The following is a 55,764-nucleotide window of genomic DNA, read 5'->3' on the forward strand; positions in this document are numbered from 1 at the left end:
CTGCGTGGGCTGGGCCGGCCAAGCCCGCGCAGCCAGCCCAGCCGGCCCAGCCCACGCAGCCCGCCCAGCCCGCGCAGTCGCCCCGACCCGCCCAGCGCGCCGGCCGCGTCGACGTCCTCGTCGCCCTCGGCACGGCCGTCGTCGCCCTCGGGCTGCTGCTCGGCCTGCCGCCCCTGGACAGCCTGGAACCGGACGGCCCCGCCCTGGCGCTGGGGGTCCCCGCAGTGTTCTCCGCCGCCTGGACCATCCTGGCCCTCGGCCTGCTGGCCCAGTCCGCCGCCCTGCTCGCCACCCGCCGGGCACCCCGCACCGCGCTGATCGTGGTCGCCGCACTCCCGGTGCTCGTCGCCGCGCTCGCCCCGCAGTCGTCCGACCTGTTCGGCCTGACCGCCCTGCCGGTGCTCGTCGGCGTCGTCGTCGCCGCACTCCGCGTGGCGCTGGCTCACCTCTGGCCGACACTCGTGGTCGCCGCCGCCCTGGTGGCAGCCGGCAACGTGGTGCTCGCGCTCGCCGGTGACGCCACGACCGCCGGTGACGCCACGACCGCCGTGTCCGGCTCGCTCGGGCAGGGCGTGCTGCAGGCGATCGGCGCGGTCGGCCTGCCCCTGCTGGTCACCCTGCTCGTGCAGTCCCGCCGCGAGGTCCGCGTCGCCCGCACGGCCGAGGCCAGCGCCGTGGACCGTGAGCAGGACGCCCTGGTCGACGCCGCCGTGTCCCGTGAGCGTGCCGCGATGGCCCGCGAACTCCACGACATCGCCGCGCACCACCTGTCCGGGATCGCACTGATGGCAGCGGTCATCGACCGGCAGATCGACGCGGACCCGGAGCGTGCCCACGAGGGTGCCCGCCAGGTGCGGGAGCAGAGCACCGCCGTGCTCGAGGACCTCCGCCGCCTGGTCGGCCTGCTCCGCGACGACGCCCCCGCCGAGCGTGCGGTCGAGACGGTCGCCGGGATCGTCGACCTGGCCGAACGAGCCCGGTTCCGCAGCGACGTCCGGCTCGACGTGCTGCCGGGTGACCGGCCGCTCGCTGACGGCGTCGGCCCGCTCGCGCAGCTCGCCGCCTACCGCACCGTCCAGGAGGCACTGGCCAACGCCGCCCTGCACGCCCCGTCCGCCCCGTGCACCGTCACCATCGACGACCGCGACGCGACCCGGGTGGTGATCCGGGTGGAGAACGCACCGGCCACCGTGCCGGCAGCGGGGACCTCTCCCTCGGGCGGCAACGGCCTGCGGGGGATGCGCGAGCGGGCGGACCTGGTCGGGGCGCGCCTCCAGGCCGGCCCGACCGCGACCGGCGGATGGCTGGTGGAGCTGGCGCTCGGCCGGGAGGCACCTGCCGCACCCACGCAGGCCGCCGGCGGCGCCGGGGTGGTCGCGTGATCCGCGTGCTGGTCGCGGACGACCAGCCCCTGGTCCGCGCCGGGGTGTCCGCGCTGCTCGGCGCGGAGCCGGACATCGAGGTGGTCGGCGTGGCCGCCGACGGCGGCGAGGCGCTCGCGCTGGCGCGCGAGACGCGACCCGACGTCGCCTGCCTGGACATCCGGATGCCGGTGATGAACGGCATCGAACTCGCGCGGATCTTCTGCGCACCGGACGCCGATCCGGCGATCCCGGCGCTCATGCTGACGACGTTCGACCTGGACGACTACGTGTTCGGGGCGCTCGAGGCCGGTGCCTCGGGCTTCCTGCTCAAGGACGCCGAGCCGGACACCATCGTCGACGCCGTGCGGCAGGTCGCCGCCGGCAACGGCACGCTCGACCAGGCCCTGACCCGGCGGGTGCTGCGGGAGTTCGTGTCACGGCGGAGCCTGCAGCCGGTGTCCGGCGACCGGGCCGACGGCGTGCTGACCGCCCGCGAGCGCGAGGTCCTGCTGCTGCTGGCGCAGGGGATGTCGAACGAGGAGATCGCGGTGGCGCTCGTGCTCGAGGTGTCGACCGTCAAGTCGCACCTGGCGCGGATGCTGCCGAAGCTCGGGGTGCGGTCGCGGCTGCAGGCCGTGGTGTGGGCGTACCAGAACCGGATCGTGACGGTGCCGGAGCAGCCGTAGCCGACCCGGTGTCAGCTGGCTGCTGCCTCAGCCTGCAGGTTGCGGTGTCAGCCTGCAGGATGCGGTGTCAGCCGGCGGGCTGCGGCTCGGCGGCGCCGGGGACGACGAGTCGCCAGACGGCGGCGTCCCCGGCGTCCCCGGCGTCCCCGGCGTCCCCGGCGTCGTCGGCGGGGGAGAGGTACAGGCGGAAGGTGCCCTCGTCGGCGAGGGGGTCCCCTTCGAGGTACTCGACCGGTTCGCCGCTCGTCTCGCACTGGTCCGAGGTGCTGATCACCTGGATCGTGTCGCCCGGCTTCGGACCCGAGGCGTCCTCGTCGCCCTTCGGGACGTCGGTGACCGTCGCCTCGTACACGTCGTAGATCCCCTGGAGCTCGACGGTCCGGTCGGTCTTGGTGACGTCGGCGTCGACGACCAGGTCGGCGGCGTCGCGGCGCTCGGCCGAGGTCTTCAGCGGGACGTAGTCGGCGCAGAACCCGGACTGCAGCGGCCCGGCCTGCGTGCTCGGACCCGTGGGGCCGGCGTCGTCGTCGCCGCTCGTCTCGGTGGCGCAGCCGGCCAGGGTGCCGCCGAGCACCACGACGAGTGCCACGACCGGTGCGATCCGTCCCCACTGCATGGGCCGAGTATGACCCACGCGACCCGTCGAGACCAGGGCGTTCGGCCCCTGTCCGGGGAACGCACGTTCCCGTTCGGGGGACTGGTCGCAGCGGCCACGGGCTGGTGCAGTGTCTGGATGCACATCGAGACGCCGCCGGTGACCAGCCCCGACGACCCCTCCCTGCGGGGCGAGGCCATCCTCGGGATGATCACGGCGCTGCGGTCCCGGCCCCTGCACGAGGTGACCCCCGAGGTCGTCGCGGCGGCGGCCGGGGTGGACCTCGATGTCGTGGCACGCACGTTCCCGAGCTGGGACGGTCTGCTGCTCGCGACGATCGACCGGTGGAACGAGGAGCGCACCGTGCCGCTCATGCCCCTGGCCGAGCAGCACGGCACCGTCCGGTTCCTGCGCGCGATCGTGGCGGACCCTTCGCTCATGCGGTTCCTGACGGCGACGCTGAACATCGCGGCGTCGCCCGAGCCGGGCACGATGGAGCCGGCTCGCGGCTCGGAGCAGCTGCTCGCGACCTACGAGGGGCTGCAGCTGCAGTCCATGGTGCGGCCGGAGATGGACCTGCTCGAAGCCTTCGACCGCGCCGTGACGCGCCTGCGCGAGGGCTGGTCCCGCGCGTACGTGCCGCCCGTGTGGGAGCTCGACCTGGTCCACTGACCCGCCCGGTGGCCCGACGGGTCACCCCACAGACCGAGGACGCTAGGGCGTCCGAGGGCAGACGCACCGTCTGCACGCGTCGCCGCACGATTCGGGTTCGAGCGGCGGCGCGTACCACCCCGTCCCGCGGCCCGCGGCCCGCGGCCCGCCTCACGCCTCCAGGGACCCGCCGTCAGTCGGCGTGCAGCGCGAGCGGTCGTGCCGAGTCCACCTGGACCGGCTGCCGACGGATCGCGATCACCGTCACGTCGTCGTCGTGCGGCACCTCGTCGGCGCGGGCCGACAGGGCGAGCACGACCGCGTGCGGGTCACGTCCGGCGCGCGCGATCTCGGCCACCGCCTCGATGGTCTCCTCGAGCCCCTCGTACAGGTCGAGCACGCCGTCGCTGAACGAGACGAGCAGGTCGCCCGGCTCCAGGGTGCTCTCAGCCGTCACCCACTCCTCGCGGATGCCGAGCCCGAGCGGCATGTCGCCGGACCGGAGTCGGTCGACGTGCCCGTCGGCCCGCAGCACGAAGCTCAGCCCGTGCCCGGCGTCGGACCACCGGAGGGTGCCGTCGTCGGAGATCCGGGCGTGGAACAGCGTGGTGAAGGCCAGGTCGGGCCCGATGCCCTCGGCGCTCAGGCCGTCGGACGCCCGCTTCAGCGCCTCGGCCGGGTCGTCGACCGTCCGGGCGCTCCGGAGCGTCGACCGGACCGCTGCGGCGATCAGGCCGGCACCGACGCCCTTGCCCATGACGTCGCCGAGACTCACCGCCACGCCGCTGTTGGTCGGGTACCAGTCGAAGAAGTCCCCGCCGACGCTCCGGGCGGGCAGGCAGGCACCGGCGACGACGACGTCCTCGGTGATGCGGCCCGTCGTCGTCGGGAGCAGGGAACGCTGCACCGCGGCTGCCCGGTCGATCTCGGCACGGACCTTGCCCTCGCGTGCCTCGGCGGACCGCAGACTGCGTCGGGCCCGGCGGGAGAGCTCGTGCACGACGACGGCGACGGTGCCGAACACGACGACGAGGATGCCCAGACGGACGAGTTCACTCGGGCCGGGCGCGTCGGACGGGGTCAGGACGTAGGGCGCGAGGATCACGAGCACGATGCCCGCGATCGCGAAGAGCACGGTGCGACGGCCCTCGAGCGACGCCCACCAGACCACGGGGAGCACCACGATCGCCGTGAACAGCGACGAGCCGGAGCCCGTCCCGGTGCGCAGCAGCGCGATCGTCACGAAGTCGACGGTGAGCAGGACCGGCACCAGCCAGGCGGCGCCGTGCACGAGCGCGGGGACGGCGCTCATCAGGGTCGCGACCACCGTGCACACCAGACTCGCCACGAACAGGTGGTGGGCCGTGATCGGCAGCGACGGCATCACGATGCTGAGCAGCGCCGACAGCGCCAGCAGGCCGCTGATCGGAGCCTGACGGACGAGGGGGTTGTCGACGATGCTGGTTGGGCGAGTCATGCTCAGTGCAGGTTAGTGCTCCGCGACGGCCGACGACCGGTGCTGACCCCTTCTGGGGACGCCAGCGTGGCCGATCAGCGCGGCCAGGTCGCGACGACCGCGACCGCGTTGAAGAGCACGTGCGCCAGGATCGCACCGCCGATGCGGTCGGTCATCGCCACGAGCGTGCCGGTGAGGACGCCGAGCAGGAACGTCGTCACGAACACCTGGAACCCGCCGAGCGTCGTGCCACCGGCTCCGAGCAGCAGGTGGAGCAGCGCGAACAGGAGCGCCGTGACCAGCACCGCGAGGAACCGGGTGCGGGGCGTGAGCTCGGCGGCCAGTCGGCGCTGGAACAGCCCGCGGAACACCGTTTCCTCGAGCACCGGGCTGACGACGACGATGCCGATCGCCGACACGAGCAGCAGCCCGACGTCCGGCGTGCCGAGGGTCGGTGCTGGGACCAGGCCGGTCGTCCCCGTGAACGACAGGGACAGGAACACGTCCACCACGCGGCAGATGATCACGATGCCGATCGCGAAGACCACGATCCCCAGGTCGAGCCGCAGCCGTGACAGCATCGCCGACCGCGGGGTCCGACGGAGCACCACGGCGGCGGCGATGACGAGCGGCACCCACACGGCGGCGTCCGCGGCGAGCACCTGCAGGACCGGCGACGGGATGCCCCCAGTCCGGGTGACCTGTCCGACGATCCGGGTCAGGATCACGGCGACGCCGAGCGCGACGAGGATGACGATGAGGTCCCGCTGCCGCCGCACGCTCGGCGTGGTCGCGGTCTGGGCCGGCTCGGAACGCATGGGGCCACCGTAGAGGACACCGCGCGCCGGATGGCGACTTCCCCCGGGCAGGACTCGTTCCTGTGGCACTATTTGTATGCCGTGTGCTGGGAGTACCCCGGTGCGCCTGTGTCGGGACCACGGGGACGGCCATGATCGGGGAAGGCAAAGGCGTGGAACTCCGCGACTACATCACGGTGCTCCGCAAGGGATGGGTACTGATCGTCGTACTCGCCCTGGTGGGAGTGGCCGCAGCCGCAGGGTTCTCCCTGCTGAAGAAGCCGGTCTACTCGGCATCGGCGCAGGTCTTCGTCTCCACCGAGACGTCGGGCAGCGCCAGTGACCTAGCGCAGGGCAACACGTTCACCCAGCAGCGGGTGCTGACGTACTCCAACCTGGTGTCGACGCCGATCGTGCTGCTGCCGGTGATCTCGTCGCTCAAGCTCGACATGAACGCCGACCAGCTCGCGACGATGGTGTCGGCGACGGCGCCGACGAGCACGACGCTCATCGCCATCTCGGTCGAGGGCACCGACCCGGTGCAGGCCGCGAACATCGCGAACGCGACCTCGCAGAGCCTGACCAACGTCGTGCAGGACATCGAGGCCACCGACGCGAGCGGCAAGAGCACCGTCAAGCTCACCCGCGTCAAGCAGGCCGACGTGCCGAGCACGCCGGTCAGCCCGAACGTGCCCGTCAACGTCGCGCTCGGGTTGCTCGTCGGGCTCGCACTGGGCATCGGCATCTCCGTCCTGCGCGAGACCCTGGACAACCGGATCCGCACCGAACTCGACGTCGAGAAGATCAGCGACAAGCCGGTCGTCGGCGGGATCGCCTTCGACGCCAAGGCGGCCGAACGCCCGCTCATCGTGCAGGTCGATCCGCGCAGCCCCCGCGCCGAGTCGTTCCGCACGCTCCGCACGAACCTGCAGTTCCTGGACATCGGCACCGGTGCCCGCACCTTCGTCATGACGTCGTCGATGCAGTCCGAGGGCAAGAGCACCACCGTCGCGAACCTGGCGATCGCCCTGGACAGCGCCGGGTTCCGCGTCATCCTGATCGACGCCGACCTGCGCCGCCCCCGCGTCGCCGAGTACATGGACGTCGAGAGCAACGCCGGGCTGACCGACGTGCTGATCGGTCGCGCCGACCTGGAGGACGTCGCCCACCCCTGGGGCCGCGGCAAGCTCGTCGTCCTGCCCGCGGGCCAGATCCCGCCGAACCCGTCCGAGCTGCTCGGCTCGCGGGCGATGCAGGACCTGATCGACCTGCTCGAGCAGCAGTTCGACTACGTCCTGTTCGACGCCCCGCCGCTGCTGCCGGTCACCGACGCCGCGATCCTGGCCAAGAAGGCGTCCGGTGCGATCATCGCCGTCGCCTCCGGGCAGACCCTGAAGGGCCAGCTCGCCGCTGCCGTCGCTTCGCTCGCGAACGTCGGCGCACCGATCTCCGGGTTCGTCCTGACGAAGATGCCGCTGAAGGGCCCGGGCGCCTACGGCCACGGCCGGTACGGCTACGGGTACAGCTACGGCCACGACGAGGACGACAACACCGTGACCACGTCGACGCACCCGCCGAAGCGTGCCAGCAAGAAGCTCGGCGTGCTCCGCCGCGCCGGACGCTGAGCGGAGCGGCGGACGATGAAGAATCGCCGGGGGACCCGGGGCCTCGGTCGTGCGCTGCCGAAGACCACCCTGATCGTGGTGGCCGTCGTGGTGGTGGCGCTGATCATCATCGACGTCGTGCTCGTCTCGCTCGCCCTGGGCCGCACCGCGCCCGAACAGAACGGACCCGCCGGTCCGATCCCGACCTTCACACGGATGCCGCACGCGAGCGAGTCCCCGCGGGCCAGCGCGACCGCTGACGCGGACGCCGCAGGGACCAAGCAACAGGGCCGGCGCCTGTTGGCAGCCGTCGACGGCCAGGAGGCATGGCGCGCGTCCGGCGGATCGTGCGGCGGCCCGCGGCCGGTGCTGGAACACTCCGTGGACGGCGGGGCGACGTGGGTCAAGGTGGGACTCGGGACGGATGTCGGATCGCTCATGGCGATCCGGGCCTCCAGTGCGGAGCTCTCGATCCTGGCGGGCGTCGGCGACGACTGCACCGCGACCGCGCGGACCAGCACCGACGCCGGTGTGACGTGGGCAGCCGGTGCGCCCGGCGCCGCCGGCGCCGGCATCAGCACCGACGGCGTCGTGCTCGCGAGCGGGACCGTCCAGGCGCCCTGCGCAGACCCCATCGACGCGTTCCAGGGCGACAAGACCTCGGTCGTCATCTGCGACGGCCAGCTCGAGTGGCGGACCGGCGAGGCAGCGTGGGTCGACGTGCCGCTGGGCGGCGTGCGCTCGGTCGGCGTCGACGGCGGGGAGTACACGCTCGCCCGTGTCGGCGCAGCGTCGTGCGACGGCGTGCAGATCGAGACCATGTCCGCTTCCGACGTGACGCCGTCGTCGTCCACCACGCCGATCGGCTGCGCCGACGGAGCCGACACCGACAACACCGTCACCATCGACCGCGCCGGGCAGGACGTGTGGCTGTGGGACGGCACGACCGTCCGGGTCTCGTCGGACGGTGGCGCGACGTGGTGACCGGACGGCGACCGTGACAGCGGACGCACTGCGCGCACCGCGACCGATCGGCGCGACGGACGAGTGGAGCCGGAGCTACTCACGCCGTGTGCTCTTCACCGACCTGCTGGCCCTGATCTGGGTCGTGTTCGGTGTGCAGATCGCCTGGCTCGGGCTGAAGTCGAACCTGGCGACGAACACCGCCGACCTGCGGCTGAGCTACTTCTCGATCTCCATCGTCGTGATCGTCGTGTGGATGAGCGCGCTCGCCCTGTACGACACCCGCGGCGCACGCGTCATCGGCGTGGGGAGCACCGAGTACCGGCTCGTCGCGGACTCCAGCGTCCGGGTGTTCGGCCTGCTCGCGATCGCAGCGTTCCTGCTGCACGTCGACCTGGCTCGCGGGTACGTGCTCATCGCGTTCCCCATCGGAATCCTCGTCCTGCTGCTCTCCCGGTGGATCTGGCGGCAGTGGTTGGTCGCCCAGCGCCAACACGGTGCCTACTCGGCGACGGTGCTGCTCGTCGGCTCCCCTGCCAGCGTGCTGCACATCGGCCGCGAGCTCGCGCGTTCCCCCGAAGCCGGCTACCGCGTGGTCGGCGCCGTCGTGTCGACGAACCACCGCGGCCTGCTGGCGGGTTCGAGCATCCAGAGCCACGGCGGCTTCGACGACGTCGGCTCCGCGCTGCGTGAGACCGGCGCCGACACCGTCGTGATCACGAGCTCCGACGACCTGCCGCCGGAGCGCGTCCGCGAGCTCAGCTGGTCGCTCGAGCCGGGGCGGCAGCACCTGGTCGTCGCGCCGAGCTTGACCGACATCGGTGGCCCGCGCATCCACACCCGACCGGTGCAGGGGCTGCCGCTCATCCACGTCGAGACGCCGACGTACTCGGGGCGCAAGCTCTACACGAAGCGTGCCTTCGACCTGATCGGCGCAGGCCTGCTCGTCGTCGTCCTGTCGCCGCTGCTGCTCGTGCTCGCCGTGCTGGTGAAGACGACCTCGACCGGTCCGGTCTTCTTCCACCAGGAGCGCGTCGGTCTGAACGGCAGCGCCTTCCGGATGATCAAGTTCCGGTCGATGGTCGTCGACGCCGAGGAACGGCTGCAGGAGCTCAGCGCACTCGACCGGGCCGAGGGGAACGACGTCCTGTTCAAGATGCGGAACGATCCCCGGGTGACCCGTGTCGGCGGGTTCATGCGCCGCTACAGCCTGGACGAGGTGCCGCAGCTGTTCAACGTCCTGGCCGGCAGCATGTCCCTGGTCGGGCCCCGACCGCCGCTGGCGCGCGAGGTCGCCCGCTACGACACACACGTCCACCGTCGGTTCCTCGTCAAGCCCGGCATGACCGGCCTGTGGCAGGTGAGCGGCCGGTCCGACCTGTCGTGGGAGGATTCGGTGCGGCTCGATCTGTACTACGTGGAGAACTGGTCGATCACGGGTGACCTCGTGGTCCTCTGGCGGACGGCCAAAGCGGTCGTCGCTTCGCGCGGCGCCTACTGACCACGCCAGGTCGTCCGGATCCCCCCTCACCGCACAAGGAAGATCGTCATGACCGCTCACGCAGCGCCCCTTCTGGAAGCACTACCTCGGCGTCGACTCGGTGGCCTTCCGATCGTCGCTGCCACGCCCGTTGTGGCTGCATCCGCTGTGATCCGGGCGGCGAAGTCTGATCCGCCGACCGGTGCCGCGGTCCATCTCGTCAATGCCTACTCGATTGCTCTTGCTCAGAGCGATGGGGTCTTCCGCGAGTCACTTTCAGGAGAGGCGTACAACCTCCCCGACGGCAAACCGCTCAGCTGGGTGACGCGACTGTCCAAGCGCCGGCTCTCGCAGGTCCGTGGTCCACAGTTCTTCCACGACGTCATGGATCAGGGCCGGGCGTCCCGCGTCCGACACTTTCTTCTTGGCGGGTCAGAGGACCTGTTGGTCAGGTTGCAACGGAATCTGGAGGCTCGGCATCCCGGGGTGATCATCGCCGGGGTGTACAGCCCACCCTTCCGACCCTTGACGCCGGGAGAAGTCCTCGCTCAGGATGAGCTGATCCGGGACGCACGGGCCGACATCGTGTGGGTCGGTCTCGGAACGCCGAAACAGGATCTCGAGGTCCGTCGCCTCGCCGAGTCGCTGACGATTGTCGCGTGCGCTGTCGGCGCTGCGTTCGACTTCACCGCGGGTACGAAGCGTGAAGCACCGAAGTGGATGACCGCTCTCGGCGTGGAGTGGGTGTTCCGTCTCTTGTCGGAGCCCAAGCGGCTTTGGCGGCGGTACCTCATCGGCAACTTTGTCTTCCTCGCGGCCGTGATCAGGAACCGCTGATGAGGTCGGGTCACCGGATCGTCGTGATCAGTCAGGTACCGCCGCCGATGCACGGCTCGACGTTGATCACCAAGATCCTCCTCGAGGTACTCCGCGAGCTCGGGGAGACGCCCGTCCTCGTTGACAGGCGCTTCAGCCGGGACATCGGTGAGGTCGGTTCGGTGTCACTTCGGAAGATCAGCGCGGCTCCGGCCCTTGCCGGAAGACTCCTGATCGCGCTGTTCCAGCGCCCAGGTGCTTGTGTGTTCTTCTGCACGAACCGGCCGTTCTCATTCCTCGTGGATGTCTTTCTCGGCGAGTTGCTCCGGCTGTTCCGTGTCCCGACTGTCAACTACGTCCACACGAGGGGGTACAGCGAACTTGCCCAGCGCGGCAAAGTGTGGCGCTTCCTTGTGAGTCGATTGCTCGGAGGTGGCAAGGTCACTGTCTGCCTCGGAGAATCCCTGGTGGCCGACATCGTCGACTTCGTCCCGACGGGGTCCATTGCGATCATCAAGAACACCGTTGAGACGCCCCCGGCGAAACACGCGCCGCGACGACGCGGGCACGTCATCTTCCTGTCCAACCTCCTCGAAGAGAAGGGTGCTGACATCTTCGTGGAGACGGCGATCAAGATCTCCGCTGGCCCTGGACAGGAAATGTTCTCGCTGGTCGGCCCGACGGTCGACGAGGCTGTGACTGCCTCGCTCCGCGACCGCGTCGCTCGAGTCGGGTTGTCCGACCGGATCGCGTTCCGTGGACCGCTCTTCGGCGAAGAGAAATGGGCTGCACTGGCATCGGCAGAGGTGCTGGTGTTCCCGTCTCGGTACCGCTTCGAGGCGCAACCGCTGACGATCATCGAGGCGTTCAGCGTCGGTGTGCCGGTTGTCGCGTCGGATCTGGGCGCGATTGGTGAGCTCGTTGACGATGACTTCAACGGGCGCCTGGTCGCGACGGCTAACGTCGACTCCGTGTCCTCCGCTGTTCAGAGCATCACCGGCGATGCCTCGACGTCGGATCGACTTGCCGAAGGCGCTCGGCGAACCTTCGACGAGCAGCATTCGCGGGACGCATTCCGCGCTGGCTGGGCAAGTGTGATCTCGAGCGTGAGGAAGTAGCGGCATGGTGACGGACGAACTAGTTACGGGAGATGGAACCGCGGAGGCGCAGGCCGCGTTGCTGCCGTTCGAGTCGTTTGCAGGCTTCCGCCGGACACTGCGCGCCGACCTGCGGGCCAACCGTGGTGATGTCAAGTCACAACTCGTGCTCACCGGGCTGCGCGCTTGCCAATTCTTGATGCGGAGTCGCATTCGACCGCGAATGAGATCGTTGCCCGCGGTGATCTTCTACCGCCTCGCCACCGAATTCGTGCTCGGGATCGAACTCCGTCCGAAGACGATGGTGGGACCTGGACTGACGATCTTCCACGGAACCGGCTTGGTGGTGAACGATCACGCGCTGATCGGTTCGGGAGTGACTCTACGTAACGGCGTCGTGATCGGGCACAAGCGACCGGGCGAGGGGGCGCCCTTCATTCGCGATGGGGTTGACGTCGGAGCCGCAGCGCTGATCATCGGTGCGGTGACCGTGGGGCGGAGCGCCAAGGTCGGAGCTGGCGCGGTCGTCGTCCGGGACGTGCCCGACGGGGACACCGTCGTCGGGAACCCAGCGAGGAGCGTGAGCCGATGAGCACCGTGCACCGCTCTCACAACGACCTCGTCGTTGTTGCCTACGGCTATGCAGCGTCGGAGCGCGACGCAGTAGCAAAGGTCGTTCAGGACTTGGCGGGTGAACTGCGTCGGCGTGGCGAGAGAGTCGCTGTCATCGGGATCCCGCCAGAGCGAATCGTGCTCTCCGGCGGCAACGTCGTCGCGAAGGCGAGGCGTCTCTTGTCAGAGCTCCGTTTTCTCGGATCTGCGGCGAGATTCATCTCGGTTCGCAGGCGCGCAATCCGCGCCGTCATCACCGTCGATGTGCCGTCGGGGATCCCGTTCGTCGGAGCTCTGGCACGACGTCTCGGTCGTGGGCAGGTGACGGATGTCGCCTGGGTCATGGACCTCTACCGACTGACGAGTGATCAAGGCGGGCCTCTCTCGAAGGCCAGGGCTGCCCTCGAGCGCGCAGCGCTCAGAACCAGTGGGAAGGTCGTCACGATCGGAGAGTGCATGGCAGACGTTCTCTCCGCGGTCACCGGTGGCAACGTGAGCACAATCCCGCTGTGGCACCGCGATATGGCTGCAACGCCGGTCGGCGATCGCAGCGGACCCCTGCAGCTCCTCTACTCAGGTTCTGCCCGCGACCTTCACCCGCTCCTGCCCTTGGTGAGAGCCGTAGCGAACCGGCGTGATGTCGAACTCTCGATCAACGGCTCCGGGAGCGAGGTCGATCGTGTTGCTGTCTACTTGGCGGGCACTCCGGCCAGCAACGTCCGGATCGGTGGTTTTGTGGACGAATCGGAGCTGGAGGACGCGTACGCAGGTGCCGACATCCACGTCGTATCACTCGCTGAGAGCGCTACGGGCACATGCGTTCCGTCGAAGGTGTACGCCGCTATGGCGGCCGGGCGAGGAGTGCTCTACCTCGGCTCAGGTTCCGGGCAAGCAGCTCGAGACGTTCTCGCCGCGGACGCCGGGCTCGTGGCACCGTCTGGATCCGAATCGCTCATCTCGATGGCCGTCTCGAAGCTCGTGTCAGATCACGATGCAGTGCAGGAGTACGGAGTCCGCGCTCGGCGGTTCTTCGAGGAACGGCGCAATGTCCGAGAGGGCGGGGACAAGTGGCTTGGCGCCGTCGGCGTGACCGAAGCGGGTACTGCGATCTCGACCTCAGCGAGCTGATCGATGCGCAGTTTGATCTGGTCGCTCATCGAGCGTGTGTTTCCGAGGCTTGCCAGCGCCCTGTTGATGGTGTTGCTCGCGCAGTACGTGGCGCCGGTCGTCATCGGGCTTTACGCCTGGCCGATGCTCGTCCTCACCTTCTACTACTCGGCCCTTGACGGCGCGATCCGCCAGGTCGTTGTGCCGAGTCTGGCGAACAGGGACTCGTACCAATTCCTCCTTCGATACCGGAGGTGGGCGAGCATCGGCGGAGTCATCGCAATGCTGGTCACCATCGGGCTTCTCTGGATCATCTTCCCCGAAGACCTGCATACCCAGATCTTCGCGCTCCTCCCGCTCGTAGCCGTGCCGATTGCAAATTCCTACTCGATCATCCCGCTCGGATTCCTGCAACGGGGCGATCAATGGCGCCGCCTGGCAAACCTGCAACTCCTGGTTTCCGGTCTCTCGCTCATCGTGTCCGTCCCGATGCTTTTTCTCACGCGTAGCCTCGGTGCTGCGTCGCTGCAGGTTCTGCTCGCGGAGCTCCTGTTTGCGGTACTTGCTCACCGGGCTGCCGCCCGGTTGGGCTTGCCGGCTCACGTTCAGGCCCTGGGCACAGGTACTACCCTCACCAAGGAGTTCCGGCACTCGTCCGGATTCTTCATCCTCGGTTGGCTACAAGGGCAAGCTGATCGCATCTTGCTCGGTGCGATTGCTGGCACGGCTGCGCTCGGTTCGTACAATCTGGCGATGGCGGTGGCACGTAACCCGGGCGACGCAGTGTCCTCTTCCACAGCCAACGTGCTCCGAGTCCGGCTCGACAAAGCCGATGGTGTCGACGAAGTGAGGGGCGCAGCCAACGCGCTCCTCGTGAGGGCTGCCCTCTTGTCGGCTGCCCTGGTCGTGGTGCTCAACGTCGGTACGGAATTCATCCTGCGCCCGTTCCTCGGTCCGGCCTGGACGAAGCCGCTCGATGCTGTCTACCCCGCTTCACTCAGCATCCTGGTGACGACGATCACATGGTCGCTCGCGCCTGTTCTGATGGCTCGCGGGAGACTCGCTTGGGGGACTCCGATCAAGGCAGTGGGCGTCGTTCTGGCGATCCCGATCGCCGTTGCTGCAGCGCACAGCGTCGAATCAGCGGCATGGGTCTACCTCGGACGGGAGCTCCTACTCCTCGTGCTCCTCGCGTTCGGGTGTGGCCGCGCAACTCCGTATCGAGCTGTCGGCCTGAGTCTCTTGCTCACGGTCGCGCTAGGGGTGGCGCTCGGCGCCCTCGGCCAACTCAGCTGAGAGTGATGCCCCTCTCTGAGCCGAAGGTAAGTCCTGGCGGGGAGCGCATTCGGGACCTCGCCTCTTGCGGCGGATGGCAGAGTCTTCCTTCCGTCGGAGGGCCGAAGGATGCACCGAGCGTGCTAGCTTTCCCACATGGCTTCGGGGGACTTCCAGCGCCAGTCGACCCGAGTCGTCGTCGGTACGAGTGCCGTGGCGTTGATCCTCGCGGCGAGTCGCTGGGGATCCTACATCGGCGTCCCCCCGCTCTTCTTGACCGATGTTCTCCTGTTCCTCGGGCTGGCGCAGTGGTTCATCTCGCGACACATTCGGGGCCAGCAGTTGCGCGACGACCTGTTCGCTCGCGACCAGCCCGGGCTCGCCGTGCATCTCTTCTTCGGCTACATCATCATCCGAGTTGCCTTTGCGCTGACACAGGGCGAGCCGATCAGCGACTGGATTCGTGATTCGGCCCCGTTCCTCTATGTCTTCGTTGCTTACGTCAGTGCAGCATCGATCGCGCGCTCGACGAAGAGCGCTCGTGACAGAACCGCTCGTATCTTCCGGATTGCATTGGCCTTCCATCTCGTCTGGGCCACCGTTTCAATCTTCACGGGGTTCACGGGCATCCCGCTTCCGGGTGGTGCTGCAGGGATCTTCCAAGTTCGGCCGGACATCGACATGGCAATCCTCGGAATCGGGGCCGGAACGTTCTTGCTCCGCGCGTTCCGCATGTCCAAGCGTTTCTGGTCCATCTCGGCGATCGTCGTGTCCCTGGTCGACGTTTTCTCGCTGCAGTCGCGCGCTGGGTTGATCAGCGTCGTCGCATCGATGTTCGTCGCCTACCTGATCTTCTACGTCAGCACTCCTGCTCGTAGCGGCCGTCGCCTGTTCTCCCAGATGCTCGTGCCGATTGCTATCGCTGTTCTCATGCTCGTCCTGCCGTTGACCGGCGCGGGACAGCGAATCATCGCCACGATCGATACCTCGGCGGCCACCACACAAGGCCAGTTGAGTGCGAAGGGCACGGAGAATGCGCGGCGGTTGGTCTGGTCGCAGGTGATCGCCTGGACGAATGGATCTCCGTCCCGACAGATCATCGGCAGCGGATTCGGGAACGACTTCCTGACGGAATCTGGCACGCTGTCGTTCCTCGAGGGGACGACCTACGACAACGTTCGGAGTCCGCACAACTACTTCGTCGGTATCTACGCCCGCATGGGTGCAGTCGGCCTGGTTCTTGCTGCGGCGGTGGTGCTCTCACTTGTCTTCACGCTGTTCCGACGGCTGCGTGTCGCCGCTCAAGATGACGTCGTCGCGACAGCAGCGATGACGATCATCGCCATCCTGCCTGTGGCGTCACTCGGGGTTGTCCTCGAAGCCCCGTTCGGCGCGGTGCCATTCTGGTGGTCGGCCGGGGTCATTCTCGCCATCGCACCGCGAAGGATCGAAGATGTCGATGGGCGAGTGGCGGTCTCGTCGAGAAAGACGCTCACTCCATCTGCGGGCCGCTAGGCCTTTTACGAGCGTCGTTTGGCTTCGTTTGTCCGGAGCCCCAGCTGCGCGAAATTGGGAAATCCGTGAGCTTCGTGCTGGCATTCGAGGACGGCGAGTTGTAGGCTCGCGCACTGTGGAAGAGTTTGCCAACAGGATTGGCGCGTTGGATGGACTTCGTGGAATTGCTGCTCTGGTCGTTCTCATCCACCACTCATTCGTCTCTGTAGCACCTCTCGGTGATGTCTACTTCGACAAGCCTGCGCCGGCGGCGCTGACGTGGCTGGTCGCGTCCCCAATCCATCTCGTCTGGGCGGGCCCCGAGGCGGTCTACGTCTTCTTCATCCTGAGCGGACTCGTGCTCACGCTGCCCGCGTTCCGTAGGCGCTACAACTGGAAGGCGTACTACCCGTCACGGCTGGTTCGGCTCTACCTGCCCGTCGTCGTTGCCGTGCTCTTCTCGCTCGTCCTGTCGCTGGCGGTGCCTCGTTCGGGCACCGTTGGACGCGGGACATGGATGGAGAACCACGATCAAGCGCCCTCCCTCTTCGCTTTGGTTCGGAACGCGACATTGATCTCGCCAGATTGGCTGAACCCGCCACTGTGGTCGTTGCGGTGGGAAGTGGCGTTCTCAGTCTTACTCCCTCTCTATGTCTTCGTTGCCCTGCGTTCTGCGCGGTGGAGGGTGCCGCTCCTGGTCGGAGCTATTGCGTTGAGCACTTTCGGAACGCTGATCCAGGACAAGGGGCTGCTGATTTACCTTCCGATGTTCCTGATCGGTGCGGTCCTGGCACCCGTGCTGTCCCGAGCCGAGGCCTCGACTGACCGCAGGTGGCCGTGGATCATGGGAGCGAGCCTCATCGGCATCACCTGCACGTGGTGGATTGGGTCGCCGATCTCCGCTCGCGACGCGGTCACGCTACCGATCGTGCTGCTTTCGGCACTTGGAATCGTTGTCTCTGCCGTCAGGTGGCAGGGCGCTCGGTCGTTTCTGGAGCGACCAGTGGTGCAGTGGTTCGGAAGGATCTCGTTCAGCCTTTACCTGACGCACGACCCGATTGTGGTAACCATCGGGACGCTCCTGCCAGTCGACCTAGCGTGGTTGACTCCACTGGTCTGCATCCCTGTTTCTATTGCAGTCGCTTACATCTTCTTCCGGCTCGTTGAGCGCCCGGCTCACCTGCTGGCAAAGCGGGTCGCCTCCCGGCTGCAGTTCCGCCGCCGTCTCGCGATGGAATGATCAACCGCGCCTCATCAGGATCTTCAGCGCAAGGGCGTCTCGCGCGCTGAAGTCCTTCATGGTGCGCATGATCCCGGGCAGGAGAAGCGTGCGCTTCTCACCGATGGTCATCGCTGCGTTCACCTCGGCGAGCAGCTCGGTATCTCCAGCAACCTGACCCGTGGCCTCAGCCAGCGCTGCGTACGACTCTTGCCACTCGGGCTCGTTGCTTGCCCTTTCCGCCCATCCTTTGTCTGCCGTCACCTGGCCGGCGTGCCTTCTCAGTGCGGTCACTGGTGCTGCGAAACGGGAGATACGCGCACCTCGAGCTGCAGCACGCAGCCAGAGATCGTAGTCTTCAGCAAGGCATTCTCGATAGCCCCCGATCTCCAAGAGGAGGTCTCGGCGTGCCATCATCGTCGAATGTGCGACGGGATTGTCGATCAGCAGTGCCGAAGGAAAAGCGTCGGGTCCGATGGTGAGCGGGGGCGATGGGTAGGGGACCTTGACACGCTCGCCGAAGTGGAGCACTCCGCCGAAGATGAGGTCGAAACGGCGGTTGAACCGGCTCAGCTGGGACTTGAATCTTCCCGGTAGAACGATGTCGTCGGCGTCCATTCTTGCCACGAACTCGCCCCGAGCGTCCGCCAGCAATACGTTCAGAGCGCCTGCTACCCCTGAGGGGGTTGGCGAGCGGAGTACCTTTACCCGCCCGTCTTCCATCTCGCTCGCGATTGCCGCCGTATGATCGCTGCTCGCGTCGTCAAGGACGAGGACCTCGGCGTCCTTCGGAAGCGCGCGGAGCGTCGATCCGAGGCTCGCCCTGATGGTCTTGGCGGCATTCCGGGCGGGCATGAGGACGGACAAGCGCATCGATGGCTTCCAGGTGCTGCTCAGGCGTGCTGCGGGCGGGCTCGGTGTGATGGTAGTGGAGTTCCTGGTGAGGCCACGGCGATTCGTCTGACCGTCGAGGGCACGGCGGTCCGTCTGACTGTGGAGGCCACGATCGGGAATCGATGCTCGTGACCCTGCCTGGTCACGCTCGCACAGCGGCGACCTGCTCTGTCGTGCCATCACCCGCTCGTTCGCGCAGGGATCGTTCAATTTGCGAACCGATCGGCAAATGATGCTGTGCATCCTTGAAGTATCAGCACGCTTCGGACACTCTTCATGTGTGAGTAACCCGGTTGCGACGCTGCGCCAGCAGACTTTCTCGAGCCTGTCTCAGCTGCATTCGGGTGTTGCGGAAGTCACGCTGACCGACTTTCCGGACCATGCCAACATCGGAGACTCCGCGATCGTGCTGGGCCAGCGCAGTTTCTGGGTCCAGGCTGGAATCGTGCTGACGAGGGTCAGCAGCCGTTCGACGCTGGATCGAGCGACTCTGCAGACAAGGACACCGGTCGCCATCCATGGCGGGGGAAACATCGGCGGGCTCTACCCCGACGCCGATCTTCATCGGTACCGTCTTGCTGAAGGTCTCGCTCAGGAGACGTTGCTGATCCAGGAACCTCAGACCGTTCATTTCTCCTCAGAGGTTTCGGAGGCTGATTTTGCACGGGTGTTCGGCGCGCGCCCGAACACCCGGTTGGCTGTCAGGGACCAGCGGTCGGCTCGGGCGGTGGAGAGCCTGATGGCCGGGGTCGTGATCAGTCCTGACGCTGTGCACATGCTCGGCGAGATACCGGCACCCGCGCCGGTAGCGGACGTGGTGACTCTCGTCCGGAACGATGGCGAGTCGACTGGTCATCTCTCCGAAGGGCCGGACTGGCCTGCGGATCCGTGGGATCTCGATTGGCACCGGTGGTGGTCCAACCGCACCCAGCAACTTCCGCCGCTCAAGTCCGTGTTCCGACACACTCCAGAAGTCTGGATGTCGAAGGCTGAACGGCGCTTCCAGCGTGGCGTGCACTTTCTGTCGCGAGGGGAAACAATCGTCACTGATCGTCTGCACGCGATGCTGATCGGGCTGCAGATGGGGCGCCGCGTGATCGCTACGGACAACAACTACGGAAAGCTGTCCGCCTACGCCGAGACGTGGTTGGCGCCTTTCGGCGATCAGCTGGAGCTCCGAGGTCCGGCCTGAGCCAAGCTCGCTGCCGCTTGAGTCATGAGCAGCCGTTATGCTGAAAAATTGTTGCGTCCAACCACGTCTCGGGGCGGTTCCCCGAGGGCTGGCGCCTGAGCTGGGGAGACATGACGAAGCGCGCACTCATTACGGGCATCACCGGACAGGACGGCTCCTACCTGGCCGAGCTGCTGCTCCGCAAGGGGTACGAGGTGCACGGACTCATCCGTCGTGCGTCCACGTTCAACACATCGCGGATCGACCACCTGTACGTGGACCCGCACAACCCCGATGCCAAGTTGTTCCTGCACTACGGGGACCTCGGTGACGGTGCGCGGCTCGTCAGCCTGCTCAGCGAACTGAAGCCCGACGAGGTCTACAACCTCGCCGCGCAGTCGCACGTGCGGGTGTCGTTCGACGAGCCGGAGCACACCGGCGACGTCACCGGTGTCGGCACGATGCGCATGCTCGAGGCGGTCCGCGTCTCCGGCATCCACACGCGCTTCTACCAGGCGTCCTCGTCCGAGATGTTCGGTGCCACCCCGCCGCCGCAGAACGAGGAGACGCCGTTCTGGCCGCGATCCCCGTACGGCGCAGCGAAGGTCTACAGCTACTGGGTGACCCGGAACTACCGCGAGGCCTACGGCATGTTCGCGGTGAACGGCATCCTGTTCAACCACGAGTCGCCGCGTCGCGGTGAGACGTTCGTCACCCGCAAGATCACCCGCGCCGTCGCTCGGATCAAGGCCGGCCTCGAGGACCACATGTACCTCGGCAACCTCGACTCCGTCCGCGACTGGGGGTACGCCGCCGAGTACGTCGAGGGCATGTGGCGGATGCTGCAGGTCGACGAGCCGGACGACTTCGTCCTGGCGACCGGCGGTGACTTCACCGTCAAGGACTTCCTGACGACGGCGTTCTCCCACGCCGGGCTCAACTGGGAAGACCACGTCCGGTTCGACGAGCGCTACCTGCGGCCGAGCGAGGTGGACGCCCTCGTCGGTGACGCCTCGAAGGCCAAGGAGAAGCTCGGCTGGGAGGCCACGGTCGACACCGCCGAACTCGCACGGATCATGGTCGACGCCGACATCTCGGCGCTCGAGCACGAAGGCCGTCCGTGGATCGACAAAGTCCGACTCGAGAGCTGGGGTTCCTGATGTCCACGACCGACTTCACCCCCGGTCCAATCGACCGGTCCGATCGCGTGTACGTCGCCGGGCACCGCGGCCTGGTCGGCTCGGCGGTCCTCCGCAAGCTCGAGTCGGAGGGATTCACCGACCTGGTCGGGCGGACCTCGTCCGAGCTCGACCTGAAGGACCGCAGCGCCGTCTTCGCGTTCTTCGCGGAGCAGCAGCCGAAGCACGTCGTGCTCGCCGCCGCGAAGGTCGGCGGGATCATGGCGAACAACACCTACCCGCACGACTTCCTGAGCGAGAACCTGCAGATCCAGGTCAACGTGATGGACGCCGCGGTGGAGCACGGTGTCGAGCGCCTCGTGTTCCTCGGCTCCTCCTGCATCTACCCGAAGATGGCCGAGCAGCCGATCCACGAGGACGCGCTGCTCACCGGCCACCTGGAGCCCACCAACGACGCGTACGCCATCGCCAAGATCGCCGGCATCCTGCAGGTTCAGGCCGTCCGCCGACAGTTCGGTCGTCGGTGGATCTCGGCGATGCCGACCAACCTCTACGGCCCGGGCGACAACTTCTCGCCGACCGGCTCCCACGTGCTGCCGGCGCTCATCCGCCGGTACGACGAGGCAGCCCGCAGCGGTGCGTCGACGGTGGAGAACTGGGGGACCGGGTCGCCCCGCCGCGAGTTCCTGCACGTCGACGACATGGCGGCTGCCGTGTTCCACCTGATGGAGCACTACGACGGTCCTGACCAGGTCAACGTCGGGACCGGTTCGGACGTCACCATCAAGGAGATCGCCGAGACGATCGGCAAGATCGTCGGTTTCGAGGGTGAGACGGTCTGGGACACCAGCAAGCCGGACGGGACGCCGCAGAAGCTGCTCGACGTGTCGAAGCTGGCGGAAGCCGGGTGGACGGCGCAGATCGGGCTCGAAGACGGGCTCCGCAGCACCATCGACTGGTACCGCGAACACGCGGATTCCGTCCGTAAGTGATGGGTGCTGGACCCACGGAACCGTAGGATCGCTTCATGTCCGACCAGCCCGAGTCGCGACGCACTGCAGCACGCCGGGGGTCCAGGGCCCGGATCGTCCTGTGGGTCGTCCTCGCCCTTGTCCTGCTGCTGATCCTCGCCGTCGCGTGGGTCGGTGTGCGTGGCCTGCTCGCGAAGGGGCACCTGGAGCGTGCCGTCGGGGACGTCGACACGCTGCGGACCCAGCTGACGAGCGGCGACACCGGCGCTGCCCAGAAGACCGCACGCCACCTGGAGGACGAAGCCGCGTCGGCTCGGTCGCTGACCGGTGACCCGGTCTGGGGTGCGGCGCAGGCTGTGCCGTTCTTCGGAACCAACCTGCGGGCCGTGCGGGACGTGTCGGTCGTCGTCGATGATGTGGCCCGCGATGCTGTCAGCCCGGTGGCCGGAGTCGTCGGGAAGCTCGGGTCGGACTCGTTCGCGCCGAAGAACGGCCGGATCGACCTGCAGCCGATCGAGGATGCGCAGCCGGCGGTCGCGAAGGCCACCAAGACGCTCGAGCAGGCGCGCACCGACGCGGCACGGATCGACACCAGCGGAACCCTGTCGCCGGTCACCACCGCCGTGGGACAGCTCCGGAACGCGCTGTCGACTGCCTCCGAGCAGGCGGTCGCAGCGAACCGCATCGTGCAGCTCGCGCCAGCCATGCTCGGTCACGACGGGGACCGGAACTACCTGCTGCTGTTCCAGAACAACGCCGAACTCCGAGCCGGAGGCGGGATCCCCGGCGCAGTGGCGGAACTCGAGGCGAAGGACGGATCACTGCATCTGTCGGCGCAGGCCTCGAGCGGAGACTTCGGGCCGTACGACCAGCCAGTCCTGCCCTTGACCGCCGACACGCGTGGGCTCTACGGCAACATCACCGGCGAGTACATGCAGGACGTCACCCTCACGCCGCGGTTCGACGTCTCGGCGAAGCTCGCGCGGGAGATGTGGAAGCAGAAGTTCGGGCAGCAGGTCGACGGGGTCATCGCCATGGACCCGGTGACGCTGAGCTACATCCTCAAGGCGACCGGTCCGGTGCAGCTGCCGACCGGTGACACCCTGACGTCCGACAACGCGGTGAAGCTCCTGCTGAGCGACGTCTACGCGAAGTACCCCGATCCGGTGGTGCAGGACGCGTTCTTCGCGTCGGCCGCCGGCGCGGTGTTCGAGAAGATCTCGTCGGGCGGGTTCGACACGAAGGCGTTCGTGTCTGCGCTGACCCAGAGCTCGGACGAGGGCCGTCTGCGGCTCTGGAGCGCCGACAACGCCGAGCAGCGCAGGATCAGTGGGACCCCGGTCGCCGGTGAGCTCCCGACGGCGACCGCCGACTCGAGCCAGTTCGCCGTCTACCTGAACGACGGCACCGGCGCGAAGATGGACTACTACCTCGACAAGAGCGTCTCCGTCGGCAGCTCGGTGTGCCGCAAGGACGGTCGCCCCACGTCCGTCGTGCAGATCACGATCAAGAACACCGCGCCGGCCGATGCCGCGACGAGCCTGCCGCGGTACGTCACCGGTGGCGGCGACTTCGGCGTGGACCCCGGCAAGATCAAGACCCTGCTCGCCGCGTACGCGCCCGAGGACGCGATCTTCCTGGGCGCGACGAAGGACGGCAAGACGACCGCGGTGCAGACGGCCACCGACGGTGGGCACCCGGTCGCGCAACTGCAGACACTGCTCGCCCCCGGCGAGAGCCTGACCTTCCGGGTGGCCTTCCTCGGCGAGGCGAAGTACGCGAAGGCAGCCGTGCAGGCGAGTTCCACTCCAGGCGTCCAGCAGACGAAAACGAAGCCCCTGACGTTCGACTGTCAGCAGCCACTCGCCACTCGGTGACGGCAGAACCTCCGCAAAACGAACCGGCACGTTGCCCCCACTCCGAGGGGCGCCGGACGATCCTGTTCGAGCGCAAAGACTCTTGATCTCACGCACAGCGCACGTGTGTGGCGTCGCTCAGGCCGTCTCATCAGGGCTTTCGGTCGGTTGATGCCGGAATCGAGCGACCGCGCCGCTGCTCGTCCCGCCGATGTCGAGGGTGAACACACGTCGACCAGTGACCAAAATCCACGTGATCTGGCACCAAGCTGGGAAACTCCGCTAGATTGAGTCAACATCGCCATCACAACCGCCATTTCTTTGGCTGGGGTCAACCACCGGCGAACAGCGGGCTCTGGGTGTCAGGGTCTGGATATTCAGATCTTTAGGGGAACCATTCATGAAGAAGCTCATCGCAGCGGTGGTGCTGGCTGGCGCCGCACTGCTCGCCACTCCGGCCGTCGCCAACGCCGCCGGTTACACGCCTGACTCCGACGTCTCCGTCTCCGGCAGCGCCGTCGCCGGTGGCACCGCGGCCGTGAACTTCACGCCGGGTGCCTTCCAGGACAACGAGACCGTCAACGTCCAGGTCACCGGTGCCGGTGCGGTCACGCTCGGCGCGCTGCCGACCACGACCGTCTCGAAGACCTACACGGCCGCCTCGGATGGTTCGCTCGACGTCAAGGTCACGTTCCCCCAGGGCGCCTCGGGCACCTACAACCTGACCGCCACCGGCGCCACCTCGGGCGTCGTCGGCTTCGCGGCCTTCACCGTCGCCCCGGCTGACGCTGCTGCGGTTCCCGCAGCCGGCGCCGGCGCTGGCAACGGCACCGACGGCACGCTGGCCTTCACGGGTTCGACCGTCTCCGCCCTGGCCCTCTGGGTCGCCGGTGGCGCAGTCGTCCTCGGTGGTGGCCTCCTGCTGGTCCGCGGCTCGGTCCGCCGCCAGCGCGAGTCCGTCTGAGTCTCGACACACTGAACGAAGCCCCCGGAGCACCTGCTCCGGGGGCTTCTTCGTGCGCGGGGATCGTCGTCAGCGACGCCGGGCCGCACGGCTGAGGAGCAGCACGCCCGCCACGGCCCCCAGGAGCGCCCCCACGCCGTTCGCGACGACGTCGTCGATGGTCGCGGTGCGGGCCGGCAGGAACAGCGCCTGGCCGGTCTCGATGCACGCGCTGACGACGAGCCCCGTGGCGATGGCGGCCCACCACCACCGTGCACCGGCGAGCAGCACCACCAGCAGGCCGAGCGGCACGAAGTACACGACGTTCGCGAACGACTCGACCGCGGCGTAGTCGATGCGGTCCGGCAGCCCGTGACGGTGTGCGGCCGCGAGTGCACGGGTGAGCCACGGGCCGCCCGAAGCGTCGACGGGGGAGCCCCAGAAGCCGACGAGTGCCAGGGCGACGCCGTAGGCGACGGCCAACCCCGTCGCGAACCGACGGCTGCGCCAGGTGGCGGGTGCGCGGTCGTCGACGCGGGGCTTGTCGGAGGTCACACGCCGACGCTAGCGAGTCGCGCCTCCAGGCCGGTGACCGCACCGTTTCGTCCCCCGATCGCGTCGATCCGGAAAACGAGTACCCCGATCCTGGCCCTGTACCCCGGAAATGCGACGCACCTGCCCGGAAATCCGGGGCTGGCCGATGGGTCGCATTGACGGAACCCGTGAATCCACGGGCCTCGCTGGCGATCCCCGCGGCTGTTCTCGTAGCGTTCTGGTGTCAGCAGATGTACCCCGGATCGTGAAGGAGAGCGACATGAGCATCACCGTGAACAACGCGACGCAGGCCGAGGTCACCCTCGACACCGAGACCGTGGACACCATCGCGATCCTCGAAGCCGACGCAGAGCTCTCCTCGCGCCCGAAGCGCGCCAAGGTCACCTGGGTGCAGGAAGACCAGGGCGAGTGGATCGCCGGTTACGGCGGGTACTTCGGCGGCAGCGTCGACAAGCGGGACGACCGCTACGTGGCTTCCGACACCTTCGGACTCGTCGTGGGCGAGTTCGCCTCCCTCGAAGAGGCACAGACCAAGCTCGAGGACCAGCTGCACGTCATGCTCCCGCCGGTCATCCGGCCGGTCGAGTGACGACGGCGGACACCAAGACCCCCGGCGTCGACCGCGACGCCCGCACCACCCGGAACCACCGGCACCACCCAGTACGCAGCACAGCACGAAGGAGCAGCACCATGAGCACGACCGTCGCCCACCGCCAGCAGGCCGAGGTGACCCTGGACACCCAGACGATCGAGGTCATCGCCGAGATCGAGGCCCAGGTCGTGGCTCCGGTGCAGGCAGCCCCCGTCCACATCACGTGGGCGCAGGCCGACACCGGCCTGTGGGTCGCGAACTACGGCGGCTACTACGGCGGCACCGTCGACCGTCAGGGCACCCACTTCTTCGTCGCCGACACCTTCGGCCAGTACGTCGGGGACTTCCGCTCCCTCGACGAAGCGAAGGCGCGACTGACCGAGCGCCTGCACGTGGTGCTGCCGGACGTCATCCGTCCCACCGCTTGATCTGCTGCTGACCGCTCGCTGATCCTCGAACCCCCGCCGGCATGCCGACGGGGGTTCTTCGCGTCTGCGTGCCAGCCCTGCCCTGTCCGCGTGGGGCGCGACCCTACGCGACGGGCTCGATGAGCTGCGGCCCGTCGTTCCGCACGCTGTTCACCGTGCGGGAGACCTCGTACTGCGCAAGTCCCGCGGCCACCGTCAGCGACTCGTGGTCGAGCAGGGCCAGCAGGTCGTCGGTGTGCAGGTCGCCGCCGAGCCAGTCGTCGTAGCCGTCCGGCGTCAGGAACGCCGGCATGCGGTCGTGGACCTCGCCCGGAGCGACGTGGGCGTCACGGGTGATGATCGCGAGCGACAGCCGCCACTTGTCCGGGTCGCCCTCGGGCTTCGTGGGGTCGGGCCAGGCGCTCACGACGCCGGCCATCGCCAGGGCGCCGCCGGGTTCGTGCACGAAGTGGGGTTCCTTGCCGTCCTCGCGCACCACCCACTCGTAGTAGCCCTGCGCCGGGACGATGCAGCGGTTCGTGGCGAATGCCCGCTTGAACATGCCGCTCGTCGCCACCGTCTCGATGCGGGCGTTGATCGGCTTCGGGCGCTGCTTCTGGAAGTCCTTCGCCCAGCTCGGCACGAAGCCCCAGCTGATCTGCGGCAGTTCCCGTTCGCCGTGCCGCTGGCGCACGGCGTACACGGGGTCGGTCGGGGCGACGTTCCAGCTCGGGGCGAGGCCGGGGTGCACCTCGCCGGTGTCCTGGTCGACGTGCTCGGTCCGGGCGGCGAGCTCGCCCATGAGCTCGGGCAACAGATCGGCCGTGGTGTCGGAGACGACGAACCTTCCACACATGCGCCCAGTGTGCCCGTCGCCGCCGACAGCGGTGCGGTGCGGTTCCTGCTCACGAAGTGGGGCGTGCGGGCGTCTCGGGTGCGGGCTCGAGGGACTCGGCGGCCAGGCGGGCGCGTTCGGAGCGGCCGAGGCGGACGAAGTACTCCGACAGCCCGACTGTGTACGCCGCGATCGCGAGCACGTGGAAACCGCTGGCGGCCCCGAGGACGAACGCCCCGAGGACGGCGACGAGACCCGAACCGAGCAACGGTGCGACGCGGGCGAGCATGCCGATCAGCCCCCGCCGCAGCAGGACCGTGTCGGTGCGGACGATGTCGCGGTGCTCCGGCAGGACCGGCACCGGACGACGCTGCACGTACAGCTGCGTGGCACCCCGCGCGGCGAGCTGCCACGAGGGCCGCACCTGCCGACCGTTGATCGTCGTCGAGGGGTCCGGCGGCTGCCACGTCGGGATGCACGCGAACGTCAGGAGCCCGACGCCGAGCGCCAGCAACACCATCGCGACCACGCTGCGGACCGGAGTGGTCCCCGTCCAGTCGACCCGAGCCTCCAGGACGGCCATGCCGACCAGCGCGACGACCGCTGCGACGCCGGACCACACGGCGGCGCGTCGGACGCGTGCCGGATCGAGCACGTCCGTGACGTGCCGACGGAAGACCTGCCAGCCGAGCGTGAACACGGCTCACTCCTCCGGCAGGGCGAGCTTGCTGCCGCTCCGCGCCCCGGGACGGCCGCGCGGTGGCAGGGGTGGAGGGACCGGCGGGAGCGCTTCGGCCTCGACGCGGAGCTGCTCCTGACGACCGAGGGTGCGCAGACCGCCGATGCCCGTGGTCGCGCCGGTGATGCCGAGGAAGAACCAGAACAGCGGCAAGCGGGACAAGCCGGTGCCGGCCGAGATCGCGGCGACGTCGACGACCACCACGGCGAGCAGGGTGGCCGCGCACCCGGTCAGGAGCAGGAGGCCGCCGAGCGCCGAGCGGACGAGCAGGTCGCGGGTCTCCGGAAGCCGGTCGAGGACGGCGTCGCGGTGCTTCGGGTCGACCGGGGGTGGGTTCCTGCGGTGGTACCGGGCAACGGCCTCCTGCGTGCGCCACCCGATGCCCGGGATCGGCGCGATCGCCCACCCCTTCGGCCCGGACGGCACGCAGGCGGCTGCGAGGCACCCGAAGCCCACGGACAGGAGCAGGCCGACGACGACCCTTCCGGCGAGTGGGAGCGGAGTGGCGTCGAACGCGTCCGTCGTCAGCGCGAGCACCACCAACCCGACGAACGCCACGACCACCGCGATGCTGCCGACGAGCCGGATGCGGCGGCGGCGCCGGGGGCCGACGAGTGCGGGGAGGCGCTCGCGGAACACCTGCCACCCGATCTTGAACACTCATCATGTCTACCCGGTGCTGGTGCGGGGTGTCTGCGCGCGCTTTGCGTTCAGTGAGCAGAAGACGTCGGGTGCTGGCGGGGACTCGACGTCTTCTGCTCACTCGATGCGCGGCGTCCCGCGCCCTCGCCCCGGCCGCGCCCGCACCCTCCCCACCCGGACACGCCCGAGCGCGCGCCGCCCGGAGTGACCGCGCCCGCGACGTGGTGCTGCCCCTCAGCGATCGTCCAGGCGAGCACGGTGACCTCGGACCATGAGTCTCGACATCGTCTACACCGCCGCTGCCCACGCCACCGGGGGCGGCCGCGACGGGCACGTCCGCAGCGAGGACGACCGGCTCGACCTCGACACCCGCCCGCCCAAGGAGATGGGCGGCAGCGGCGAGGGCACGAACCCCGAGCAGCTCTTCGCCGCCGGGTACGCCGCGTGCTTCCTCGGTGCGCTGCACGCCGCCGGCAAGGAGCTCGAGCTCGACACCACCGGCGCCGAGGTCTCCGCCGAGGTCGGCATCGGCGGCATCGGCAACGGGGGCTTCGGCCTCGCCGTGGAGCTCGACGTCTACGCCCCGAACGCCCCCCAGGAGCAGCGGCAGCGTCTGGCCGAGCGCGCGCACGAGATCTGCCCGTACTCGAACGCCACCCGCGGCAACATCACGGTCACGCTGTCCATCGTCGACTAGCGTTCCGCCGGTGGTCACCGACGAGACGCGCTGCCCCTGCCTGAGCGGCAACCCCTACGGCGAGTGCTGCGGCCCCCTGCACGCCGGGGCGGTGGCGCCGACCGCGGAACGGCTCATGCGCTCCCGCTTCAGCGCCTTCGCGCTGGGCCTGCCGGAGTACCTGCTGCTCACCTGGCACCCGCGCACGCGTCCGGCGGGCCTCGAGTTGGATGCGTCCCAGCGCTGGACACGGTTGGACGTGCTGGCGACCACCTCGGGAGGCCCGTTCGACTCCCACGGCACCGTCACGTTCCGCGCGTGGTGGCGTTCCGACGACGAGCGCGGCACGCTCGAGGAGACGAGCGACTTCGTCCGCGAGCAGGGACGATGGTTCTACGTGGACGGGGTCGTCGCCTGACGGCTCCGCACCACGCCAGCTGACAGGAGCCCACATGCCCGCACGCGACCTCACCCGCTTCGGCGAACGGACCACGGCCGCCGAGGTCGTCGACGGCCTCGACCTGACGGGGCGCACGGCGATCGTCACCGGTGCTGCGTCCGGCATCGGGGTGGAGACCGCCCGAGCACTCGCCGGAGCCGGGGCCCGCGTGACGCTCGCGGTGCGGGACGTCGAGGCCGGCCGACGGGTGGCGGACGACATCGCGCGGACGACGGGGACGGACGCACCGGCCGTCGTCGAGCTGCACCTGGACCGGCCGGCCTCCGTCGAGGCCTGCGCCGCAGCGTGGTCCGGGCCGCTCGACGTGCTCGTCGCCAACGCCGGCATCATGGACGCGCCCGAGTCGTACACGCCCGCCGGGTGGGAGTCGCACTTCGCGACCAACCACCTGGGGCACTTCGCCCTCGCGCTCGGGCTGCACGACGCCCTTGCCGCCTCGGGTTCGGCACGGATCGTCTCCGTGTCGTCGAGCGGACACGGTGGTTCGCCCGTCGTGTTCGACGACCTGTTCTTCCGCCGACGTCGCTACGAGCCCGGACTCGCGTACGGGCAGTCGAAGACCGCCAACGTCCTGTTCGCCGTCGCTGCCGGCCGACGGTGGGCCGCCGACGGCATCACCGCCAACGCCCTGATGCCCGGCGGGATCTGGACCGGGCTGCAGAAGCACTGGGACCCGGAGGTCCTGGCCGCCACGAAGCTCGCCGCGGCCGACGCCGTGAAGTCCCCGGAACAGGGAGCCGCGACCTCGGTCCTGCTCGCCACCGCACCCGAACTCGACGGGGTCACGAGTCGCTACTTCGAGGACTGCCACGAAGCAGCGGTGGTGGAGCGGATCGAGGACGGCCTGCACGGCGTGCTGCCCTGGGCGCTCGATCCCGACCAGGCCGATCGGCTGTGGGACGTCTCCGTCGCGCTGCTCGATGCCGAGGCGCGGTCCCGCGGCTGACCGAGGGCTGCCCGGTTCGGCTAACCGCTGATGACGGCGGGCAGATCGACCGCGGTGCGCATCGCCCGGCGGACCCCGGCCTCGTCGGGGAGCAGCTCGTCCTCGTCGCCGGTCAGGAAGAACCGGATCTGCCCGATCGCCTGCTCGGTGAGCATGTCGAGGCCGTTCAGCACCCGCCCCCCGGCCTCGGTCCAGCGGCTGGCGACCGCGGTCGGCCACGGTTCGTAGGCGACGTCGAACAGGACGGCGTCGGGTCCCGACGGCCGGACGTCCAACGCGTCGGCGGCGCCGCCCGGCAGCGTCGACAGGACGAACCCGTGGTGGGTGCCGGTGAGGTCGGTCAACGGGTGGACCTCGAGCGTCACACCGAGCCGGACGGCCAGGTCGACCAGCGGGTGGGTCTTCGCGGTGTGGCGGACGAACACCCGCACGAGCGAGGCACCGAGCCGGACGGCAGCGGTCAGGGCACTCGCCGCGGTGGCACCGCCGCCCAGGATCGTGGCCTCGCCGGGCAGGTGTCCGAGCGTCTCGACCGGTCGGACGAGGCCCTGCACGTCGGTGTTCGCGCCGGCTCGCACGATCGTGGTGCCCTCGTGGCGGAACGCGACCGTGTTGGCGACCCCGAGCTCGTCGACGAGCGGGGTCGTGCGGTCGAGCAGCGGAAGCACCTCGCGCTTGAGCGGCATCGTGAGGCTCAGCCCACGCCATTCCGGACCCAGCCCCGCGACGAACGCGGCGAGCCCGCCGGACGCGACCTCGTGCCTCCCGTACGTGAAGGGCAGGTCGAGCGCATCGTAGGCCGCTGCGTGGAGCGTGGGCGAGAGCGAGTGCGCGATGGGGGAGCCGAGCACCGCGAGGTGCGTGCGGCCTGGTTCGGTGAACGCCACGGTCACCCAGCCTAGCCAGCCGTTTTCTTGAGCACCCCGTTAGGTTAGGCTACCCTTCGTGAACCGTTCCCCCTTGCGTCTCCGACGCGTGCTCGCCGCGGCCGGCGCCGTCGTCGCCGCGTCCCTCGTCCTCGCCGGCTGCGCGTCCGGCTCCGGCTCCTCGACGGACTCGGCGTCCTCGGGGTCGTCCGACGCCGCGTTCCCGGTCTCGATCACGACCGGCCTCGGCACCACCACCATCGAGTCGGCACCGAAGCGCGTCGTGGCGCTCGGCTGGGGCGACGCCGAGACCGCCCTCGAACTCGGCGTGCAGCCGGTGGGCGCGAGCGACTGGCTCGCCTTCGGTGGCGACGGTGTCGGCCCGTGGCTCAAGGGTGCGTACGACAAGTCCCCGAAGATCATCCAGACGCTCGAGCCGAGCTACGAGGACATCCTCAAGCTCAACCCCGACCTGATCCTCGACGTGAAGTCCTCGGGTGACAAGGAGCGGTACGACAAGCTGTCCGCGATCGCGCCCACCCTGGCGATCCCGAAGGGCGGCGCGAACTACCTCGCCTCGACCGAGCAGCAGACGACCATGATCGCGAAGGCGCTCGGCAAGGAGTCCGAGGGCAAGAAGCTGCTCTCCGGCCTCGACGACGCCTACGCCGCGGCCCGCAAGGCGCACCCGGACTTCGCGGGCAAGACGGCCGTCGTCGGTGCCTACAGTTCCGAGGGCTTCGGGGCGTACGCCTCCACCGACAGCCGCTCGACCTTCATGCGGAACCTGGGCTTCGAGATCCCGAAGGCCATCGACCAGCAGGCCGGCAAGGAGTTCTCCGTGCACCTGTCCGACGAGAACCTCGACCTGCTCGACGCCGACCTGACGCTGATCCTGCCGATCTACGTGGACGCGTCCGAGGCTTCATCGAACAAGCTGTTCCAGAAGGTGCCGTCGGTCGAGGCCGGGCACGCGATCGTGTTCGACGACAAGGACGTGTCGTCGGCGTTCTCGATGGGCACCACGGCCGCGATCGAGTGGGCGCTCGACAAGCTGCCGGCGGAGTTCGAGAAGAAGCTCGGCTGACCCAGAGCGCTTCTCCACCGCGAAAGCGACAGGGTGCCGCCGATGTTCGGCGGCACCCTGTCGCTTTCGCAGTTCGGGGGGAACGGACTAGGCGCCGACGGTGGACCCCAGCAGCGCGAAGAGCAGGGCGATCAGGGGGAGCGTGCCCTGCTTGAACGCGGAGTTGACGTACTTCCGGCCGGAGCCGATCAGGACGACCGCTGCCCCGAGCATGCTCGCGGTGGAGAACACCACGAGCGTCCAGCCGCTCACCGTGTTGCCCGCGAGCACGAGCACGACGCCGAGGATGGCCCCGATCGCCAGGAACAGGTTGTAGAAGCCCTGGTTGAAGGCGAGCGAGCGGGTCGCCACGGCTTCGGTCTCGGAAGCGATGCCGAAGATCCGGCGCGCTTGCGGACTGGTCCAGATGACCGATTCGAGGAAGAAGATGTACACGTGGATGAGGCCCGCGAGGACCGCACAGACACCCGAGATCACCAGCAGGACCGACATGTGCACATTCTCGCAGGCGCGGGCGGGGTTCCGCTGCACGTCCGCCAGTAGGCTCGGACCATGAACGACGAGGTCACCCCGCCCGAGGCCGAACCGAGCGCGGAAACCAGCGCCGTCGCCGAACTCCGCAGCATCCGGCAGAGCATCGACAACATCGACGCCGCCGTGATCCACATGCTCGCGGAACGCTTCAAGTACACGCAGCGCGTGGGACACCTGAAGGCCGACTCGGGCATGCCGGCTGCCGACCCGGACCGCGAACGGACCCAGGTCGCCCGGCTCCGGTCGCTCGCCACCGACTCCCACCTCGACCCCGCCTTCGCCGAGAAGTTCCTCAACTTCATCGTCGCCGAGGTCATCCACCACCACGAGCGCATCGCGGGCCGCGACGAATGAACGTCGAGCTGCCGTCGCTGCTGATCGGGTCGTACACGGCGACCGGCGGTGGGAACGCCACGGGCATCTCGCTGGTCGACGCCGGGCCGGCCGGAACCACTCCGGTGCCCCGGACCGTCGCGGTGCTCGACGACCCCTCGTTCCTTGCCGTCTCGGGTGACCGGGTCTACGCGGTCTCCGAGACGAACGACGGCGCCGTGTCGGCCTTCCGGCTGCAGGGCGGCGCGCTCGAGCACCTGTGGGACGCCCCTGCCGGTGGGGACGCCCCGTGCCACATCCGGGTCGACCCCTCGGGCGCGCTCGTCGTCACGAACTACGTCTCCGGCACCGTCACGGCGATCTCGCTGCTGGCAGCCGAGTCGCACGCGGCCTCGCTGACGGCGAGCGACGGTGTGGTGCTGCACGGTGACGCCGACCAGCGCTCGGTGCCGGCCGACGCGGCCGAGGTCGCCGTGCTGCCCGACGTCACCGGCCCCGACGAGGACCGCCAGGACGGCCCGCACGCGCACCAGTCGATCGCCACCTCGGACGGCACGGTCCTGGTCGCCGACCTGGGCGGCGACGCCCTGCACGAGTTCCGCATCACGGTGTCCGCCGACGGGGTCCCCGACATCGAGGCGGTCCGCGTGCACCACGTGGCACCGGGTGCCGGCCCGCGGCACATGACCTGGATCGACGGCGACCTGCTCGTCGCCGGTGAGCTCGACGGCCGCGTGTACCGGCTGCGTCGCGACGACTCGGAGTCGCTCGTGACGATCGCCGCAGTGCCTGTGTTCGACGGTGCCGTGGGGGAGTCGCTGCTCAGCCACATCGAGGTCGACGACGCCGGCCGTGTCTACGTGACCGTGCGTGGGCGTGACCTGCTCGTGGTGCTCGACGCGCGTGACGGCGGGCTCTCCGTCGTCGGGTCCGTTCCCTGCGGTGGGGTCTGGCCGCGGCACTTCGCGCGGGTGCCCGGGTTCGTGCTGGTCGCGAACCAGATGTCCGACGCGGTGGCCGTGCTGCCGCTCGACGCCGACGGCATGCCCGGCGAAGCCGTCGCGCAGATCCCGGTCGCCACCCCGACCTGCATCGTCCCCGTCTGACGCCGGCGTGTTCGTGCGTGCGTGCCTGCGTGACGCCGGCGTGTTCGTGCGTGCGTGCCTGCGTGACGCCGGCGTGTTCGTGCGTGCGTGCCTGCGTGACGCCGGCGTGTTCGTGCGTGCGTGCCTGCGTGACGCCGGCGTGTTCGTGTGACGCCCCGAAGTCGTCGAGACGCCCCCGAATTCGGCGGCGTCTCGACGACACTGCGGCGTCGGAGCGACACGACGGCGTCTGGACAACGCCGCAACGCCGCAATGCCGCAGCGGCACGAGACGAGACGAGACGAGACGCCGGCGTGTTCGGAGCCCCGCGCGCTAGAAGTCGATCAGGTTCTCGAAGGGGCGACCCTCGGCCAGCGCGGCGACCTGCTTGCGCATGAGCTCGATCGACCTCGGCACGCTCAGGTCGGTGTTGCCGCCGACGTGCGGCGTGAGCACGGTGTTCGGCGTCGTCCACAGCGGGTGTCCGTCGGGCAGGGGTTCCGGGTCGGTGACGTCGAGCGCCGCGAACAGCCGCTCCGACCGCAGCTCGGCGACCAGGGCATCGGTGTCGACGACCTTGCCGCGCGCCACGTTCACCACGAGGGCGCCGTCCGGCAGCGCCGCGAGCAGCTCCGCGTCGACCAGCCGTTCGGTCTCGGCGGTGAGCGGGGCGATGAGCACGAGCACGTCCGTCGTCAGGGCCAGGTCGGGCAGCTCGCCGAACGCGTGCACGTGCCGGCCGTCCTGGTCGCGGGCGGTCCGGGCGACCGCGGTCACCTCGGTGCGGAAGGCCTCGAACCGGGTGGCGATCGCGGACCCGATCGCCCCGTAGCCGACGACGGTCACCCGGCGGTCGGCGAGCGATCGGGTCTCGCGGGCGTCCCAGACGCCGTTCGCCCGGTCGACCTGGAACGCCGAGATCTCGCGGAGCGAGGTCAGCGCCAGGCCGACGGCGAGCTCGGCGGTCTCGTCGTCGTGGATGCCGCGACCGTTCGCCAGCTGCGCGTGCCCGGGCACGTGCGGGATCGCGTGCTCGTACCCGGCGCTCGGCAGCTGCAGCAGCTGGAGCTCGGGCAGGTCGTGCACGAACTGCCAGCGGTGCCGCCCCGCGAAGTAGAACGGCAGGAACGTGATCGCGACGTCGTCCGGGCGACCGTACGGCGACTCGACGTCCCAGACGTCCAGCTCGATGCCGTCCGGCACGGGGCCGAACCGGTCGACGAGTTCGGCGAACGGCAGGGTGACGATCGGCATCCGCGGACCGGGCCTAGGCGTCGGTGCGCGGCGAGAAGGCACCGTCGGAGTCGAGCGGCCCGCGGCCGACGTACCCCTCGGTGACGTCCTCGACGATCACGTCGCCGAAGCGGGCCGGCAGCGTCGCGGCGTGGGTGCCGCGCAGCTCGTCGACCGTGGCCTCGAACGCGCCCTGGACCTCGAGCGTGCTCGACGTCGCGTCGGTCACGCCGATGCGCAGCACCGGGAAGCCCCGGCCGGCGCACATGCCCTGGAACCGCACGTCGTCCTCACGCCGGACGGTCACGATGACGCGACCGGTCGACTCGGAGAACAGCGCCGTCGCGGTGTCGATGCCGTCACGGGTCTCGAGCTCGTCGAGGACCACGCGGGCACCGATGCCGAAGCGGAGCACGGACTCGGCGAGCGACTGGCCGAGGCCGCCGTCCGCCAGGTCGTGCGCGCTGGTGAGCAGCTGCTCACCGGACGCCGCGTACAGCAGCTCGGCGAGGGCCTTCTCGCGCTCGAGGTCGACCGCCGGCGGACGCCCGCCCAGGTGGCCGTGCACGGTGCCGGCCCACGCGGAGCCGTCGAGCTCCAGGCTCGTGGTGCCGAGCAGGTAGATGTTGTGGCCGTCGTCCTGCCATCCCGACGGCACGCGCTTGGCGACGTCGTCGATGATGCCGAGCACGCCGACGACGGGCGTCGGGTGGATCGGGGTCGAGCCGGTCTGGTTGTAGAACGACACGTTGCCGCCGGTGACCGGGATGCCGAGCTCCATGCAGCCGTCGGCCAGGCCCTCGACCGCCTCGGAGAACTGCCACATGACCTCGGGGTTCTCGGGGGAGCCGAAGTTCAGGCAGTCGGTGACGGCAGCGGGAACGGCACCGGTGACGGCGACGTTCCGGTACGCCTCGGCGAGGGCCAGACGGGCACCCTGCTTCGGGTCGAGCTGGCAGTAGCGGCCGTTGGCGTCGGTGGCGATCGCGACGCCGAGCCCGGTTTCCTCGTCGACGCGGATCATGCCGCCGTCGTCGGGGAAGGACAGCGCGGTGTTGCCGAGCACGTAGGTGTCGTACTGGTTCGTGACCCAGTTCTTCGACGCCAGGTTCGGCGAACCGAGCAGCTGCAGGAACTGTGCCCTGAGCGCGGGGCCGTCGGCCGGACGGTCGAGCGAGGCGGCCGTGTCGGCCTGCAGCGCGTCGATCCAGGTCGGGTAGGCGACCGGGCGGTCGTAGACCGGGCCGTCGACGGCGACGGTGCGCGGGTCGACGTTCACGATCTCCTGGCCCTGCCAGTCGATGACCAGGCGGCCGGTGCCGGTGACCTCGCCGAGCACGCTGGTCTCGACCTCCCACTTGCCGACGACGCTCAGGAAGTCGTCGAGCTTGTCGGGGCGGACGACCGCCATCATGCGTTCCTGGCTCTCCGACATCAGGATCTCTTCGGCGGTGAGCGTGGGGTCGCGGAGCAGGACGTCGTCGAGCGAGATGTGCATCCCGCCGTCACCGTTGCTCGCGAGCTCCGAGGTGGCGCAGGAGATGCCCGCCGCACCGAGGTCCTGGATGCCCTCGACCAGGTCCTTCTGGAACAGCTCGAGGCAGCACTCGATCAGGACCTTCTCGGCGAAGGGGTCGCCGACCTGCACGGCCGGACGCTTGGTCGGGCCGCCCTCGGTGAAGGTGTCGGACGCCAGGATCGACGCGCCGCCGATGCCGTCGCCGCCGGTGCGGGCCCCGAACAGGACGACCTTGTTGCCGGCACCGGAGGCGTTCGCCAGGTGCAGGTCCTCGTGGCGCAGGACGCCGACGGCCAGGGCGTTGACCAGCGGGTTGCCCTGGTACACCGGGTCGAAGTAGGTCTCGCCGCCGATGTTCGGCAGGCCGAGGCAGTTGCCGTAGAACGAGATGCCGCCGACGACCCCGTGCACGACGCGTGCGGTGTCCTCGTGGTCGATCGCGCCGAAGCGGAGCTGGTCCATCACGGCGACGGGGCGGGCGCCCATCGAGATGATGTCACGGACGATGCCGCCGACACCGGTGGCCGCACCCTGGTAGGGCTCGACGTAGGACGGGTGGTTGTGCGACTCGACCTTGAAGGTCACCGCCCAGCCGTTGCCCACGTCGACGACACCGGCGTTCTCGCCCATGCCGACCATCAGGTTCTTGGTCATCTCCGGCGTGACCTTCTTGCCGAACTGCCGCAGGTAGTTCTTCGAGGACTTGTAGGAGCAGTGCTCGCTCCACATCACCGAGTACATCGCCAGCTCGCCCGAGGTGGGGCGGCGGCCGAGGATCTCCTTGATGCGGGCGTACTCGTCCGGCTTCAGGCCCAGCGCGTCGTACGGCTGCTCCTTGTCGGGGGTTGCTGCCGCGTCCTGCACGGTGTCGGGCTTCGGGCGAACGTGTGTCGTCACGGTGTCGTTGTTCCCTGTCACTTGACGAGCGCGTGCTCGATCACGGAGGTGAAGAAGGTCAGGCCGTCGGTGCCCGAGGCCATCGCGGCGGGGGTGTCCGGGCCGAACCCGGCCTCGGTCGCGTGCTCGGGGTGCGGCATCAGGCCGACGACGTTGCCGCGCTCGTTCGAGACGCCGGCGATGTCGTCGATGGAGCCGTTCGGGTTCACGCCGAGGTAGCGGAACACGACCTGGCCGTTGTCCTCGATGCGCTTGATGGTGTCGGCGTCCGCGACGAAGCGGCCGTCGGCGTTCTTCAGCGGGATGGTGATCTCCTGCTGGGCGCTGAAGCCGGAGGTCCAGGCGGTCGCGGTGGTCTCGACGCGGAGCTTCTGGTCGCGACGGATGAACTGCTGGTGTGCGTTGCGGGTGTGTGCCCCGGGGACCAGACGGGCCTCGGCCAGCATCTGGAACCCGTTGCAGATGCCGAGCACGGGCATGCCCTTGCCGGCGGCGTCGATGACCTCGGCCATGATCGGGGCCTTCGCGGCGATCGCGCCGGCACGCAGGTAGTCGCCGTACGAGAACCCGCCGGGCAGCACGATCGCGTCGACACCCTGCAGGTCGTGGTCGCCGTGCCACAGGGCGACGGGGTCGGCGCCGGCGAGACGGACGGCGCGCTGGGCGTCGCGGTCGTCGAGCGAGCCCGGGAACGTGATGACGCCGATGCGCATCCGGGTCACTGGCCTTCCACGGTCACGGACACGACGTCCTCGATGACCGCGTTGGAGAAGACGTCGGCTGCGATGTCGCGGACCTCGGCGAGCTTGGCGTCGTCGACGGGGCCGTCGACGGTCACCTCGAAGCGCTTGCCGATGCGGACGTTGGTCAGGTCGGCCTTGCCGAGGCGGGCCAGGGCGTTGCCCACGGCCTTCCCCTGGGGGTCGAGGATCTCGGCCTTGGGCATGACCTCGACGACGATCGTTGGCACGTGTTCTCTCCAGCACTTCAGGGGTGGGGGGACGCGACCAGTCTACGGGGCGCGCGCGACACGCCGGGACGGCCCCGGGCCTCCAGGCGGGCCCTTCCTGTGCGGTTGCTCACGTCTGTTCCAACGCGTATATTCCAAGTCGAATAGTCAACAACGAACAAGCGGACTGGAGGCACGTGTGCCGTCGCTCACGCCACTCGCGTTCGCCGCGCTCGGGCTCCTGGCCGAGGGGCCGACGCATCCCTACGAGATGTTCCAGACGATGACGCACCGCCGGGACGGCCGGAACGTCAAGGTCCGGCCCGGAACCCTGTACCACCAGGTCGGCCGACTGGTGGAGCTCGGCCTCGCCGAGATCGTGGGGACCGACCGGGCGGGCAACCGTCCGGAACGCACCACCTACGCCATCACGGACGACGGGTGGACGGCCCTGCACGACGGGCTCGTCCGGCTGATCGCCGAACCGGCCGAGGAGTACCCCGTCTTCCACCTGGCCGTCGCCGAGATCGAGAACCTGTCGGTCGACGAGGCCGAGTCCGCGCTGCGGGCGCGGGTCACGGCACTCCGGGCCCAGCGCGACGAGGCGGACGAGATCCTCGGGATCGTCCGGGCGAAGGACCTGCCCGAGCGGTACTGGCTCGACGTGTCGTACGTGCGTGCGATGCTCACGACGCAGATCGAGTGGCTCGCCGCCACGGCCGACCGGATCGCCGCCGGCCACATCTCCTGGGACGCCCACGCCGCGTCCGCAGACACCACCACGAACAGCAAGGAAACCACTCGATGACCACCGTCACGCCTCCGCGGACGACCGAGAAGAAGCCGTGGCCTGCCCTGTGGGCACTCGTCGTCGGGTTCTTCATGATCCTCGTCGACTCGACCATCGTGTCGGTCGCCACCCCCACCATCGCGCAGGAGCTCGACGCGGACATCAACTCCGTGATCTGGGTGACGAGCGCCTACCTGCTCGCCTACGCCGTGCCGCTGCTCATCACCGGCCGGCTCGGTGACCGCTTCGGCCCGAAGGTCATGTACCAGATCGGCCTCGTGGTCTTCACGCTCGCCAGCCTGTGGTGCGGTCTGGCCGGCTCGATCGAGGTGCTGATCGTCGCCCGCGTCGTGCAGGGCCTCGGCGCCGCGATGATGAGCCCGCAGACCATGTCGGTCATCACCCGCATCTTCCCGCCGCAGAACCGCGGCGCGGCGATGGGCCTCTGGGGCGCCGTCGCCGGTGTCGCCTCGCTCGTCGGCCCGATCGTGGGCGGCCTGCTCGTCGACGGCTTCGGCTGGGAGTGGATCTTCTTCGTGAACGTCCCCGTCGGTGTCGTCGCGTTCGTGCTCGCGCAGCGTTTCGTGCCGTCGTTCGAGCGGCACGGGCACCGGTTCGACTACCTCGGCATCTTCTTGTCCGCAGCGGGCCTGTTCCTGCTCGTGTTCGGCATCCAGGAAGGCGAGACCTACGACTGGGGTGTCATCGCCGGTCCGATCTCGGTGTGGTCGCTCATCATCGTCGGTCTCGTGGTGCTCGCCGGCTTCGTGGTCTGGCAGGGCGTGCAGAAGGGCGAGCCGCTGCTGCCGCTCGGTCTGTTCAAGGACCGCAACTTCACGCTGGCCAACGTCGCCATCACGGCCGTCGGTGTCGCGATCGCCTCGTTCGCGCTGCCGATCATGCTGTGGGCGCAGGACGTCCTGCGCTTCTCGCCGACCCAGGCCGCACTGCTCCTCGTGCCGCAGGCCGTGCTGTCCGCCGCGCTCGCGCCGGTCGTCGGCAAGAACCTCAACCGCTGGAACCCGCGCTGGGTCGCCGCGTTCGGGCTCGCCTGCTTCTCGGTCGGCCTGTTCTGGTTCGGTGCCCTGCTGACGAGCGGCGCCGAGTGGGGCTGGGTGCTCCTGCCGAGCGCGCTCCTCGGGCTCGCCAACGCCTGCATGTGGGGGCCGCTGTCCGTCTCGGCGACGCGCAACCTGCCGCCGAAGCTGGCCGGTGCCGGCTCGGGCGTCTACAACACCACGCGGCAGATCGGTGCGGTGCTCGGTTCCGCCGGCATCGCCGCCCTGATGGAGGCCCGGATCACCGCGAACTTCCCGGCGTCGTCCGGTGGGGCCACGGCCGGTGGCGCGGAGCAGCAGGTCGGCGCTCTGCCGGGCTTCCTGCTCGAGCCGTTCTCCACGGCCATGGGTGAGTCGCTCTACCTGCCGGCGATCGTGCTCGTCGTGGCCATCGTCGCGGCGCTGTTCCTGGCGAAGCCGAAGCAGACCGTCGCCTGGCAGCAGACCGGTTCGGTCACCACGCAGCCCGACGCCGAGCCCGCGGGAGCCCCGGCGAAGTAGAGCACGAGCGCTTCGGCGCCCAACGAGTGAGCAGAAGAAGTCGAGTCACCTCCGGGTACTCGACTTCTTCTGCTCACTCGTGTCGGGGACGCACCCCCGCCCGTCAGCTGCGGCGCTGCAGGTGCGCCCGGGTGAGCTCGTCCATCTGTTCGTCGGTCAGGGCGTCGACGTCCCGGGCCTCGCGGCGGTCGGTCCGCTGCCACCGGATGAACAGCGCGACGAGCACGGGGATGTCCGCCACCTCGGCGATGAACCACAGCAGGTCGCCCGCCAGGTGCTGGTCCTGCAGCGGCGACGGGTACCAGGCCCGCCCGACCACGGGCACGAGGGACCCGTCGAGCACGTGGTTCGTGATCCGCAGCACGATGCCCGGCACCGCGTCGACGACGAGCTCGACGAACGCCAGCAGGAACTCGGCCGTGGCGAACGTCGACGAGACGAGCACACCGACCTCGGACAGCGGGGCGAGCAGGCCGAACCCGAGCGCCGGCACGGTCACGGTGATGACGGCGGCCCAGACGGGGGACTCCCGGATCACGCTCGAGAACGGGGTGAGCAGGACGGCGAACAGCGCCAGCGCGACCAGCGGGGCGACGATCGCGTTGCCGAGCAGACGCACCGGACGTGACCCCATGACGGCGTCGGCGGCCTGCGCGAGGCGAGCCGGGCCTCCGATCCGGAGCAGTGCGACGGGCGCACCGAGCGCGGCGAAGGTGGGGACCGCGAAGAACAGCAGGGCGGCGCGCAGGACGAACGCCCAGCGCAACCGCTCGTCGTCGACGCCGACGATGCCGAACTGCAGGACGCCGAACAGCACGAGCGCCGTGACGAAGGCGAGCGTGCGCCACCACGGCCACCGGGCACCTCGTCGGACCGCTCCGACGACCCAGTGGCCGTAGGCGAGCGCGGCGACGACGAGGAGCACCGCCGCCAGGGGGTCGAACCGCCAGGTGCTCCAGAACTCGGGTGTCGACGGCGTGGGGAGCCTCCTGGGGATCAGGCGGACTCGTCCGTCGTTCCGCCGGAGCCATCCTCCGTCCGCCCGGGGTGCGCCGGGGGTCCGGCGTGCCCCCGGGACGGTGAGAACCGGTTCAGATCCGGGCGACTCCGCGTGCCGGGACGGTCCGCGACAGCAGCCAGACGCCCACCGGAACGGCCACGGCTCCGACGAGCGCGACACCGAACGACAGGTGCAGCTGCATCACGAGGAACGCCGGGCCGATGGTGCAGAGGGCCGCGACGGCGACGACCGGCCAGGCCGGACGGTCCGCCGACGGCAGCAGGCGGGGGAGCGGCCGGTCGAACCAGCGCAGGGCACGTGCCACCCCGAGGGCGACGGCGAGCACCACGACCAGCGCGACGATCCGGGACGCCCACCACGGGCCGGAGCCAGGCGCCGGGAACGGCCCCCCGACGAGCAGGGCGATGCCGTTCAGCGCGATGAACAGCGGCAGGTGCCACAGGTAGATCGTCATGCCGTCGCGGCCGAGCACGAACACGGCCCCGAGCGCGGCACGGGTGCGCATCAGCCGGGTGAGCGGCGCGTGCACGAGCTGGACCAGGCACGCCTGCGCGATCGCCAGGAACGCCAGCGGCAGCATCGGCGGGTTCAGGTCCTGCAGCATGTCCGGCGCCCACAGCCCGACCGAGGTCATCGGCACGAGCACGGCGTAGGCGGCGACCGCGATGGCCAGCAGGAGCACCTTCGATCGGCGCGCGAACCACCCGTCGGCCCAGAGGAACCCGAGCTGCTGCGCGAAGAGCCACACCGGTCCCAGGTTGAGCAGCCCGACCTCGGCGACCCCGGTGGCCAGGCGGACGGCGTCGACCACTGCGGCGAGCACGAGCAGCACGGCGAGGGTGGCCCAGGGTGCTCGCTCGTGCAGGCGCATCATCACGGGGACGCAGCACTGGGTGATGCCGTAGGCGGCCAGGAACCAGAGCGGCGACCCGATGCCGAACGCGACCTCGGCCAGCAGCTCCGGCGGCGTGCCCGCGGCCGTCGCGACCCCGAGCCCGAGCGCGAGGAACACGAAGAGCGGCACCGCGGGCCGGAACAGCCGCACCAGGCGGGTGGCCAGGTAGTCGCGGGCGGGGCTCGGCGCACCACGGGCGACGGTGCTGCGCCAGCCGACGGCGCTCGCGAACCCGCCGACCACGAAGAACAGCGGCATCACCTGCCCGACCCAGGTGGCGGCGACGTACCAGGGGAGTTCCTGCAGCGGGCTCGTCACCCGCACCCCCTGGGCATCGGCGGCGACGCCGACCATCGTGACGTGCACGATGACGACGAGGACGACGCAGGCCGTCCGGATGAGGTCGACGACCAGGTCCCGCTTCGCGATGATCCCCCGGACGTCCGCACTGCTGTTCGCCTGTTCAGGCAGACCTTGGCTCGTGGACATGTCCGGACGTTAGCGTGCGGAACGGTCGGTCCAGTGTCGTTCCAGCTGATCGCGACCGGATCGTGACACTTCGTATTCCGGTAGCGGCATGCGTCACCTCGCTGGCCAGCAGCAACAGCTCGTGTACAGTGGACGTGTTGTCTTGATTCCTGCAAAAGAAAGGCTCAGCATGGATGCCGACGCCGATCTGCTCCGCACGTCGGGGCTCCGGGTCACGACCCCGCGCCTCGCCGTGCTCCGCGCGACGGACTCGATGCCGCACGCCACCGCGGACGACATCGTCGTCGCGCTCGCCGCCGAGCTGCCGACCACCAGTCACCAGGCCGTCTACGGGGTGCTGAACGCCCTGACCGGCGTCGGGCTCGTCCGCCGCATCGAACCGGCAGGCAGCCCCGCGCGCTACGAGCGCCGGACCGGTGACAACCACCACCACATCGTCTGCACGCTGTGCGGCGCGATCGAGGACGTCGACTGCGCGGTCGGCCACTCGCCCTGCCTGACACCGTCCGAGACCCACGGCTTCGCGGTCACCACCGCCGAGGTCACCTACTGGGGCATCTGCGACCGCTGCGCAGCGGCAGAGCGCGACGACGCAGACGCCCCCACGCCCGCCTGACGGCGACCGCCCCACCGCACCGGCGCCACGACGCGCCGGACCCCGAGCCACCCGAGCACCCCTGACCGAACCAAGTCCCACCCCAGGAGGAACCGTGTCCGACCAGAACACGCCGACCGGCACCCCGACCACCACGACCAACAGCGGCGCACCCGTCTCGAGCGACGAGCACTCGATGGGCGTCGGGGCCGACGGCCCCCTCGCGCTGCACGACCACTACCTGGTCGAGAAGCTCGCCCAGTTCAACCGTGAGCGCATCCCGGAGCGTGTCGTGCACGCCAAGGGCGGCGGCGCCTTCGGCACCTTCACCGTCACGCAGGACGTCTCGCGCTTCACCCGTGCCGCGTTCCTGCAGCCCGGGCAGACCACCGAGATGCTCGCCCGGTTCTCGAGCGTCGCCGGTGAGCAGGGCTCGCCCGACACCTGGCGCGACCCCCGCGGCTTCGCGCTGAAGTTCTACACGTCCGAGGGCAACTACGACCTCGTCGGCAACAACACCCCGGTGTTCTTCATCCGCGACGGCATCAAGTTCCCGGACTTCATCCGTTCGCAGAAGCGTCTGCCCGGCTCGCACCTGCGCGACCACGACATGCAGTGGGACTTCTGGACCCTGTCGCCCGAGTCGGCGCACCAGGTCACGTGGCTGATGGGCGACCGCGGTCTGCCGGCGAGCTGGCGTGAGATGGACGGCTTCGGCTCGCACACCTACCAGTGGATCAACGCCGACGGCGAGCGCTTCTGGGTGAAGTACCACTTCATCACCGAGCAGGGCCACAAGACCCTGACGCAGGAGGACGCCGACCGCATCGCCGGTGAGGACGCGGACTTCCACATCCGTGACCTGCACGCCGCGATCGAGCGTCGGGACTTCCCGCGCTGGACCCTCAAGGTGCAGGTCATGCCGTACGAGGACGCCGCGACCTACCGCTTCAACCCGTTCGACCTGACGAAGGTGTGGCCGCACGCGGACTACCCGCTCATCGAGGTCGGCACGATGGAGCTCAACCGCAACCCGGAGAACTACTTCGCGCAGATCGAGCAGGCGACCTTCGCCCCCTCGAACTTCGTGCCCGGCATCGCGGCGAGCCCCGACAAGATGCTCCTCGCGCGCATCTTCAGCTACGCGGACGCCCACCGCTACCGCGTCGGCACGAACCACGCCCAGCTGCCCGTCAACGCCCCGAAGAACGAGGTCCACTCGTACTCGAAGGACGGCGGCATGCGCTTCGACTTCCAGAAGTCCGAGGTGCCGGTGTACGCGCCGAACTCCCTCGGTGGTGCGCACGCCGACCCGACCGCGACCGACGACGCCCCGGGCTGGGAGTCCGACGGCGCGCTGCAGCGTTCCGCCGCGACCCTGCACCCGGAGGACGACGACTTCGGTCAGGCCGGCACGCTCGTCCGCGAGGTCCTGGACGACGCCGCCCGTGAGCGCCTGGTCGGCAACATCGCCGGTCACGTCTCGAAGGTGACGCGCGACGACCTGCGCGAGCGCGTGTTCGCCTACTGGACGAACGTCGACGCCGACCTGGGTGCGCGCGTGCGCGCCGCGGTCGCGCCGAGCGCGCCCGGCTCGAACGAGAACCCCGAGAAGGTCGCGGTCGAGGCGTAAGCCCAGGCCGCAACGAGCGGACGGGAGGCCCGGTACCAGCTGGTACCGGGCCTCCCGTCCGTCGGTCGTTGCGGCTAGACCTGCTGGCCGTTCAGCCAGATCGGGCCCGTCGGCCAGTCCTCGAGCTGCGCTGCCACCGGCAGCGCCATCCAGCCGCCCTGTTCGGTGTTGCTGACGCCGGCGCCCTCGGCGGTGAACGCCGAGAAGGTGCCGACGGCCTCGGGGAACTCGTGCCAGCCGAGCTTCGCGTAGAAGGGGATCCGGTCCTCACCGGCCCCGAGGAACCCGTACGGCACCTGCAGTCCGTCGAGGACCGCGTGGGTCCGGGTCATGAGCTCCCGGCCGACGCCGGTGCCCTGCAGCCGGGGTGACACGGCGACCAGGCCGGTGTCGCCGACCAGGACGTCCTGCCCGCCGACGGTGACGAACATGCGGCGGATGCCGACGTGGGCCAGGACGACCCCGTCGGCGTTGTGCGCGAGCACGCGGCGTTCCGGCTGCATGCCGGACCAGCTCCGGCCGCCCACGTACCAGTGCGACCAGTCGGGGAAGGCCTGCCCGAGCAGCGCCGCGATCGCTTCGTGGTCGGGGAGCGACAGCGTGCTCTCCTCGACCACCTCCCACCGGATGTCGTCAGTCACGGGTCCATCCTGCCGGTCCGGCGGCCGGTGTGGGGAGGTTTCGCGCTGGGCGACACCTCGCGGGTCCGGGCGGGCGTGGGGTGTCGGTCAGCGCGGAGTGTCGCGACACATCAGCCGCGACCGGGCGTCGTCACCTCGATGCGGTTCGCCCAGGGGTCGTCGAACGCCACGGTCCGGCCGTCGTCGGCGAGTTCCACGCCGCCGTGCCGCATGCGTTCGGTCAGCGCGCCGAGGTCGTCGACGGCGGGGACCTCGATGCGGACGAGGCCCAGCCCGAGGGCCTGCTGTCGTCGCCCGGCGCCGCGGGAGTTCCAGGTGTTCATCGCCATGTGGTGGTGGTAGCCGCCGGCGCTGACGAACAGCGCCTCGCCGAACCCCGCGGTGGTCTCGAAGCCGAGCGTGTCGACGTAGAACGAGCGCGCGGTGGCGACGTCGCCGACGGACAGGTGCACGTGGCCGACCTTGCCCGGGCGTGCCGCGGCGGTGTCCAGGGCGTCCTCGGTCAGGTGGGACTGCAGGAACGCGTTCGGGTCGACGTACTTCGTGTCCATGTCGATCACGCCGTGCGTCCACGACCACTCGGTGCGGTCGCGGTCCCAGTACAGCTCGACGCCGTTGCCCTCGGGGTCGGTGAAGTAGAACGCGTTGCTCACCAGGTGGTCGGCGCTGCCGGTGAAGGACGCCGGGTACTGCGTGGCGACCGAGTACAGCGCGGCGGCCAGGTCGGCCCGGGTGTCGAACAGGATCGCCGTGTGGAACAGTCCGGCCTCGCGCGGGCCGGCGTGCTGCATCGCGGGGGCGTGCTCGAGGATCACGATCGGCGTGCTGCCGCGACCCAGCACGGCGACGCCGCCGTCGTGGGAGAGCAGCGACAGCCGGACGCCGTCGCGGTAGTACCGGATCATCGCGTCCAGGTCCGCGACGCGGAGTGTGACGGCGCCCATCCCGGTGTCGGCGGCGAGGAGTTCGTGCGTTTGCATGCACCAAGTGTGCGCCCATTTGGTTGACGCGTCAACCAATTCGATGACGCGTCAACCAATCCGGTGCGTCAAGCGCTGTTCGAGATCCCGCCGTCCGACTTCAGCAGCTGGCCGTTCACCCACGCACCCTGCTCCGAGCAGAGGAACCCGACGAGCGCCGCGGTGTCCGACGGGCGTCCGAGCCGGCCGAGCGGCGTGCCCTCGACGGCCCACCCCTTGACCTCGTCGGACATCCAGCCGGTGTCGTTCGGCCCGGGGTTCACCACGTTGGCGCTGACCCCGAGGCTGCCGAGCTCCTTCGCGGCACCGAACACGATCCGGTCGAGCGCCCCCTTCGACGCCCCGTACGGCAGGTTGTACGCGACGTGGTCGCTCGTCAGTGCGACGATCCGGCGTCGGTCGCGCGGGGCGGCGTCACCGGCGCGCTCGAGCCCGGCCGCGTAGGCCTGCACGAGCAGGAACGGTGCGCGCGCGTTCACGGCGAAGTGGCGGTCCCACGACTCGACGGTCGTGGTGCGGAAGTCGGAGTCGACGGACTCGCAGTGCGACATGACGAGGGCGGAGACGGGGGCGCCGGCTTCCGTCTCGGCGCGGCCGACGAGTGCGGCCGCCTGCTCCGGGTCCTCCAGGTCGACCGGGAGGCGCGTCACCCGTGCTCCCGCCGCCTCGCACTCCTGCACCACCGACTCGACCCCGTCCGGGTCCGCCCCGCCGCTCACGCGGTCGTCGTAGGGCCCCCACCACGAGATGGCGAGGTCCCATCCGTCTGTTGCCAGTCGGGTCGCGAGTGCCGCGCCGATGCCGGCTCTGCGGCCCACGCCGGTCACCAGGGCGAGTGGTCGTGCGGACGTCATCCGTTCCTCTCCCTCTCCCTCGGCCGACACGCTACTCCGCAAGCTCCGTAGCGTGTCGGAACCGGCTCGTGGGGCCCTGTCCGGCGCTCCGTCGCGCCGATCGGCACCCAGTCTGCCGGAACCGGCCACCCGTGTGGCCATCGCACCCGGTGTCCTGTCGGCGGACGGCCGACCGCGGGGGCCAAGATGGACGGATGCCACGCACACGACGGCCCTCGCGACCGGGGCGCGGACCCCGCGGCGGTCGCCCGGACCCCCGCGACCTGCCACTCGAGCACGTGCGCGACCGGATGTCGTCCTACATCTACGGCAACATCACGGTGCTGGCCGTCGCGATCGCGGTGGACCCGGAGCAGATCCACCACGGCGCCGCGGTGGCGACCGTGCTGGCGACCGCGGTGCTGACGTACCTGGCGCACGTGCTCGCGCACCTGGTCGCGCACGGCCTGGGCGACGACGGCGAAGGATCAGCCGCCGAGCGTGCTGCCCGCCGCGAGTCCGTCGCGACGATCGTCCGGAACGCCAACCCGATCGCGACCTCCGGGCTGATCCCGGCGGTCCTCTACGCGGCGGCCTGGATCGGCTGGCTGCCGGCCGAGTGGGCGCAGATCGCGGCGACCGTGATCCTGGTCGTGCGCATCGGTCTGGTGGGGGTGTTCATGCAGCGGTTCAGCGGGAAGCAGCCGACGTTCCTCGGGCTGTGGGGCGGGATCGTGCTCGCCGCGGTGGCGTTCGTGATCGGCCTCGTCAAGGTGGTGCTGACGCATTGAGTGACACGCACCCCGACGCCGGACCCGACTCCGGACCCGCCGCCGAGACCGACCCGAAGCGCGGCGGTCTGCGGTTCCTGCGCGACCTCGTCATCATCGTCGTCGTGGCGCTCCTGGCGTCCTTCCTGGTCAAGGCCTACCTGGTCCGCGCGTTCTCCATCCCCTCCGGCTCGATGCAGAACACGCTGCTCATCGGGGACCGGGTGCTCGTCAACGAGCTCGTGCCCGGGGTCGTCCCGCTGCAGCGCGGTGACGTCGTGGTGTTCCACGACCCGGGCGGCTGGCTCGGCATGGGCCAGGGCGACGACCTGATCAAGCGGGTCATCGGCCTGCCGGGTGACACGGTGTCGTGCTGTGACACCCGGGGCCGGCTGTCGGTGAACGGGCACGCGGTCGACGAGCCCTACGTCGTGCTCGAACGCGGATCGAACCGCGTCGTCGGCAAGGACTTCGAGATCACCGTGCCGAAGGGGCGCATCTGGGTGATGGGCGACAACCGGTACGACTCCGCCGACTCGCGGGTGCACGGCACCGTGCCGGTCGACGACGTCGTGGGGCGCGCCTTCGTGACGACGTGGCCGATCTCGCGGTGGTCGGTGCTGTCCCGGTACGGCGACGAGTGGGACCGGGTCCCCTCGCCGTGACCACGGACGACCAGGGCTTCGGGTACGAGACCGGCGGCGACGACGACCTGTCGATCCACCGGATCGCGACACCGGGCAAGCGGTCCGGCACGATCGGTCCGCGCCCCGACCACGTCGTGTTCTGGCTCGCCGACGGCCGGGCCAGCCTGACCGCGGACGACGGCGAGCACTGGGACGTCGGCGCCGAGCGGCCGATGATGCTCTCGGCATCGTCCGCGTACGGCTTCGAGACCGACGCGACCGCCACGACGCTGCTGCACCTGTCGCCGTCGCTGCTCGGCGACACGGGGGAGCCCTGGGTGTTCCGGCAGCCGGACGCGGCCGACCCCGCGCTCGAACCACTGCGGGCACTGCTGCGCGAGGTCTCCGGGCGCATCCTCGACCCCGCCCTGCCCGCCGACGACCGTGCGGCCCTGAACCGACGGATCGCGACCGTCGTCCTGTCGACCTTCACCCGGTCACGATCGGACGTCGCGGACCGGATGCGGCGGGCGATCGGCTTCGTCCACGACCACGCCGACCAGGTGCTGACCGTGGCGGACGTCGCGGCAGCCTGTGACCTGAGCGAGCGCGGGCTGCAGGACCTGTTCCGCCGTCGGCTCGGCGTCACCCCCATGGAGTACCTGCGCGAGGTACGACTCGACCGGGTGCACCTGGAGCTGGGGCGCCCGGGTGCCCGCGCGCTGCTCGTCAGCGAGGTCGCGCGGCGGTGGCGGTTCCGTCACCTGGGTCGGTTCGCGGCGTACTACCGGGATCGCTTCGGGGAGCAGCCGCACCAGACCATCGAACGGGGCGCCCTGGGCACGGGTCGACCGACGCGGTGATCCCGGATCGGGGCCGGCTCGGCCCGGCTCGGTCCGGTTCGTCCGTTGACCGAACCCGCGGAGCCTGGCCCTCCCGTACTTTGCGGATTCCGGCTATCCTGCCCGCAGTTGCCGCGCCGGGCGTGACGGCGCCCGGACCGTGCGTCCTGGTCGCCACGGTGCGCGTGTGACGCGACCACGGCCTGGAGGCGCGGTGTGCGCCCGACGCGCACCGCGCCTCCAGACAGTCCCGGTTCCACCCCAGGAGGCGACGTGACCACGGACCGCACCACCGACGCACCCCGCGGCGGCGCCCTGGCGCCGCTCGCGATACCGGTCTTCCGCGCCCTGTGGATCGCGGTGCTGGTGAGCAACATCGGCAGCTGGATGCAGACCGTCGGCGCGCAGTGGCTGCTCGTCGACGAGCACGCCGCACCCGTCGTCGTCGCCCTCGTGCAGACCGCATCGAGCCTGCCGGTACTGCTGGTCGGGATCCCCGCCGGGGTGATCGGCGAGTTCGTCGACCGGCGACGCCTGCTCATCGGCGTGCAGGCGTTCCAGGTGGTCGTCGGCGTCGTGATGACCGTGCTGACCGCGACCGGCGACATGACCCCGGCGCTCCTGCTCACCGTGACGTTCCTGCTCGGCACGGCCTCGGCGCTCCAGCTGCCCGCATACCAGGCACTCGTACCCGAGATCGTGCCGCGTGCCGCCATCACCGACGCCGCCGCGCTGAGTTCCGTCGGGGTCAACGTCGCCCGTGCGATCGGACCGGCGCTCGCCGGCGTGGTGATCGCGCAGCTCGGCGTGCCGTTCGTGTTCGCGGCCAACGCGCTGTCGTTCGCGCTCTTCCTGGTGGTGCTCGTCGCCTGGCGCGGCTACCAGCGGCCCGAGACCCGGGCCGAACCGTTCATCGACGCGACCCGCGCCGGCCTGCGGTACGTCCTGCACGCGGCGGTCGTCCGCCGGTTGCTGGTGCAGCTCGCGGTCTTCATGGTGCCCGCGAACGCGCTGTGGGCACTCCTGCCGCTCGTCGCCGACGGGTCGCTCGGGCTGTCGTCCGGCGGGTACGGCCTGCTGCTCGCCGCCGTCGGAACCGGTTCGGTCGGCGGGGCGTTCGTGATGCCCGCGGTCCGCGCACGGCTCGGGATCGGCCGCACGGTCGGAATCGCCTCGGTCGTGTTCGGGGTCTGCACCACGGTCGTCGCGCTCGTCCCGGTGCTGGCGGTCGTGCTCGTCGCGCTCCTGGTCGGCGGGGTGGCGTGGATCGCCGTGGTGACGACGCTGAACGGCACGGTGCAGGCGTTCCTGCCCGCGTGGGTGCGGACCCGAGGGCTCGCCGCCTACCAGCTGGTGCTCTTCGGCTGCACGGCGATCGGGGCGGCGCTCGCCGGTGCCGTCGCCACACCCCTCGGGGTGATGGGCGTGCTCGCCGGGGCCGGAGTCCTCACCGCGCTCAGTGCCGCCCTGCTGCTCGTGTCCGGGTTCCCGGTGCTCACCGACCGGCAACGGGCCGTGACGCCGATGCCGTTCGGCGACCAGGTGTTCGTGCCGGACGACCACAGCGCTGCAACGGGGGAGACCCTCGTGCTGCTGCACTGGACGGTCCCGGCGGGCGCGGTCGACGAGTTCCGGGCGCGGGCCGAACGGCTCGGGCGGAGCCGACGCCGGACCGGCGCCCGTGACTGGAACCTGTACCGGGACCGGGCGACCGGGCCGGACGCCTGGGTCGAGGCGTTCCGAGTGGGGTCGTGGCAGGAGCACGTCGACCAGCACGAGGTCCGGCAGACCGGTGACGATGCCCGGACCCTGCGGGCCGTGCACGAGATCGCGGGTGAACCGCGAGTGGAGCACCTGGTGGCGGAGGGGGCCAGTGGGCCGTCGTCGGGGTGACGGGCGGGTTCAGCAGCCCGTCGTCGTCAGGGTGACCGTCGCGACCGTGCCGTTGGAGACCTTGGTCGTCTGGGGGCAGAGGTCGCCGGCGCGGACGGTGACCTGGCCGAGCGGCACACCTGCGAAGTCGGCCGTCCCGCCCGGGAACACCCGCTGGTGCTCGGAGAGCTTGCCGGTCGAGGCGAACACCTTGACCTCGTAGGGGCGGTCGGCGGCGTTCGACGAGACCGTGACCGACACCTGGCCGGTGGAGTCGTGGGCGCCGCAGCCGGCGAGGGCCAGGAGCGCGGCCACGCCGAGGACGGTTGCGGGGACGACTCGGAGCACGACGACCAGCGTACGCCGATGCTCGCTCGCTCCAGTGCGCTCCGCCCACGCTCCTGCGCCCTCCGGACTGGGGCCAGGCGCTGTCCGTTCGGCGCGTTACCGTGGACGCATGCAGCCGGAAACCGCGATGTCCGTGCCCGCGCCGACCGGGGCCGATGCGGTCCGGCGAGCGGCCCTGATCGCGGCGCTCGACGTGGTCGACGGCGGCGTCGAGGAACGGTTCGAACGGATCACCCGGATCGCACGCGAGGCCCTCGGGGTCTCCGGCTCGTTCCTCAACCTGGCCGGCGAGAACACCCTGACGATCAAGTCGCAGCAGAGCGACGCGGTATTCGGCCCCGTCATCCCGCTGCAGGACACGTTCTGCGGCCGGACCCTGGGCGAGCAGGGCCCCGTGGTCGTCGCCGATGCCCGACTGGACGACCGGTACGCCGACCTGCCGATGGTGCTCGGCGACCCGAACGTCCGGTTCTACGCCGGCGTCGGACTCCGCGCCCCCGACGACGACCTGAAGATCGGCACCCTCTGCCTGATCGACCCCGAGCCGCGAACCCTGGACCCCGACGAGCTCGAACTGCTGCAGGAACTCGGCGTCTGGGCGGAGCGTGAACTGCTCACCGGTGCGGACGAGGACCGACTGCGCACCGTGCTCAACGGTCTGCAGCCGGCCGAGGTGCAGGTCCCCGGGTACCGGATCACGGGCGTGTCGATCCCGCACGGCCTCGTCTCCGGCGACTTCCACGACTGGCACCGCTCCGGCGAGGACTCGATCCACCTCACCGTGTCGGACGTCATGGGCAAGGGGATGTCCGCCGGGCTCCTCGCGGCGAACATCCGCGGTGGGCTGCTCGCCCGCGGCGACCAGGACCCGTGCGTCGCGCTCGCCGAACTCGAGGTGCAGGTCGCGCCCGAACTCAGCCGCGCAGAGTCCTTCGCGACGATGTTCCACGGGCGGCTGACCCCGTCCACCGGGCGACTCGACTTCGCCGATGCCGGGCACGGGCTCGTGCTGCAGCTCCGCGACGACGGTGCCGAGCGGATCCTGCGGTCGTCGGACCTGCCGATCGGGTTGCACCCCACCGGGATGCCCCGCGCGGCCGGGTCGCTCGTGCTCCGGCCGGGTGAGGTGCTCATCGTCGTGACCGACGGCGCGCTCGAGCTCTGGGACTCGACGCTCGCGGCGCTGTCCGAACTCGGGTCGCTGTACCGGGAGTCCGCGGACGTCGAGACGTTCCTGCAGCGGGTGCGAGCCCGCGTCGTCGAGCACGACCCGGGCGACGACCTGACCGTCGTCGTGGTGGCGCGCGACGCCGTGGAGGCCTGAGCGGTCACGAACCGTCGGCTGGCTCGTCGGCCGGTCGCGCGGCGCGTGGTCGCGACACGTCGTGTGCGTGCTGCCGGGTGGTCGCGAACTGTCGATTGGCGGGGCGTCGGGCGACGGTTCGTGACCGTTCGCCGGACGTGAGCGGGGTGTCGTGACCGCCGGTCGGCCGGGCGCCAGGCATCAGGCGGCGCGGGGCGGGTGGTCGCGACACGTCGTGTGCGTGCTGCCGAGTGGTCGCGAACTGTCGGTTGGCGGGGCGTCGGGCGACGGTTCGTGACCGTTCGCCGGACGTGAGCGGGGTGTCGTGACCGGAGCCGGACGCCGGCCGGGTGCGGCGTCAGGCCCCGAGACGCTCGATCAGCTCGGCGTAGCGCGCAGCCGTGCGCTCGACGATCTGGTCCGGGAGCACCGGCGGCGTGCCCTGGCGGTCCCAGTTGGCGCTGAGCCAGTCCCGCACGATCTGCTTGTCGAACGAGTCGGTGCGGTCGGCGGATCTGGCGTCCCAGTAGCGGCTGGAGTCGCTCGTCAGGACCTCGTCCGCGATGCGGATCCGACCGGTGGCGTCCTGCCCGAACTCGAACTTGGTGTCCGCGATGACGACGTCGCGGTCCAGCGCGATGGCCGCGGCCTCGGTGTAGACGTGCAGCGAGAGCTCGCGCAGGGTCGCCGCGGTCTCGGCACCGACCAGGTCGACGGTCTGCTCGTACGAGATGTTCTCGTCGTGCTCGCCCTGGGCCGCCTTGTACGCCGGCGTGTAGATCGGCTCCGGCAGGCGGTCGCCGTTCGACAGCCCGGCGGGGAGCGCGACGCCACAGACGCTGCCGCTCTCCTGGTACTCGGCCCAGCCGCTGCCGACCAGGTACCCGCGCACCACGCACTCGACGGGGAACATCGTGAGCGGCATGACGTGCATCGACCGTGCCTCGACGTCGGCGGGCACCGGCGTGCCACCGGAGGACGGGCCGATGATGTGGTTCGGGACGTCGCTGAGCTGGGTGAACCAGAAGCGCGACAGACGGGTCAGCAGCTCGCCCTTGCCGGGGATCGGCGGCTCGAGCGCGAAGTCGTACGCGCTGACCCGGTCCGAGGCGACGAGCAGCAGCTCGGATGCGCTCGCCAGGTCGGTGGTTCCCTCGGGCACGTAGAGCTCGCGGACCTTGCCGGACGAGACGTGCCGCCAGCCGGCGATCGGCGCGGGGGCGGTCACCGGGCGACCTTCGCGGCGATGTCGGTGCGGAACTGCGCGCCGTCGAGCGTGATGTCGCCGAGCCCGGCGTAGGCACGCTCGCGGGCCTGGGCGAAGTCGGACCCCGTCGCGACCACGCTGAGCACCCGGCCCCCTGTGGCGATGAGCGTGTCGTCGAGGACGCCGGTGGCAGCGTGCGCGACGGAGACGCCGTCACGGGCGTTCGCGTCGTCGATGCCGGTGATCGGTCGGCCGGTCTGCGGGTTCTCCGGGTAGCCCTCGCTCGCCAGGACGACGGTCACGGCGACGTCGTCCCGGAACGCGGGAGCGGGGACGGCGCCGAGCTGCCCGGTGGCGGCGGCGAGCAGGAGTTCGCTGAGCGGGGTCGCCAGGCGGGGGAGCACGACCTGCGTCTCCGGGTCGCCGAACCGCGCGTTGAACTCGATCACGCGGACGCCCTGCTCGGTGACGATGAGGCCGCAGTACAGGAGCCCGACGAACGGCGTGCCCTCGTGCTCAAGCCGGCGGACCGTCGGCAGGGCCACGAGCTCGGTGACCTCGTCGACGAAGGCCTGCTCGGACGGCCAGCGGTCGGCGAGCCAGGGCAGCGGCGAGTACGCGCCCATGCCGCCCGTGTTCGGGCCGAGGTCGCCGTCGGCCAGGCGCTTGTAGTCCTGCGCGGGGCTGAGCGCACGCACGTCGTGGCCGTCGCTCAGGAAGAACAAGGAGACCTCTTCGCCGTCGAGGAACTCCTCGACCACGACGTGGCCGTGCTGGAGCCAGTAGGTGGCGTGGTCGATCGCGGCCTGGCGGTC

General features: G+C 69.9%; 57 protein-coding genes (1 of these 57 cut by a window edge). 35 read left to right on the forward strand and 22 right to left on the reverse strand.

Features of this window, described 5'->3' with window-relative positions:
* Window positions 1-1,382 (forward strand): sensor histidine kinase (locus BOSE127_RS11660; protein WP_159557282.1); only part of this gene is annotated, 1,382 nt, incomplete at its 5' end.
* Window positions 1,379-2,050, forward strand: coding sequence for a response regulator (locus tag BOSE127_RS11665; protein ID WP_017886312.1), 672 nt, complete (start codon window positions 1,379-1,381; stop codon window positions 2,048-2,050). The genes BOSE127_RS11660 and BOSE127_RS11665, both read left to right, overlap by 4 nt.
* Before the next feature lie 67 nt (window positions 2,051-2,117).
* Here the strand turns inward: BOSE127_RS11665 and BOSE127_RS11670 are convergent, their stop codons facing one another.
* Window positions 2,118-2,666 carry a hypothetical protein gene (locus tag BOSE127_RS11670; protein ID WP_159557284.1) on the reverse strand — a complete coding sequence of 183 codons (549 nt, stop codon included), beginning with the start codon at window positions 2,664-2,666 and terminating at the stop codon, window positions 2,118-2,120.
* A gap of 117 nt (window positions 2,667-2,783) precedes the next feature.
* Here BOSE127_RS11670 and BOSE127_RS11675 point away from each other — a divergent pair, with 117 nt between their 5' ends.
* Window positions 2,784-3,317, forward strand: a complete 534-nt coding sequence (locus tag BOSE127_RS11675; protein WP_159557286.1) for a hypothetical protein — start codon at window positions 2,784-2,786, stop codon at window positions 3,315-3,317.
* A 172-nt stretch (window positions 3,318-3,489) separates the two neighbouring features.
* Here BOSE127_RS11675 and BOSE127_RS11680 read toward each other — a convergent pair whose 3' ends face one another.
* Both BOSE127_RS11680 and BOSE127_RS11685 read right to left on the reverse strand, forming a co-directional pair.
* Complete coding sequence (locus BOSE127_RS11680) at window positions 3,490-4,773, reverse strand: PP2C family protein-serine/threonine phosphatase (RefSeq protein ID WP_071250510.1); 1,284 nt, start codon at window positions 4,771-4,773, stop codon at window positions 3,490-3,492.
* A gap of 74 nt (window positions 4,774-4,847) precedes the next feature.
* The gene (locus BOSE127_RS11685) at window positions 4,848-5,570 is read right to left on the reverse strand and encodes a CPBP family intramembrane glutamic endopeptidase (protein WP_159557288.1); all 723 of its coding nucleotides are present in this window, start codon (window positions 5,568-5,570) and stop codon (window positions 4,848-4,850) included.
* 152 nt (window positions 5,571-5,722) lie between these two features.
* Between BOSE127_RS11685 and BOSE127_RS11690 the strand changes: the two genes are divergently transcribed.
* From BOSE127_RS11690 to BOSE127_RS11735, 10 genes are all read left to right on the forward strand, one after another.
* The gene (locus tag BOSE127_RS11690; RefSeq protein ID WP_056069424.1) at window positions 5,723-7,174 is read left to right on the forward strand and encodes a polysaccharide biosynthesis tyrosine autokinase; all 1,452 of its coding nucleotides are present in this window, start codon (window positions 5,723-5,725) and stop codon (window positions 7,172-7,174) included.
* Between the two features lie 15 nt (window positions 7,175-7,189).
* Complete coding sequence (locus BOSE127_RS11695; RefSeq protein WP_017886306.1) at window positions 7,190-8,137, forward strand: hypothetical protein; 948 nt, start codon at window positions 7,190-7,192, stop codon at window positions 8,135-8,137.
* Window positions 8,121-9,617, forward strand: a complete 1,497-nt coding sequence (locus BOSE127_RS11700) for a sugar transferase (RefSeq protein WP_159557290.1) — start codon at window positions 8,121-8,123, stop codon at window positions 9,615-9,617. Before BOSE127_RS11695 ends, BOSE127_RS11700 begins: the two co-directional genes overlap by 17 nt.
* Window positions 9,618-9,665: 48 nt before the next feature.
* Window positions 9,666-10,433, forward strand: a complete 768-nt coding sequence (locus tag BOSE127_RS11705; RefSeq protein ID WP_159557292.1) for a WecB/TagA/CpsF family glycosyltransferase — start codon at window positions 9,666-9,668, stop codon at window positions 10,431-10,433.
* A gap of 62 nt (window positions 10,434-10,495) precedes the next feature.
* Window positions 10,496-11,530, forward strand: coding sequence for a glycosyltransferase family 4 protein (locus BOSE127_RS11710; protein ID WP_159557294.1), 1,035 nt, complete (start codon window positions 10,496-10,498; stop codon window positions 11,528-11,530).
* A gap of 4 nt (window positions 11,531-11,534) precedes the next feature.
* A complete protein-coding gene (locus BOSE127_RS11715) occupies window positions 11,535-12,101 on the forward strand; it encodes a serine O-acetyltransferase (RefSeq protein ID WP_159557296.1) in 567 nt (188 codons plus the stop codon).
* On the forward strand, window positions 12,098-13,249 hold the full coding sequence (locus tag BOSE127_RS11720; protein ID WP_159557298.1) for a glycosyltransferase: 1,152 nt from the start codon (window positions 12,098-12,100) through the stop codon (window positions 13,247-13,249). The genes BOSE127_RS11715 and BOSE127_RS11720 overlap by 4 nt, the downstream gene beginning before the upstream one ends.
* Before the next feature lie 3 nt (window positions 13,250-13,252).
* Window positions 13,253-14,524 (forward strand): oligosaccharide flippase family protein, encoded by a 1,272-nt coding sequence (locus BOSE127_RS11725; RefSeq protein ID WP_159557300.1) that lies wholly within the window; start codon window positions 13,253-13,255, stop codon window positions 14,522-14,524.
* A gap of 192 nt (window positions 14,525-14,716) precedes the next feature.
* Window positions 14,717-16,018: an O-antigen ligase family protein gene (locus tag BOSE127_RS11730; RefSeq protein ID WP_159557302.1), complete on the forward strand. Its 1,302-nt coding sequence runs from the start codon at window positions 14,717-14,719 to the stop codon at window positions 16,016-16,018.
* 115 nt (window positions 16,019-16,133) lie between these two features.
* Complete coding sequence (locus tag BOSE127_RS11735; protein ID WP_159557304.1) at window positions 16,134-17,237, forward strand: acyltransferase family protein; 1,104 nt, start codon at window positions 16,134-16,136, stop codon at window positions 17,235-17,237.
* On the opposite strand, the gene BOSE127_RS11740 is transcribed toward BOSE127_RS11735, so the two are convergent.
* On the reverse strand, window positions 17,238-18,083 hold the full coding sequence (locus BOSE127_RS11740) for a glycosyltransferase family 2 protein (protein WP_159557306.1): 846 nt from the start codon (window positions 18,081-18,083) through the stop codon (window positions 17,238-17,240).
* Between the two features lie 307 nt (window positions 18,084-18,390).
* Between BOSE127_RS11740 and BOSE127_RS11745 the strand changes: the two genes are divergently transcribed.
* The 5 genes from BOSE127_RS11745 (at window position 18,391) to BOSE127_RS11765 (ending at window position 24,211) form a co-directional block, all read left to right on the forward strand.
* Complete coding sequence (locus BOSE127_RS11745; RefSeq protein ID WP_159557308.1) at window positions 18,391-19,302, forward strand: polysaccharide pyruvyl transferase family protein; 912 nt, start codon at window positions 18,391-18,393, stop codon at window positions 19,300-19,302.
* A gap of 110 nt (window positions 19,303-19,412) precedes the next feature.
* The gene (gene gmd / locus BOSE127_RS11750; RefSeq protein ID WP_159557310.1) at window positions 19,413-20,441 is read left to right on the forward strand and encodes a GDP-mannose 4,6-dehydratase; all 1,029 of its coding nucleotides are present in this window, start codon (window positions 19,413-19,415) and stop codon (window positions 20,439-20,441) included.
* On the forward strand, window positions 20,441-21,412 hold the full coding sequence (locus BOSE127_RS11755) for a GDP-L-fucose synthase family protein (protein WP_017886292.1): 972 nt from the start codon (window positions 20,441-20,443) through the stop codon (window positions 21,410-21,412). The genes gmd and BOSE127_RS11755 overlap by 1 nt, the downstream gene beginning before the upstream one ends.
* A 35-nt stretch (window positions 21,413-21,447) precedes the next feature.
* Window positions 21,448-23,268, forward strand: a complete 1,821-nt coding sequence (locus BOSE127_RS11760) for a DUF4012 domain-containing protein (RefSeq protein ID WP_017886291.1) — start codon at window positions 21,448-21,450, stop codon at window positions 23,266-23,268.
* Between the two features lie 379 nt (window positions 23,269-23,647).
* On the forward strand, window positions 23,648-24,211 hold the full coding sequence (locus BOSE127_RS11765) for a hypothetical protein (RefSeq protein WP_017886290.1): 564 nt from the start codon (window positions 23,648-23,650) through the stop codon (window positions 24,209-24,211).
* 69 nt (window positions 24,212-24,280) lie between these two features.
* Here BOSE127_RS11765 and BOSE127_RS11770 read toward each other — a convergent pair whose 3' ends face one another.
* Window positions 24,281-24,745: a VanZ family protein gene (locus tag BOSE127_RS11770; protein WP_017886289.1), complete on the reverse strand. Its 465-nt coding sequence runs from the start codon at window positions 24,743-24,745 to the stop codon at window positions 24,281-24,283.
* 259 nt (window positions 24,746-25,004) lie between these two features.
* Here BOSE127_RS11770 and BOSE127_RS11775 point away from each other — a divergent pair, with 259 nt between their 5' ends.
* Both BOSE127_RS11775 and BOSE127_RS11780 read left to right on the forward strand, forming a co-directional pair.
* A complete protein-coding gene (locus BOSE127_RS11775; RefSeq protein WP_056069418.1) occupies window positions 25,005-25,334 on the forward strand; it encodes a hypothetical protein in 330 nt (109 codons plus the stop codon).
* Window positions 25,335-25,435: 101 nt separating this feature from the next.
* Window positions 25,436-25,765 carry a hypothetical protein gene (locus tag BOSE127_RS11780; protein WP_214519769.1) on the forward strand — a complete coding sequence of 110 codons (330 nt, stop codon included), beginning with the start codon at window positions 25,436-25,438 and terminating at the stop codon, window positions 25,763-25,765.
* Between the two features lie 103 nt (window positions 25,766-25,868).
* Here the strand turns inward: BOSE127_RS11780 and BOSE127_RS11785 are convergent, their stop codons facing one another.
* From BOSE127_RS11785 to BOSE127_RS11795, 3 genes are read right to left on the reverse strand one after another with little or no spacing between them, the layout of a single operon-like run.
* Window positions 25,869-26,600 carry an SOS response-associated peptidase gene (locus BOSE127_RS11785; RefSeq protein WP_040419122.1) on the reverse strand — a complete coding sequence of 244 codons (732 nt, stop codon included), beginning with the start codon at window positions 26,598-26,600 and terminating at the stop codon, window positions 25,869-25,871.
* A 49-nt stretch (window positions 26,601-26,649) separates the two neighbouring features.
* Complete coding sequence (locus BOSE127_RS11790) at window positions 26,650-27,279, reverse strand: hypothetical protein (protein WP_159557314.1); 630 nt, start codon at window positions 27,277-27,279, stop codon at window positions 26,650-26,652.
* Between the two features lie 3 nt (window positions 27,280-27,282).
* A complete protein-coding gene (locus BOSE127_RS11795) occupies window positions 27,283-27,978 on the reverse strand; it encodes a hypothetical protein (RefSeq protein ID WP_159557316.1) in 696 nt (231 codons plus the stop codon).
* Window positions 27,979-28,231: 253 nt separating this feature from the next.
* Between BOSE127_RS11795 and BOSE127_RS11800 the strand changes: the two genes are divergently transcribed.
* Genes BOSE127_RS11800 through BOSE127_RS11810 form a run of 3 tightly spaced genes read left to right on the forward strand, consistent with a single transcriptional unit; the run spans window position 28,232 to window position 30,042 of the window.
* A complete protein-coding gene (locus tag BOSE127_RS11800) occupies window positions 28,232-28,657 on the forward strand; it encodes an organic hydroperoxide resistance protein (RefSeq protein WP_017886283.1) in 426 nt (141 codons plus the stop codon).
* Window positions 28,658-28,667: 10 nt separating this feature from the next.
* Window positions 28,668-29,054, forward strand: coding sequence for a YchJ family protein (locus BOSE127_RS11805; RefSeq protein WP_017886282.1), 387 nt, complete (start codon window positions 28,668-28,670; stop codon window positions 29,052-29,054).
* A gap of 34 nt (window positions 29,055-29,088) precedes the next feature.
* Entirely contained in the window at window positions 29,089-30,042 is a 954-nt protein-coding gene (locus BOSE127_RS11810; RefSeq protein WP_159557318.1) for an SDR family NAD(P)-dependent oxidoreductase, read from the forward strand.
* Window positions 30,043-30,062: 20 nt separating this feature from the next.
* Here the strand turns inward: BOSE127_RS11810 and BOSE127_RS11815 are convergent, their stop codons facing one another.
* Complete coding sequence (locus BOSE127_RS11815) at window positions 30,063-30,929, reverse strand: shikimate dehydrogenase family protein (RefSeq protein WP_159557320.1); 867 nt, start codon at window positions 30,927-30,929, stop codon at window positions 30,063-30,065.
* Between the two features lie 58 nt (window positions 30,930-30,987).
* On the opposite strand from BOSE127_RS11815, the gene BOSE127_RS11820 reads away from it, so the two are divergent.
* Window positions 30,988-31,995 carry an iron-siderophore ABC transporter substrate-binding protein gene (locus tag BOSE127_RS11820; protein WP_031259322.1) on the forward strand — a complete coding sequence of 336 codons (1,008 nt, stop codon included), beginning with the start codon at window positions 30,988-30,990 and terminating at the stop codon, window positions 31,993-31,995.
* 87 nt (window positions 31,996-32,082) lie between these two features.
* Here the strand turns inward: BOSE127_RS11820 and BOSE127_RS11825 are convergent, their stop codons facing one another.
* Window positions 32,083-32,487, reverse strand: a complete 405-nt coding sequence (locus tag BOSE127_RS11825; RefSeq protein ID WP_017886278.1) for a DUF1304 domain-containing protein — start codon at window positions 32,485-32,487, stop codon at window positions 32,083-32,085.
* A gap of 60 nt (window positions 32,488-32,547) precedes the next feature.
* Between BOSE127_RS11825 and BOSE127_RS11830 the strand changes: the two genes are divergently transcribed.
* Together BOSE127_RS11830 and BOSE127_RS11835 are read left to right on the forward strand one after the other, a co-directional pair.
* Window positions 32,548-32,883, forward strand: a complete 336-nt coding sequence (locus BOSE127_RS11830; RefSeq protein ID WP_017886277.1) for a chorismate mutase — start codon at window positions 32,548-32,550, stop codon at window positions 32,881-32,883.
* A complete protein-coding gene (locus BOSE127_RS11835; RefSeq protein ID WP_159557322.1) occupies window positions 32,880-33,968 on the forward strand; it encodes a lactonase family protein in 1,089 nt (362 codons plus the stop codon). The genes BOSE127_RS11830 and BOSE127_RS11835 overlap by 4 nt, the downstream gene beginning before the upstream one ends.
* Window positions 33,969-34,280: 312 nt before the next feature.
* Here BOSE127_RS11835 and BOSE127_RS11840 read toward each other — a convergent pair whose 3' ends face one another.
* The 4 genes from BOSE127_RS11840 to purS are packed head-to-tail and all read right to left on the reverse strand — an operon-like array spanning window position 34,281 to window position 38,566.
* Window positions 34,281-35,201, reverse strand: a complete 921-nt coding sequence (locus BOSE127_RS11840; RefSeq protein WP_017886275.1) for a 2-hydroxyacid dehydrogenase — start codon at window positions 35,199-35,201, stop codon at window positions 34,281-34,283.
* Between the two features lie 13 nt (window positions 35,202-35,214).
* Entirely contained in the window at window positions 35,215-37,596 is a 2,382-nt protein-coding gene (gene purL, locus BOSE127_RS11845; RefSeq protein WP_236559540.1) for a phosphoribosylformylglycinamidine synthase subunit PurL, read from the reverse strand.
* Window positions 37,597-37,613: 17 nt separating this feature from the next.
* A complete protein-coding gene (purQ, locus tag BOSE127_RS11850) occupies window positions 37,614-38,309 on the reverse strand; it encodes a phosphoribosylformylglycinamidine synthase subunit PurQ (RefSeq protein WP_031259320.1) in 696 nt (231 codons plus the stop codon).
* A gap of 5 nt (window positions 38,310-38,314) precedes the next feature.
* Window positions 38,315-38,566, reverse strand: a complete 252-nt coding sequence (purS, locus tag BOSE127_RS11855; protein WP_017886272.1) for a phosphoribosylformylglycinamidine synthase subunit PurS — start codon at window positions 38,564-38,566, stop codon at window positions 38,315-38,317.
* 178 nt (window positions 38,567-38,744) lie between these two features.
* Between purS and BOSE127_RS11860 the strand changes: the two genes are divergently transcribed.
* Complete coding sequence (locus BOSE127_RS11860; RefSeq protein WP_017886271.1) at window positions 38,745-39,353, forward strand: PadR family transcriptional regulator; 609 nt, start codon at window positions 38,745-38,747, stop codon at window positions 39,351-39,353.
* The gene (locus BOSE127_RS11865; RefSeq protein WP_159557324.1) at window positions 39,350-40,894 is read left to right on the forward strand and encodes a DHA2 family efflux MFS transporter permease subunit; all 1,545 of its coding nucleotides are present in this window, start codon (window positions 39,350-39,352) and stop codon (window positions 40,892-40,894) included. Before BOSE127_RS11860 ends, BOSE127_RS11865 begins: the two co-directional genes overlap by 4 nt.
* A gap of 103 nt (window positions 40,895-40,997) precedes the next feature.
* Here BOSE127_RS11865 and BOSE127_RS11870 read toward each other — a convergent pair whose 3' ends face one another.
* Entirely contained in the window at window positions 40,998-41,819 is an 822-nt protein-coding gene (locus BOSE127_RS11870) for a cytochrome c oxidase assembly protein (RefSeq protein ID WP_159557326.1), read from the reverse strand.
* A 166-nt stretch (window positions 41,820-41,985) separates the two neighbouring features.
* Window positions 41,986-43,299: an acyltransferase family protein gene (locus BOSE127_RS11875; protein ID WP_159557328.1), complete on the reverse strand. Its 1,314-nt coding sequence runs from the start codon at window positions 43,297-43,299 to the stop codon at window positions 41,986-41,988.
* Between the two features lie 169 nt (window positions 43,300-43,468).
* On the opposite strand from BOSE127_RS11875, the gene BOSE127_RS11880 reads away from it, so the two are divergent.
* Window positions 43,469-43,915: a Fur family transcriptional regulator gene (locus BOSE127_RS11880; RefSeq protein WP_017886267.1), complete on the forward strand. Its 447-nt coding sequence runs from the start codon at window positions 43,469-43,471 to the stop codon at window positions 43,913-43,915.
* Window positions 43,916-44,009: 94 nt separating this feature from the next.
* Entirely contained in the window at window positions 44,010-45,527 is a 1,518-nt protein-coding gene (locus BOSE127_RS11885) for a catalase (protein ID WP_159557330.1), read from the forward strand.
* A gap of 74 nt (window positions 45,528-45,601) precedes the next feature.
* Here BOSE127_RS11885 and BOSE127_RS11890 read toward each other — a convergent pair whose 3' ends face one another.
* The 3 genes from BOSE127_RS11890 to BOSE127_RS11900 form a co-directional block, all read right to left on the reverse strand.
* Window positions 45,602-46,168, reverse strand: a complete 567-nt coding sequence (locus tag BOSE127_RS11890; RefSeq protein ID WP_056069381.1) for a GNAT family N-acetyltransferase — start codon at window positions 46,166-46,168, stop codon at window positions 45,602-45,604.
* Between the two features lie 110 nt (window positions 46,169-46,278).
* On the reverse strand, window positions 46,279-47,148 hold the full coding sequence (locus BOSE127_RS11895) for a VOC family protein (protein ID WP_056069378.1): 870 nt from the start codon (window positions 47,146-47,148) through the stop codon (window positions 46,279-46,281).
* A 68-nt stretch (window positions 47,149-47,216) separates the two neighbouring features.
* Complete coding sequence (locus BOSE127_RS11900; RefSeq protein WP_056069376.1) at window positions 47,217-48,002, reverse strand: SDR family oxidoreductase; 786 nt, start codon at window positions 48,000-48,002, stop codon at window positions 47,217-47,219.
* A gap of 194 nt (window positions 48,003-48,196) precedes the next feature.
* Here BOSE127_RS11900 and BOSE127_RS17380 point away from each other — a divergent pair, with 194 nt between their 5' ends.
* The 4 genes from BOSE127_RS17380 to BOSE127_RS11915 all read left to right on the forward strand — a co-directional run bounded on the left by BOSE127_RS17380 (window position 48,197) and on the right by BOSE127_RS11915 (window position 52,112).
* Window positions 48,197-48,772 (forward strand): hypothetical protein, encoded by a 576-nt coding sequence (locus BOSE127_RS17380; RefSeq protein ID WP_139179626.1) that lies wholly within the window; start codon window positions 48,197-48,199, stop codon window positions 48,770-48,772.
* Window positions 48,769-49,416 (forward strand): signal peptidase I, encoded by a 648-nt coding sequence (gene lepB, locus BOSE127_RS17385; RefSeq protein ID WP_159557332.1) that lies wholly within the window; start codon window positions 48,769-48,771, stop codon window positions 49,414-49,416. Before BOSE127_RS17380 ends, lepB begins: the two co-directional genes overlap by 4 nt.
* Window positions 49,413-50,240, forward strand: a complete 828-nt coding sequence (locus BOSE127_RS11910; RefSeq protein WP_159557334.1) for a helix-turn-helix transcriptional regulator — start codon at window positions 49,413-49,415, stop codon at window positions 50,238-50,240. The genes lepB and BOSE127_RS11910 overlap by 4 nt, the downstream gene beginning before the upstream one ends.
* Window positions 50,241-50,492: 252 nt before the next feature.
* Window positions 50,493-52,112: an MFS transporter gene (locus tag BOSE127_RS11915; RefSeq protein ID WP_159557336.1), complete on the forward strand. Its 1,620-nt coding sequence runs from the start codon at window positions 50,493-50,495 to the stop codon at window positions 52,110-52,112.
* A gap of 9 nt (window positions 52,113-52,121) precedes the next feature.
* On the opposite strand, the gene BOSE127_RS11920 is transcribed toward BOSE127_RS11915, so the two are convergent.
* Window positions 52,122-52,439 (reverse strand): hypothetical protein, encoded by a 318-nt coding sequence (locus tag BOSE127_RS11920; protein WP_017886258.1) that lies wholly within the window; start codon window positions 52,437-52,439, stop codon window positions 52,122-52,124.
* A gap of 109 nt (window positions 52,440-52,548) precedes the next feature.
* On the opposite strand from BOSE127_RS11920, the gene BOSE127_RS11925 reads away from it, so the two are divergent.
* The gene (locus BOSE127_RS11925; RefSeq protein ID WP_071250456.1) at window positions 52,549-53,763 is read left to right on the forward strand and encodes a PP2C family protein-serine/threonine phosphatase; all 1,215 of its coding nucleotides are present in this window, start codon (window positions 52,549-52,551) and stop codon (window positions 53,761-53,763) included.
* 337 nt (window positions 53,764-54,100) lie between these two features.
* Here the strand turns inward: BOSE127_RS11925 and BOSE127_RS11930 are convergent, their stop codons facing one another.
* Window positions 54,101-54,970, reverse strand: coding sequence for a phosphoribosylaminoimidazolesuccinocarboxamide synthase (locus tag BOSE127_RS11930; RefSeq protein ID WP_159557338.1), 870 nt, complete (start codon window positions 54,968-54,970; stop codon window positions 54,101-54,103).
* A protein-coding gene (purD, locus tag BOSE127_RS11935) for a phosphoribosylamine--glycine ligase (protein ID WP_159557340.1) crosses the window boundary here: on the reverse strand, window positions 54,967-55,764 show its 3' portion. The gene runs 471 nt beyond the window's last position; 798 of the gene's 1,269 nt are visible here — the last part of the coding sequence; the start codon falls outside the window, past its right edge — the gene reads right to left on this strand; it ends in the stop codon at window positions 54,967-54,969. Before purD ends, BOSE127_RS11930 begins: the two co-directional genes overlap by 4 nt.

It is taken from the genome of Curtobacterium sp. 8I-2, from assembly GCF_902506155.1.
Taxonomy (GTDB): Bacteria; Actinomycetota; Actinomycetes; order Actinomycetales; family Microbacteriaceae; genus Curtobacterium; species Curtobacterium poinsettiae.

What these genes read in the sequence shown, in the direction of transcription:
- BOSE127_RS11670 (WP_159557284.1), bottom strand. Translation starts at nt 2,666, where the DNA reads ATGCAGTGGGGACGGATCGCACCGGTCGTGGCACTCGTCGTGGTGCTC.
- BOSE127_RS11675 (WP_159557286.1), top strand. Translation starts at nt 2,784, where the DNA reads ATGCACATCGAGACGCCGCCGGTGACCAGCCCCGACGACCCCTCCCTG.
- BOSE127_RS11680 (WP_071250510.1), bottom strand. Translation starts at nt 4,773, where the DNA reads ATGACTCGCCCAACCAGCATCGTCGACAACCCCCTCGTCCGTCAGGCT.
- BOSE127_RS11685 (WP_159557288.1), bottom strand. Translation starts at nt 5,570, where the DNA reads ATGCGTTCCGAGCCGGCCCAGACCGCGACCACGCCGAGCGTGCGGCGG.
- BOSE127_RS11695 (WP_017886306.1), top strand. Translation starts at nt 7,190, where the DNA reads ATGAAGAATCGCCGGGGGACCCGGGGCCTCGGTCGTGCGCTGCCGAAG.
- BOSE127_RS11705 (WP_159557292.1), top strand. Translation starts at nt 9,666, where the DNA reads ATGACCGCTCACGCAGCGCCCCTTCTGGAAGCACTACCTCGGCGTCGA.
- BOSE127_RS11715 (WP_159557296.1), top strand. Translation starts at nt 11,535, where the DNA reads ATGGTGACGGACGAACTAGTTACGGGAGATGGAACCGCGGAGGCGCAG.
- BOSE127_RS11720 (WP_159557298.1), top strand. Translation starts at nt 12,098, where the DNA reads ATGAGCACCGTGCACCGCTCTCACAACGACCTCGTCGTTGTTGCCTAC.
- BOSE127_RS11725 (WP_159557300.1), top strand. Translation starts at nt 13,253, where the DNA reads ATGCGCAGTTTGATCTGGTCGCTCATCGAGCGTGTGTTTCCGAGGCTT.
- gmd (WP_159557310.1), top strand. Translation starts at nt 19,413, where the DNA reads ATGACGAAGCGCGCACTCATTACGGGCATCACCGGACAGGACGGCTCC.
- BOSE127_RS11755 (WP_017886292.1), top strand. Translation starts at nt 20,441, where the DNA reads ATGTCCACGACCGACTTCACCCCCGGTCCAATCGACCGGTCCGATCGC.
- BOSE127_RS11760 (WP_017886291.1), top strand. Translation starts at nt 21,448, where the DNA reads ATGTCCGACCAGCCCGAGTCGCGACGCACTGCAGCACGCCGGGGGTCC.
- BOSE127_RS11765 (WP_017886290.1), top strand. Translation starts at nt 23,648, where the DNA reads ATGAAGAAGCTCATCGCAGCGGTGGTGCTGGCTGGCGCCGCACTGCTC.
- BOSE127_RS11775 (WP_056069418.1), top strand. Translation starts at nt 25,005, where the DNA reads ATGAGCATCACCGTGAACAACGCGACGCAGGCCGAGGTCACCCTCGAC.
- BOSE127_RS11780 (WP_214519769.1), top strand. Translation starts at nt 25,436, where the DNA reads ATGAGCACGACCGTCGCCCACCGCCAGCAGGCCGAGGTGACCCTGGAC.
- BOSE127_RS11785 (WP_040419122.1), bottom strand. Translation starts at nt 26,600, where the DNA reads ATGTGTGGAAGGTTCGTCGTCTCCGACACCACGGCCGATCTGTTGCCC.
- BOSE127_RS11800 (WP_017886283.1), top strand. Translation starts at nt 28,232, where the DNA reads ATGAGTCTCGACATCGTCTACACCGCCGCTGCCCACGCCACCGGGGGC.
- BOSE127_RS11810 (WP_159557318.1), top strand. Translation starts at nt 29,089, where the DNA reads ATGCCCGCACGCGACCTCACCCGCTTCGGCGAACGGACCACGGCCGCC.
- BOSE127_RS11825 (WP_017886278.1), bottom strand. Translation starts at nt 32,487, where the DNA reads ATGTCGGTCCTGCTGGTGATCTCGGGTGTCTGTGCGGTCCTCGCGGGC.
- BOSE127_RS11830 (WP_017886277.1), top strand. Translation starts at nt 32,548, where the DNA reads ATGAACGACGAGGTCACCCCGCCCGAGGCCGAACCGAGCGCGGAAACC.
- BOSE127_RS11835 (WP_159557322.1), top strand. Translation starts at nt 32,880, where the DNA reads ATGAACGTCGAGCTGCCGTCGCTGCTGATCGGGTCGTACACGGCGACC.
- BOSE127_RS11840 (WP_017886275.1), bottom strand. Translation starts at nt 35,201, where the DNA reads ATGCCGATCGTCACCCTGCCGTTCGCCGAACTCGTCGACCGGTTCGGC.
- purQ (WP_031259320.1), bottom strand. Translation starts at nt 38,309, where the DNA reads ATGCGCATCGGCGTCATCACGTTCCCGGGCTCGCTCGACGACCGCGAC.
- BOSE127_RS11865 (WP_159557324.1), top strand. Translation starts at nt 39,350, where the DNA reads ATGACCACCGTCACGCCTCCGCGGACGACCGAGAAGAAGCCGTGGCCT.
- BOSE127_RS11875 (WP_159557328.1), bottom strand. Translation starts at nt 43,299, where the DNA reads ATGTCCACGAGCCAAGGTCTGCCTGAACAGGCGAACAGCAGTGCGGAC.
- BOSE127_RS11880 (WP_017886267.1), top strand. Translation starts at nt 43,469, where the DNA reads ATGGATGCCGACGCCGATCTGCTCCGCACGTCGGGGCTCCGGGTCACG.
- BOSE127_RS11895 (WP_056069378.1), bottom strand. Translation starts at nt 47,148, where the DNA reads ATGCAAACGCACGAACTCCTCGCCGCCGACACCGGGATGGGCGCCGTC.
- BOSE127_RS11900 (WP_056069376.1), bottom strand. Translation starts at nt 48,002, where the DNA reads ATGACGTCCGCACGACCACTCGCCCTGGTGACCGGCGTGGGCCGCAGA.
- BOSE127_RS17380 (WP_139179626.1), top strand. Translation starts at nt 48,197, where the DNA reads ATGCCACGCACACGACGGCCCTCGCGACCGGGGCGCGGACCCCGCGGC.
- BOSE127_RS11925 (WP_071250456.1), top strand. Translation starts at nt 52,549, where the DNA reads ATGCAGCCGGAAACCGCGATGTCCGTGCCCGCGCCGACCGGGGCCGAT.